The organism is Romboutsia sp. MSSM.1001216sp_RTP31141st1_G3_RTP31141_220114, assembly GCF_039031195.1.
Classification (GTDB): domain Bacteria; phylum Bacillota; class Clostridia; order Peptostreptococcales; family Peptostreptococcaceae; genus Romboutsia_C; species Romboutsia_C hominis.
In genome coordinates this window covers 1-57,671 of record NZ_JBCIUO010000002.1, presented here as the reverse complement: position 1 = coordinate 57,671, position 57,671 = coordinate 1, and the positions used below count along the sequence as shown (strand labels likewise).

The following is a 57,671-nucleotide window of genomic DNA, read 5'->3' as shown; positions in this document are numbered from 1 at the left end:
AAAGATGTGATAAAGCAGGTTCTGATGTTGATGAAGAAGCTAAGATAGAGGTAAAAGGAGATCCAATACCATATGTAAGTAGAGGTGGATTAAAGCTTGAAAAAGCCATGAATAACTTTGATTTAACATTAGAAGGAAAAGTGTGTATGGACATAGGTTCATCAACAGGAGGATTTACTGATTGTATGCTTCAAAATGGAGCATCAAAAGTATTTTCTATAGATGTTGGATATGGACAACTTGCATGGAAATTAAGACAAGATGAGAGAGTAGTTTGCATGGAGAGAACTAATATAAGACATGTTACTATAGAACAAACTAAAGAGTTTGCAGATTTTGCATCTATAGACGTATCTTTTATATCTTTAAAGCTAGTACTACCAAAATGCAAGGAATTAATACGTCCAGATGGTCAAATCGTAGCTTTAATAAAGCCACAATTTGAAGCTGGTAGGGAAAAAGTTGGTAAAAAAGGTGTGGTTAGAGAAAAATCAACACATATTGAAGTTATAGAAATGATATCTAATTTTGCTGTTGAAAATGGATTTGAAATATTAGGATTAGATTACTCACCGATAAAAGGTCCTGAAGGAAATATAGAGTATTTAATACACTTAAGAAATGGTAATGAAGGATATGAGTTTAATAAAGAACAACATACTAATAAGATAATAGAAGTTGTTGAAAATTCTCATAATCTAAATAAGTAAAACATTTATATGATTTATTAAAAGAGGGGGATTTAGAATTGATCCTTGAGTTATATATGAAAAATTGTGCTCTTGTTGAGGAGCTTCGTTTAAATATTGATAAAAATTTGAACATACTTACAGGAGAAACAGGTTCAGGAAAATCTATAATAATAGATGCATTAGGACTTTGTTTAGGAGAGAAATATGATAGATCTTTTTTAAGGAAAGGAACTGAAAAAGGTGTAGTAGAAGCTATATTTCACTCTAAAAATAAAGATTTAATAAAAGTACTTAATGATAATGATCTTGAACTAGATGATAATGATTTACTAGTTATAACTAGAATAATATATAGTGATGGAAAAAGTGTTGCTAGGGTTAATGGAAGAACTGTTAAGATGAATGTTTTAAAGCAAATAGCATCTAAGCTTATAGATGTTCACGGTCAACATCAAACACAAGCATTATTCAATAAAGATACTCATCTAGAATTTTTAGATTTATTTGGAGAACATGAATTAGAAGAATTCAAAATTTCATATAAAGAAATATATGATGAGTATAGTGATGTAAAAAAAGCTTTAAATATATTAACTGAAAATAAAGATGATATGCAAATTCAAAGAGAGATAGATTTATTAAAGTTTCAAATAAATGAAATAGAATCTGCCAATCTTAGCAAGGACGAATATGAAGACTTACTAAAACAAAGGGACGTCTATAGAAATGGTGAAAAAATCTTTAAAAATTTAAATATAAGTTATCAAAATTTATATGAAGGTCAGGTTAATGCAGTAGATTTAATAGGTAATGCAGTAAAAGAACTATCATCAATATGTGAATATGACAAAAGTTTAAGTGATTATAATAATGAGATAGAAAGAATAATGTATGAGCTTCAAGATATATCAAGAGAGATAAGAAATTATAAAGAAAATATAAATTTTGAACCATATGAGTTAGAACAAATAGAACTTAGAGTTGATGAAATAAATAACCTAAGGAGAAAATATGGAGAAACTATAGAAGAAATATTTGATTATCATCAAAATATAAAGAATAGATTAGATGAAATATTAAATAGAGATGAAAGAGTAGAAGAGCTTAAACTTAAATTAAATAAGCTTGAAAGTAAACTTAAAGAAAGAGCTGAGGCCTTAACTTCTCAAAGAAAGATAGTAGCTAAACAGTTAGAGAAAGTCCTATTAGAAGAGTTAAAAAGCTTGAATATGAAAAATGTTGCATTTAAAGTAAATTTTGAACAAGGAATATTCACACCTAGAGGAATGGATGATATAGAGTTTATGATATCATTTAACTTAGGTGAAGATATTAAACCTATATATAAAGTAGCTTCAGGTGGAGAAATGTCTAGATTTATGCTAGCATTTAAGACCATACTTGCGGATATAGACCAAATTGATACATTAGTATTTGATGAAATAGATACAGGTATAAGTGGAATAGCAGCACAAATAGTAGGAGAGAAACTTAGTAATATAGGAAAGAAAAAGCAAATTATTTGTATAACTCATTTACCACAGATTGCTGCTAATGCAGATACTCATTATTGTATAGAGAAGAGTACAGATAATGAAAGAACATTTACTACTATTAGAAAGTTAGACAAGGACCAAAAAAGAGATGAAATAGCTAGACTTATAGCTGGAAGTAATATAACAGAAAAAACTATTGAACACGCAAGTGAAATAATAGAACTAGCAAAAAGAAGCCTTTAGGGCTTCTTTTTTTGTATAAAAAAATCCAAAATAGGAACTATAAGTATATATATAAAAGAGGAGATATACTTATGAAAATTAAAAGAAATTCAGTATTTTTAACATTAGCAATTATGGTAGCTATACTTTTAATATCTATAACTTATGATGGTATAAAAAATTACTATATAGAGGCTGTAAATAAGAGTAATAAGTATGTTTATCCATGCGGTAATCTAATTGGAATAAAAGCTAAAACAGATGGAGCATTAGTAATAGGTTATGAAGATGAATCATTAGAGTATATAGGAGGGATAAAAAAAGGGGATAACATAATAAAAATAAATGAAAAAAAAATCGAAAATGCTTATGATATATACGAATATATAAAAGATATTAAAGAAGATTTTGTATATTTAACAGTTGAGAGAGATAGTAAAGAACTAGTTATAAAGATAAAATTAAAAGTAGAAGACGAAGAAAAAAGGTTAGGCTTATGGGTTAGAGATAAAGTTTCGGGAGTTGGAACTATGACGTTTTATGATCCAGACAATGAAGAATTTAAAGCAATAGGACATCCTATAAAAGATTTTGATACAAGTAAAATATTAAAAATAAAAGAAGGTAGTGTATATTATCCAACAGAAGTAAATCTAGAAAAATCAACAGAGAGTGTTATTGGTAATTTTGATTGTAATTTGGATGAATACAACTTAATAGGAACATTTAGCAATAATGATAATGAAGGTATAGAGGGAAATATAATAAACAACATAAAACACAAATTACCTCTTATAAAAGTGGGAAACAAGAATGAAATAAAAAGGGGTAAAGCAAGTATTTTACTTGAAAATGAGGAAGGATATGTATATCCATATGACATAAATATAGAAAATATATATGAAAATAAAGGAGATAAAAACATAGTTATAGAAATTATTGATGAGAAATTAGTAAATTATACAGGCGGTATAGTACAAGGCATGAGTGGTGCCCCTATTATACAAAATAATAAGCTAGTTGGGGCATTAACACATGTTTTTGAAGATAATGCCAAAAAAGGATATGGTATTTTTATAGATGAGATGATAGAATTAGATAAGAGAAATTAAAATTTAATATATTTTTCAATAGATTTCAAATATATTGAAGGAATATAATTTTACTATGTCGAATATGCTTAAGTATAAAGGGTTTTAATTTTAATATAAAAGAGAAGATGTTTTATTAATGGGGGGAAGTTTAAGTGAGCGATAAAATAAAAATAGTTTTAGCAGATGATAACAAGGATTTTTGTCAGGTACTTAAGGAGTACTTATCTAATGAAAGTGATATAGAAATATTAGGAATCGCAAAAGATGGTATAGAAGCACTAGATTTAGTAAAAAGATTACAACCAGATTTATTAGTGCTAGATGTTATAATGCCACATTTAGATGGATTAGGTGTTATAGAGAAGTTAAATTCTATGGATATACCTAAAATGCCAAAAATAATAGTTCTATCAGCTGTAGGACAAGACAAAATAACACAAAGTGCAATAAATTTAGGAGCAGACTATTATATAGTTAAACCTTTTGATTTTGTAATATTTATAAATAGAATAAGAGAATTAGTTTCAAACAGACCTGCACATGCAGACATAAAGCCTAGGGCTCATGCTGATATACAAATGACAAGAAGTGACTTTGTCAAAAATGTAGGTAATATAGAAACAGAAATAACTAATATAATACATGAAATTGGTGTTCCAGCTCATATAAAGGGATATCTTTATTTAAGAGAAGCTATAAAGATGGTAATAGATAACGTAGAATTACTAGGAGCTGTAACTAAGGAATTATACCCAAGTATAGCTAAGAAATTTAATACTACTCCAAGTAGAGTTGAAAGAGCTATAAGACATGCTATAGAGGTAGCATGGAGTAGAGGTAAAGTTGATACAATAAATCAACTATTTGGTTATACAGTGCATAATACAAAAGGAAAACCAACAAATTCTGAATTTATAGCTATGATAGCAGATAAATTAAGATTAGAGCATAGTATGGTTAAATAAATATAGCATTATAAAAGCCTTCTTAATATTAAGAAGGCTTTTATAATGCTATATTCAAAGTGTAAACAAGTGAGTATAAAGTATTATATATTTTAAAATTTGGTTATCTTATAAATATATATAAATTAAGGAGATATGTGATGTATATAAATTTACCGAAATCAGTAAAATTTATAATAGAAAAAATAAAAGAACATTGTGAAGAAGCTTATATAGTAGGAGGATGTGTCAGAGATAGTATATTAGGTATTTTACCAAATGACTATGATATAACAACTAGTGCAAAACCTAATAAAATAATAGATATATTTAAAGGCTATAAAATAATAGAAAATGGAATAAAGCATGGAACAGTAGGTATTTTAATAGAAGATGAGGTTTATGAGATAACAACATATAGAGTTGAAGGTGAGTATGAAGATAATAGAAGGCCTAAAAATGTAGAATTTACATCAAAGTTAGTAGATGATTTAAAGAGAAGAGATTTTACAATAAATGCTATGGCTTATAATGAAGAAGATAAACTAATCGATTATTTTGATGGAGTTAAAGATTTACATGATAAAAAAATAAGAACAGTAGGTAATCCTGATGAAAGATTTATTGAAGATGGACTTAGGATAATAAGAGCTATAAGATTTAGCAGTAAACTAGGATTTGATATAGAAAAAGAAACATTTGAAAGTATAAAAAGAAATTCTAGTATATTAAAAAATATTAGCAGAGAAAGAGTAAGTGATGAAATAAAAAAAATCATACTTAGTGAAAACCCTCAAAAACTAGGATTATTATATAGTTTGAATATATTTAAGGAGTTAGAGATATACTCTCATGTAGAGAATTATGAAGATTTTTGTACAAAGTTAACAATATTAAAAGAGTGTAATATTAGTTTAGAGCAAAGACTATTGATGATAGAATTTTTAATTTTAGAAAATAACACAAAAAGACTAAATAAGACAAAGGAAAAAATAGAATTTTACAATAAAAATATAAGAAAAAATAATATTGTAAGCAAACTGAAATATCCAAATAATGTAACAAAATACATAAATAATATGATTGACTATATGCTAATAGATAATATAGATTTAGATAAAATTGATATTAAAAAAATTCTAAATAAAATAGGAATTGATAATTTAAAAGATATTTTAAAATTGAAGGAAATATATTACAAAAAAGTAGGTGATTGTGAAGAGATTGAAGAATTAAGTATAAGAAAACATTCAATAGATAAATATACAGAATTTATAGAAGAAATAGCTAAAAATAATGAATGCTATAAAATAAATGATTTAGATATAAACGGGAACGATTTAAGGTTGATGGGGTATAGTGGAAAATCAATAGGAGAACAGTTAAATCTCCTTTTAGAAATAGTAATATGTAACCCTGAAAAAAACAGCAAAAGTGAGTTGATGAATTTATCAAGGTTAAATAAGATTGATTAAAATATACAAATATATTTAAAAAATCCTTATATAAAATTATAAACTGACTTTAAACATTTATTTTGTCGTTAAATAATGCTATAATGTAATGTGATTTTAAAAATGATATCGGAGGTTTAATTTATGAGAGTCGAAGGCCCTATTAAAGTAGATAGAAAAACAAAGAGGCTTGCAAAGAGACTTACGGGTGGAGAAATAGCTGTTATAAATCATATAGATATAGATGAAGTTGCAGCGAATTCTTTAGTAGAAGGTAAAGTAAAGCTAGTTATTAATGCATCACCTTCTATAAGTGGAAGATATCCTAATAAAGGACCTGGAATACTAACTGAAAAAAATATTCTTATAGTTGATAATATAGGTGAAGAATTATTTAATGAGTTGTCTGAAGGTCAAAATATTGAAATTATAGATGGTAAAATTTATAGAGACAATAAATTTTTAGGACAAGGTGAAGTATTAGGCAAAGAAGAAGTAGCAGTCAAATTAAAAAAAGCATACGAAAACTTAGCAGTTGAACTAGATAGGTTCATAGATAATACTATTGATTATGCAAAGAAAGAAAAAGGATTCATATTAGGAGAAGTCGAAATACCTAAAGTTAAAACTAATTACGCTAATAGGCATGTACTAATAGTTGTAAGAGGACAAGATTATAAGCAAGATTTAAGCACAATATTATCATACATAGAAGAAGTGAAGCCAATATTAGTTGGTGTTGATGGAGGAGCGGATGCGTTACTAGAGTTTGGTTATACTCCAGATGTTATAGTTGGAGATATGGATAGTGTTAGTGATGAAGCTCTTAAAAAAGCAGGTGAGATAATCGTACATGCTTATACAGATGGAAGGGCACCAGGTCTTAAAAGAGTTCAAGATTTAGGGCTAGATGCTATAGTATTTCCAGCACCTGGAACTAGTGAGGATATAGCTATGTTAATAGCTTACGAGTACAAAGCAGAGCTTATAGTGGCTCTTGGAACTCATTCTAATATGATAGATTTTCTAGAAAAAGGAAGAAAGGGTATGGCAAGTACTTTCTTAGTAAGATTAAAAATAGGATCAAAGCTTATAGATGCGAAAGGAGTTAACCTACTATATAGAAGTAAGTTAAAGATGAAGTATATATGGGCATTAATAGCTACTGCCTTATTCCCAATACTTATACTAGCCTCTTTCTCTCCAAGTGTTCAGCAGTTTATACATCTAATGCAGCTAAAATTAAAGCTATTACTACAAATGTAGATTTAGGAGGAAAAAAATGCATATAAACATGAAATATTATATAGTTACCATAGGAGCTATTTTTATAGCTTTAGGAATTGGTATGTTAGTAGGATTTAATCTAAATTATGATCAAGAACTTAGTAAACAACAAGCAAGTATGATCAAAGATTTAGATAGTAAGTTTGAAGTACTAAAAACAACAAATGATAACTTAGAAGAAAATTTAACTAATTTAAATAAATATTATGATGAAGCAATAGCCATAATAAATCAAAATTCAGATAAGATAATAAAAGATAGTCTTGTAAATAAAAATATAGGAATAATATCTACAAATGAAAAAAATGATTATAGTAAAGAAATTGCAAGTATAATACAAAATGCTGGAGGAAATGTAGCATTTGATATAGTACTTACTAGCAATATAGAAAATAAAGATGCTTTAAAGAAAGCATCAGAAGAACTTTCAATTGAACTAAACAATGCAAAAGATGTTATAAATTATATAGCAGAATCTTTAAAAGAAGAAGGTAGTATATCTAAGTTAGAAAATCTTCAACGTTTAGAGTTAATTAAAGTAGAATCTATAGCAGAAAATTATATAGATTATGATTCTGTAGTTTTAACAGGTGGAAGTGAAGATAAAGCTCAAAAAGAAAACTTTGATAAGATAGATGAAGCTTTAATAACTAAATTAAAAGAACAAAATAAATATATAGTAGGAGTTCAAAAAAGTAATACTAAAAATTCTTATATAGACTTATATTCTAAAAACAAAATAGCAACTATAGATAATATTGAAGAAGGAATAGGTAAAGTTTCTTTAACTATATTATTAAATGAAAAAGGAGCTACAGGGGATTTTGGTAGATTAGAAAGTGCAAAACAATTATTCCCTTATAAGAAATAAGAAAAGGAGAAAAAATATGAGTTCTTACATAAGTATAATAATACCAGCTTACAATGAAGCAGATAAGATCAAGGACACATTAGAAAGCATTACTGATATAAATGAAATAGATGAAATTGTAGTTGTAGATGATGGTTCTAGCGATAATACTACAGAAATAGCATCTAGTGTTAAAAATGACAAAATAAAAGTGTTTAAATTAGATAAAAATAGAGGTAAAGGATACGCATTAAACTATGGGTTAAAAATAGCTATGGAAAATGCAGATATAATAGGATTTTTAGATGGAGATTTAGGAAGTTCAGCTAGTGAAGTTAAAAAACTTATCATGCCTATATTAAACAACGAAGCCGATGTTATTATAGCAAAATTCCCTCCTGCAAAGAAAAAGGGAGGACTAGGATTTGTAAAAAGATTAGCTAAAGAATCTGTATTTGAGATGACAGGTGTAGAACTAGACTCTACTTTATCAGGACAAAGGATATTTAAAAAAGAAGTATTAGAAAAATTTGAAGAGATTCCATATGGTTATGGTGTAGAAGTAGGTATGACTATAGACATATTAAAATACGGTTACACAATCAAAGAAGTATTAGTAAATATGACTCATAGTGAAACAGGAAGAGATTTAAAAGGTTTTATTCATAGGGGAAAACAATACTACCATATAAAGAAAGTTTTAAAAGCAAAAAATAAAGAATGGAGGTAGTATATAGGTGAAATATTATATACTTTATACTGTTTTATTTATAACAGGATTGCTTGGAACCTATGTTGTTATCCCTTTATTTAAAAATTTATTAATAGATAGTAATGTATTAAGACCAAATTATAAAAAAGATATGATACCAGTTAGTATGGGTATAGTATTTTTACCTATGATAATAATAAATGGTATTATTATAGGATTTGTAACTAATGATGTTAATAAGCTACTATATTTATTTATGTTCATATTTGGAATAATAGCAATGTTCTTTGCAGGAATATTAGACGATATAATAGGAAATAGAGATGTTAGTGGGCTTAAAGGACATTTTAAGAGTTTGTTTAAAGGAAAGCTTACAACAGGTGGATTTAAGGCATTATTTGGAGGATTTATAGGTATATTAATATCTATAGCAATATCTAAAGATATATTAGATATAATTGTAAATACTCTTATAATAGCACTTTCTACAAATCTTATGAACTTATTAGATTTAAGGCCTGGAAGAGCTATAAAGGTATATTTAATAATAGGGTTAGTTTTACTTTTAACATTAGCAGGATTTGAAAAAAGTCTACTTCTTTTACTGCTTCCAAATGTATTAGCATATTTTAATTACGACTTAAAAGCTAAAGCTATGATGGGAGACACAGGATCAAATGTTTTAGGTATATCTATAGGAATACTTATATGTATGGGGTATTCATTTAATATTAGATTAGCTTGGTTAGCATTTTTAATATTTATACATATACTTACAGAGAAGTATTCTTTAACTAAGATAATAGAGAAAAATAAGTTCTTAAATTTCATAGATAAATTAGGAAGGTAAACTTATGATAAGTAAAAGAATAGGAATTGTAGATTCTATAAAAGATAAGAGTGAAAAATTAGAAGATATAAGAGTTAATATAAATGGAGAAATACAAAAAGCATACAACTACCCTAAGATGACAGGGAGTGTAAATGTAGGTGATGAGGTTGTATTAAATACAACAGCTGTTGAGTTAAGTTTAGGTACTGGAGGATATCATTTTGTAATAACTAATCTAAATAATATAGAATCAAGCTTTACAGAAGGCGGTCATATTATGAAATTAAGATATACGCCACTACAAGTTAAGGTAGATTCAGTTGAAGAACAAGAAAGTACTTATCATGATAAAATATCAAGCTTTAAAAGTTTAAATGATATGCCAGTTGTTGTTGGGACACTTCATAGTATGCTTACACCTTTTGTAGCATCATATAAAAGAAATAATAAAGATAAAAAAATAGTATATATAATGACAGATGGAGCTGCATTACCGATATACCTAAGTAAAAATGTAGAAACTTTAAAAAGTAAAGGATTAATAGACTATACTATAACTATAGGGAATGCATTCGGAGGGGATTATGAATGTATAAATATATATACAGCTTTAATAACTGCTAAAGAAGTATTAAATGCAGACTGTGTATTTGTTAGTATGGGACCTGGAATTGCAGGTACTGGAACTAAATATGGATTTACAGGAATAGAACAAGGACCTATATTAGATGCAGTAAAAAAACTTGGTGGAAATCCTATAGCTATACCTAGAATTAGTTTTGCAGATAAAAGAGAAAGACATAATGGAATATCTCACCATAGTATTACTATTTTTAAAGAAATTGTAAATGTTGATATAACAATACCAATATCAAATTATGAAAGTGATAAATTAAATAAAATAAGAGCACAAATAGAAGAAAATGATTTAAATAGACATAATATAGTATATATAGATAATAAAAATACTAAAGAAGACTTAGATTATTTTGGCCTGAAGGTAAGAACTATGGGAAGAAATTATGAACAAGATAAAGAGTTTTTCGAGGCTGCAAGTAGTGCTGCATATTATTTAATGGAGGTTTGTGATGGTGATAGAAGAAAAGACTATTAGTAGTGATAAAATATACACTGGAAAAACAATCAGCCTAAAAGTAGATACTGTAGAGACTATAAACCAAGGATATCAAAAAAGAGAAATAGTAGAACATCCTGGTGCAGTTGGTATATTAGCATTAAATGAAAATAATGAAATAGTATTAATTAAACAATTTAGAAAACCAATAGAAAAAGTTATATGGGAAATACCAGCAGGAAAGTTAGAACCTGGTGAAACACCAAAAGAATGTGCACAAAGAGAACTAAAAGAAGAAACGGGATACGATGCTTCAAATTTAAAACTAATACATAAGTTTTATACATCAGCAGGTTTTTCTAATCAAAAAATATACATATATCTAGCTACTGATATTACTGTAGGTGAAAGAAATTTAAATGATGATGAAGATATAGAAGTACATACTATAAGTTTAGAAGAAGCTTATAACATGGTTATTCAAAATGAAATAGAAGATGCAAAAACAGCAATTGGAATTTTAATAGCTAGAGAATTAATATAAAATGTCATAACCTCCTCTTTTTATACATACTATTTTGTAAGGTAAAAGGGGAGGTTATAAATTTGAGAAGAACATATAGAAAAAATAATTTTAAAGAACTTAACAGACAAATAGTACTTATTGGGTTAATATTTATTGTATTTGTAGCACTTGGATCTTATCTAAATAAAATATGGCCAAGTTATCAAGATGAAATAATAAAAGATATTAGTTTTATAAGTGAGTACTATAATTCAAGAGAAGGAATAAAAGAAGCTATATTATCAAATTTAAAAATAGATTTAAGCTTTATGGCTTGTGTCGCTTTTTTTTCAGTCTTAGTAATAACTTTTCCAGTAGTGCTTATAATATTTATGCTAAAAGGTTTATCAATAGGCTATACTATAAATAGTATGATATTAGCACTAAATTTTGAATCAATAAAAATGATATTTGTTTTATTTATGAAAAATTTAGCTATTATACCTGGTACAGTTATATTAACGTTAGTGGCATTTGATTATGTAAAAAAAATATTATTAGAAATTAAGCACAAAAGAAAAGAAAATATGATATTTTTAGTAAAAAGATTTATATTAAATGTTATAATTATAATAAGTATTACAGTTATATTACAAGTTGTACTAAATACTATAAGTATAGGTATGATTAAGTTCCTAGTCAGATAAGGAGTTTGCTATGGAGGTTGTAGAGGAATACATAAAATATCTATATAGTAAGAATCTATCTAAAAATACTATATCATCTTACTATATAGATATAAAAAGATATGTTGATTATTTAAAAGAAAAGATGATAAGTTTAGATAATGTTGTAGAAAATGATATTATAGGATATATAATAAGATTAGAACAGGAAAATATATCTGTAGCAACAGTATCTAGAATGATATCATCAATAAAATCTTTTCATGATTATTTATTTTTTTATGGTATAAGTAAAAATAATCCTGCAAGAAATATAAAAAAGCCTAAAATAGAGAAAAATAGTTTAGATATTTTAACAGAGGAAGAAATAAAAAGGCTTTTAGATTTTAAAAATTTAAATACACCTAAAGAAATAAGAGATAAGGCAATATTTGAAATATTGTATGGTACAGGTATAAAAGTATCAGAGCTTATAGATATGGATATAGATTCTGTAGAATTAGATTTAGACTATATATGCTGTGATAAAGGAAAAAATCCAAGAATAATACCTTTATCCAATACATCTAAGGAGTATTTAGAAAAATATATAAATGAATCAAGAACTGAATTGGCAAATGAAGATGAAAAAGCTTTATTTGTAAGTTCCTTAGGACAAAGGTTTACAAGACAAGGCTTATGGAAACTTATTAAAAAATATGCTAATTTAGCTAATATAGATAAAAACATAAATCCAAGTATGCTTAGGCATTCTTTTGCTATTCATCTTTTAAATGAAGGTGCTAATGTTGCTGTAGTAAGCAAAATATTAGGAAATAGCAATTTATCTAGTTTGCAATCATATTTAAATCACATAAATAAGAATATGAGAAGAGAAATAAAAGAAAAACATCCTAGGAAATAAACTACAAAAAAAGGAGGACATAATATGAATAGGGTTGTATGGATTGTAATTGATAGTGTAGGAATAGGAGCACTTCCAGACTCAAAAAAATTTGGAGATGAAGGTGTTAATACTTTAGGAAATATAATAAAAACACATAAGGATATAAAGATACCTAACTTATTAAAATTAGGGATAGGAAATATAGACGAAGTAGATTTTGTAGAAGGAGTAGATTCTCCTATAGGTTGTTTTGGAAAATGTGAAGAAATTTCTCAAGGAAAAGATACTACAACAGGACATTGGGAGATGACAGGTGTTTTAGTTGAAACTCCATTTAAAACATTTGAAAATGGGTTCCCAAAAGAAATAATAGATGAATTTGAAAAAAGAACAGGAAGAAAAGTTGTAGGAAATAAGCCAGCATCAGGAACTGCTATATTAGATGAATATGGAGAACATCAAATGAAAACAGGAGATGTAATAGTATATACATCAGCAGATAGTGTATTCCAAATAGCAGCGCATGAAGAAATAATACCACTTGATGAATTATACAAAATGTGTGAAATAGCTAGGGAAATAATGATGGGAGACAATGCAGTAGCTAGAATTATAGCTAGACCATATATAGGAAAAGGAAAAGGTGAGTTCGTAAGAACTTCTAACAGAAGAGACTACTCATTAAATCCTTTTGAAAAAACGGTATTAGATAATATAAAAGAAGCTGGACTAGATGTAATTGGCGTTGGTAAAATAGAAGACATATTTAATGGACAAGGTATAACGGAAGCTATACACACTAAAGATAATATGGATGGAGTAGACCAAACTATAAATTACATTAATAAAGAAAATAAAGGATTAATATTTACTAATTTAGTTGATTTTGATTCAAAATATGGACATAGAAGAAATGTAAAAGGATATAAAGAAGCTATAGAGGAATTCGATGCTAGAATTCCAGAAATAATAGATGCTTTAAAGGAAGATGATATACTTATAATAAATGCTGATCATGGTAATGATCCAACTTACAAAGGTACGGATCATACTAGAGAGTATATACCTGTATTAATTTATGGAAAAAATATCAAGAGTGGTGTAAACTTAGGTATAAGAAAAAGTTTTGCAGATATAGGTGCTACAGTAGCAGATATATTAGATACAAAAATGACTAAAAATGGAACTAGTTTTAAATCACAAATACTTAAATAGTCAAGGAGGAGACATATGTTTAACAAAGTACAAGAAAGTGCAAAATTTATAAATGAAAAAATAAATATAACACCTAAGATAGGACTTATATTAGGTTCTGGATTAGGAGTATTAGCTGATGAAATAGAAAATCCAGTAAAGATAAAATATAATGAAATACCTAATTTCCCTGTATCTACTGTTGAAGGACATGCAGGATGCCTTGTAATAGGTAAATTAGAAGGCAAAGATGTAGTGGCTATGCAAGGAAGATTCCATTACTATGAAGGATATACTCAACAAGAAATAACATTCCCAGTTAGAGTTATGAAAGCTTTAGGAGTTGAAACTATAGTAGTTACAAATGCAGCTGGAGGAGCAAATGTAGACTTTAAACCAGGTGATTTAATGATAATAAAAGATCATATAAACTTAAGTGGAAGTACACCTTTAATGGGTAAAAATGATGAAAGATTTGGACCAAGATTCCCAGATATGTCTACAGCTTATTCACCAAAATATATAGAATTAGTTAGAGAGTGTGCTAAGAAGCTAGATATAAAAGTACAAGAAGGTGTATATGCATTCTTTAGTGGACCAACATATGAGACACCTGCAGAAGTTAAAATGGCAAGAATACTAGGAGCTGATGCTGTTGGTATGTCTACTGCACCAGAAGTAATAGTTGCTAGCCATTCATCTATGGATGTTATAGGAATATCTTGTATAACTAACATGGCAGCAGGAATACTTGATCAACCTCTTAACCATGAAGAAGTAATAGAAACTACTCAAAAAGTAAAAGCTGAATTCTTAAGTTTAGTTAAATTAGTAGTTAAAAGTATATAATAAATATATAAGCTTAATACTAAACTTAGTATTAAGCTTATTGAATTTAAATAATAGATTATATATAAAGTTTGTTAAGGAGAGATAAAATGAGAATATATGATATAATCAGAAAAAAAAGAGATGGGCATGAATTATCTAAAGAAGAAATAAACTTTTTCGTAGAAAAATATTCAAAAAATGAAATACCTGATTACCAAGCATCAGCTCTTTTAATGGCAATATATATAAACAAAATGAATAAACAAGAAACAGTATATCTTACAGAAGCTATGATGAATTCAGGAGATGTTATAGACCTATCAGCTATAAAAGGAATAAAAGTTGATAAGCATAGTACAGGAGGAGTAGGAGATAAAACTACAATAGCTTTAGCTCCATTAGTGGCATCATGTGGTGCTCCTGTAGCTAAAATGTCAGGAAGAGGATTAGGACACACTGGAGGGACTTTAGATAAGTTAGAAGCTATACCAGGATTTTCAATAGAAATGGATGCAGAGAAATTTATAAATTCTGTAAATGAAAAAAATATAGCAGTTTGTGGTCAAACAGCTACAATAGCAGTTGCTGATAAAAAAATGTATGCTCTAAGAGATGTAACTGCTACAGTTGATAATATATCTTTAATAGCTGCTAGTATAATGTGTAAAAAATTAGCATCAGGTTCAAATGCTATATTACTTGATGTTAAAACTGGTGATGGCGCATTTATGAAAACACTAGATGATTCATTTGAACTAGCAAAAGCTATGGTTGATATTGGTTGTGGAATGGGTAGAGAAACAATAGGTATGATAACTAATATGGATGAGCCTTTAGGATTTGCTGTAGGTAACTCATTAGAGGTAATAGAAGCTATAGAAACTTTAAAAGGAAATGGACCTAAGGATTTTGTAATGCTATGTGAAACATTAGGGGCATATATGTTAGTATTAGCAAAAGTTTGTGAAAGTTTCGAAGAAGGTAAGAAAATGATACAAGACGCTATATCTTCAGGACGTGCACTAGAAAAACTAAAAGAGTTTATAGAAAATCAAGGCGGAGATAAGAGGGTAGTTGACGATTATGATTTACTTCCTAAATCTAAAAATATAGTACCTATAAAATCACTAAAAAGTGGTTATATAAGTAAGATAGAAGCAGAAGAAATAGGGGTATCTGCTATGATTTTAGGTGCTGGTAGAGAAACTAAAGAAGATGAACTTGATTTATCAGCAGGTATAGTACTTCAAAAGAAAGTAGGAGACTATGTAAATGAAGGCGATGTATTAGCTTATATGCATTATAATAAAGAAGAAAAATTTGAACAAGCAAAAGAAAGATTTATAAATGCTTATGAAATAGTAGATGATAAAACACAACCTAAAAAGTTAATATATGGTGTTGTAACTAAAGATGAAATAAAAAAATTTTAATATTATGATTATAAAAAGCTTAACGTGTAAAAAATAACGTTAAGCTTTTTATAATTATAATAAAATTTTTAAGCTATTAATTTTTATAATTAATTTGGTAAATTACTAATAAATGAACGTTAGATAAGTCAAATATAAAAAAGCGATGAATTTAGAAAAGAAATTTATTCGACAATTTTATTGAAAATTTTTATTCTTAGATTTATAATATAAAAGATATAAATATATATAAGGAGTAGAAAATACTATGTACTTGAGAAATAATAAACTTAAGATAGCATTAATTTCCTTGGTAGTATTATTGGGATTAATAGGGAGTTTTGTGTTCATACAAATAGGACCATACAATAAAAAAAATAAAAAAGATATAGTAGTAGAAATACCTAAAGGTGCTACTATAAATACAATGACAGATATATTATACGAAAAAAAATTAATAAAGAATAAGACATTATTCAAAGTTGTAGCAAAAGTAAGTAATGAAATTCCAAACATAAAGTCTGGAAAATATTTGCTTAATCAAACCTATTCTAATAATGATATAATTGACATATTATCATCTGGAAAAACATATCAAGATGGTATAAAAGTAACTATACCAGAAGGATCAACTTCTAATGAAGTAATTGATATATTAGTATCTAAAAAACTGGGCAATAAAGAAACGTATGAAAAACTAATCAAAAATCCAAAGGAATTTTATAGTGATTTTCCATATTTAAAAGAAAAAGATATAACTACACTAGAAGGTTTCTTATATCCTCAGACTTATTACTTTGAAGAAGGTACAAGTGAAAAAGAGGTTCTGGATAAAATGTTAGCTGAATTTGGTAAAATGTATACTGAGAAGTTACAAAAAAGACAAAAAGAGTTAAAAATGACTCTTCAAGAGGTCGTAAATCTGAGCTCTATTGTTGAAAAAGAAGCTGTTAGAGATGAAGATAGACCTATGATAGCAAGTGTATTTTACAATAGATTAGATATAGGTATGAGACTTCAGTCTGATGCAACTATACAGTATATATTCCCAGAAAGAAAAAAAATAGTAACATATAATGATTTAAAGATAGATTCTCCATATAATAGTTATAAAAATGTGGGACTACCTCCGACACCAATAGCTAATCCTAGTATAAAATCTATAGAAGCAGTATTATATCCAAAAGATACAGATTATTTATACTTTGTAGCTACTATGGATGGAGGAAATAACTATAGCAAAACTTACGAAGAACATCTTAAGTTTGAGAAGGAATATAAAGAACAAAGGGATAAATTAAGCAAAGAAAAAGCAAGTGCAGAGAATAAATAAAATTTAAAATATGGGGATTATGCTTTGAGATATTCAAAGTGTAATCCTATATTAATGTTTCTGCTATTTAAGGAGTGAATTTAATGAGCAATATAGTAAATGAATTAGTACAAGATTACATAAGAAATACATTAAAAGATAAAGAAGGACTTTTAAAAGAACTAGAAGATTATGCACATGAAAATAATGTACCTATAATACACAAAGAAGTATCAGAACTTTTAAAAGTTTTACTAAAAATGAAAAAACCAAAGAGAATACTAGAAGTTGGTTGTGCTATAGGATACTCATCTATACTATTTGCATCTACTTTAGGTGAAGATGTGGAGATAATAACAGTAGAGAGAAATGAAAAAATGATAGAAAAGGCTAAAGAAAATATAAAATTAGCTGGATTTGAAAATAATATAACGATATTAGAAGGCGATGCAGAAGAAAAATTAAAAGAAGTTCAAGGAGAGTTTGACATAATATTTTTAGATGCAGCTAAAGGACAATATCAATTATTTTATGATATGGTTATAGATAAATTAAAAGTAGATGGACTTTTAATATCAGATAATATATTATATCAAGGAATGGTTGCACATGATAGTTTCGTTATAAGACGTAAAAAGACTATAGTAAAAAGAATGAGAAGTTACTTAGATTATATATCAAACTGTGACTATTTAACTACATCTTTAATACCTATAGCAGATGGAGTAGCACTTAGCTACAAACAAAGCGAGAGGGGTGATTTAAATGCATAATGTAGAATTATTGGCGCCAGCTAGAAGCTTAGAAGAATTAAAGTTAAATATAACAAATGGTGCAGATGCCATATATATAGGAAGTGAAGCGTTTGGTCTTAACTCTATAAATAAGGAGTTTTCAAAGGATGAATTAATAGAAGGTATAAACTTTGCACATAAACATAATAAAAAGGTTTATGCATCTGTTAATATAGTTCCTCATAGTAAGGACTTTTCAGATATAGAAACATACCTAAAAGAGCTTGAATTTGTAGGAATAGATGCTATCATAATAGCAGAGCCTGGTATGCTTGTAGTAGCTAAAAAGGCTGTACCAAATATGGATATACATTTAGCAGAACAAGCTAATGTTACAAATTACGTAACAGCTAAATTTTGGCATGAGCAAGGTATAAAAAGAATAACATTATCAAGAGAATTATCTTGTGATGAGCTAGGTCAAATAAGGCTAAATACACCTATAGAATTAGATTTAGAAGCATATGTACATGGAGTAATGGCTATATCTTATTCAGGAAGGCCTCTTATAAGCAATTATATAAAAGGAAAAGATTCAGATAGTGAAGTAAATAAAAAAACATACAGTCTAGTTGAAGAGAAAAGACCAGGAGAATATTTCCCGGTTTATGAAGATGAGAGAGGAACATTCATATTTAATTCTAAAGATTTATGTATGATAAAAGATTTGCCGGCTATGATAAAGTCAGGAATAAATAGTCTTAAAATAGAAGGTAAGATGAAAGACGCTAATTATATATCTAAAGTTGTTAAAGCTTATAGATTTGCTTTAGATAAGTTTTATGAAGACCCAAATAATTGGGAGTTTAATCCAAGTTGGATCGAAGAAATAAAGTTAAATAATAGAGAGTTTACATCTGGATTCTATTTAGAGAATCCAAATGATCAAGAATAAACGCTAATCTTTTTTGTAAGGAGAGTACTAAATCATGAAAAAAACTAAGAGACCTTTAATAATAGGAATAACAGGAGGAACTGGTTCTGGTAAGAGTACAGTTTGTAAAGCTATAATGGATAATATACCAGATGAGAATATAGCTACATTAGAGCAAGATGCTTACTACAAAGACCAAACACATTTAAGTTTTGAAGATAGATTAAAAACTAATTATGACCATCCACTTGCTTTTGATAATAAGCTTTTAATACAACATATAGAAGAATTATGTAATGGAAAAAGCATAGAAAAGCCTATATATGACTATGAACTTCATACTAGAAAACATGACGAAACTGTTACAATAACTCCAAAGGATATAATAATAGTAGAAGGTATAATGATACTTGAAGATGAAGAGTTAAGAAATAAATTAGATATAAAAATATATGTTGATACTGAAGATGATATAAGAATACTTAGAAGAATACAAAGAGATATAAAAGAAAGAGGTAGAACTGTAGATTCTGTTATAGATCAGTATCTGACTACAGTAAAGCCAGCTCATGATCAATTTATAGAACCATACAAAAAGTATGCTGATATAATAATGCCAGAAGGTGGACAAAACGAAGTAGCTATAGATATAGTTATAAGTAAAATAAGAACACAATTAGATTAATTAGAATAAAGAGTATTAACCCCTTAGAAATTGTCAAAAATGACAAGTATCTAAGGGGTGATTTTATGTCAAGGAAAAAATATAATTTACCAAAAACTATGGTTGGTAGAGGAAAAACAACAGTTTTAATATTTGTATTAGTATATTTATTTTTAATATATAGACTAGCAGATATACAAATATTAAGATCTGATGAATATAAACAAAGACAAGAAAATCAAAGTACTGAAAAAATAGATTTAAATACTGGTAGAGGTGTAATCTATGATAGAAATAATCAACCTTTAACGGATAAGAAGAAAGAAACTGTATTAATAGTACAAAAAGAAAAATTTATAAATGATTCTAGCATAAGAAACTTAGTAAAAGAAGTAAGTAATTTAAGTGATAAAGAGATATATAAAGAAATAGAAGAGCAAACAGAGTCATCAATATTTGAAATACAAGTAAATAATATAAGTAAAAAAATGGAAGAAAAGTTACTAGAAAAAAATATAATAGTATCTAAAAGAAGTATAAGATATGACGAAGATAGCCTTTTATCCCACACTATAGGATATATAAATAAAAAAGATAAGATAGGACAATATGGAATAGAGAGAAGTATGGATGAAGTGCTTAATGCATCAAATGAAGAATATATATCTGTATTTAAAGTAGGTGAAGCAGGTAGAAAAGAAGGTTTAGATGTACTAAAAGGAAGTATAAAAACAGTAACAAAAGATGATAAAGATAAGCATATAAAATTAACAATAGATAAAAATATTCAAAAAAAAGTTGAAAAAGTAGTAGATAAAGAAGCTAACCCTACAGCTGTTATAATATCAGATGTAGAAAGTGGTGAAATACTATCTATGAGTTCTAGGCCAAACTTTGACCAAAATGATATAGGTAAGTATATAAGTGATACAGAAAAATCTAAGGGTGAACTTAGAAATAGGGTAATACAAAATACTTATGCACCAGGTTCTGTATTTAAAATAGTAACTTTATATGCAGCTCTTGATACTAAAATTATAGATGAGAACTATACATATAATTGCACAGGAAATACAAAAATAGGAAAAAATAAAGAAATATTAAATTGCCATAATAAAGAGGGACATGGTATACAAAGTTTAACCGAAGCTTTTGCTAATTCATGTAATACTGCATTTTTTGATATTGCAAATAAAGTAGGAAAAAGCAAAATAATAGAGTATGCTAAAAAACTCCATTTAGATAAAAAGGTAGATATAGGGTTAAAAGAGGAAGTAAATAGAGAAATACCAAAAGACATATCTATAAGAAATTTAGCTATAGGTCAAGGAAGTATGGAATTTACACCGATACAAATAAATCAAATGACACAAATAATTGCTAATAATGGAACATATAAGCCATTATATATATATGATAGCATTGTAGATAATAATAAGAGTATCTTAAAAAATTTTAATCAATCTAAAGAAGATGAAATAATATCACCATATACATTGACTATAGTAAAAGACATGATGAAAAAAGTATCTTTATCAGGCACGGGAGAAGCACTTAAAGACTTAGAAGGCGGGTGTGGTGTTAAAACAGGTACAGCCCAAACCAATATAGATGGTATTTCAGTAAATAATGGATGGATAACTGGATTTTATCCAAGTGACACACCAAAATATACTATAACAGTAATAGTAGAAGGAACTAAAGAAGAAAGCAAATCAGCATTACCAATCTTCAAGGAAATATGCACAAATTTAAAATATAAATAAAATAAAATATTATATAAAACAAGCAATTTAGACAGGCCAGATTCATATAATTTAAAATGAAGCATCTCAAAGAGGGGGTGGCCTGTTGACAACTTTTAAATCATTTGAAAAACCATTAACCCCTGAAGAAGAAGTTACTTATTTAACTAAATTTAAAAAAGACAAAGATGAACATGCAAAGGAAGTTTTAATAGAGAGAAACATGAGATTAGTAGCCCATATAGCAAAAAAGTACAATAATGCCAATGAAGAGCAAGATGATCTTATTTCTATAGGTACTATAGGACTTATAAAGGCTATAGAAACCTATAATGTTGACAAAGGAACTAGGCTAGCAACTTATGCATCTAAATGTATAGAAAATGAAATACTTATGAGTATAAGAACAAATAAAAAAAATAAGGTTCAAGTATCTCTTCAAGATCCTATAGGCACGGACAAAGAAGGCAATGAGATTAGTCTTATAGATGTTTTGGGAACTGATATAGATTATATATTAGACCAAGTAGAACTTAAGGTTCAAATAGGTAAGTTATATGAACAACTAGATAAGATATTGACTAAAAGAGAAAAAGAAATTGTTCTTTTAAGGTATGGGTTAACCACTTGTGGATATAAAACACAACGAGAAATTGCTCAAAAACTTGATATATCTAGATCTTATGTATCAAGAATAGAAAAAAGGGCACTAAAAAAACTTAGAAAAGAATTAAAATCAGAAAAAAGCCTTATATAGGCTTTTTTTTGTTTTAAGAATATATATAATACTTAGAGTATTTATTACATAAAACTGTAATTTATAACAAATAATTTATAGTGAAATTGTTCAAAAACTGACAAAAAAACTATTTATAATATGTTAATATTACTTATATAGAAGATAGAAGAAGGATTATGAATGTACAAGTTGAAAACAAAAATATAAATGCATAATAGATAAAATTATAGTAAGGGGAATCAAAAAAAGGGGGATGGTGAAAATATGAAATCTTTATATATTTATAAAGAAGTTTTTGAAATTGTTAGTTTATCTATAGCTATTTCTATTCCTTTTATATTATTAGTACTTTACAAAATATTAAATTGTAAATCTTTAATGTATATATTATGTATATATTTATTAGAAATTTTGATGTTAGTAACTGGAAATTATTACTTTGGAGTTACTATGTTAAACTTAGGAAAAATAAGTATCATAATCAACAAAAAGACTAATCTAAGAATCAAAAATAGATATATATTAACTATGGTAGGGATATATCTATTTATTGTAATGAGTCTATGTATAAAGAATAAATTTTATATGTTAACATACACTTTGCTAAACTTATCAATTGTACAAGCACTACTTATTAGTAATATGGAAAATATAATGAAAATGCTTAAAGATTATAAATTGAAGGTTAAATATAATCAAAGTATGACACAATCTCTAATAGATAAAATAAATCTAGAATTTGAGACCCAAAAAAAAATTAAAGATAGTATGGCTGAAGTAAATACAGAATTAAATAAATCAATTAAAGAATCTCAAAATATAGTTTTTTTATTAAATAGAGATGGAGAATATCTCTATGGAAATGAAGAATTTGAGAAATTTATATGTAAAGATAAAAGTAATTTAAGTGATTTAGATATATTAGAAGAAATAAAATCAAAGTTTATAGATTTTCCAGAAGATTTAAATGAAATTGAAAATTTGGATACCATAATAAATGGATATGATGAAAAGGTATATAGACTTGCATCTAAGAGAGAAATATTAAAAAATAAATATAGAAATATATGTATTCTAACTGATATAACAGAAAGCGTCCTAATAAGAAATAAATTAGAAGAGAGTGAACAAAGATTTAAAAAATTAATAGACATATTAAATGACGGAATAATAATACATAATTCTAGCAGTATAAAATATATAAATAATAAAGCTATAGAATTGTTTGATATAAAGGATTATGATGAATCTAGGGGAGTTTTACAAAATATACAAGAAAAGGTATTAAGTAAAAGTGTAAATAAATTTATAGAACAAGTAAACATGGTTCAGTCTGGAAAAAAAGACAAGGTAAGTATGAAGATAAAGACAAAAAATAAGAAAGTTATAGAAGTAATAACAACAAGTATTATATTAAGAGGAAATAAGAATTTGTTAACTATAGCCATAGATATAACTAACATAGAAAATACTATCTCAGAAATTGAGCAAAGAGAAAAAACTTATAAGGTATTGTTGCAAACACTTCCACAAGGTATAGCAATAATAGAAAAAAATGGACATAATCATATATATAGAAATAAGGTATTAATAGAAATATTAAAAGAAATAGGAACTGAAAACCTAAATAAGATAGTTAAAAGCTACTTAAATCAATTAGAATATGGTAAATTTAAAAGATTTCAAGTTCCTTCAAATAAAATTAAAGAGATAGAAATTGCTATAATTGATATTGGCAATAGTTATTTGATAATATTGAGAACCTTAGACAATGAATATAAAATAAAGAAAATGGAAGAAATATTAAGTGAAATAAATAATAAGTATAGATTTAACGTTGAGTTCTTAGCTAATGTATCTAAAGACATAAAAAAACCTGTAACAACTATATTTGAAACTAATAAACTTATATACAATTATGAAAAAGAAAATAATAAGGGAGATAATGGATGTACAAAACTTATAAAACAAAATTGTTATAGGCTAATGCGATTATTAGATAATATTTTAGAAATAGGACATTTTGAAAATGGAACCTATAAAATGGAATATAAGAAGTATGATATAGTAAACTTGCTTAAGGATATAGTTAATAAATCTAAGCTATATACAAGTGAAAATGGAGTAAATATAGAATTTAAATCTAATATAGATAGTAAATATATGATACTAGATAAGAAAAAAATAGAGAAAGCTGTATTAAATCTTATATCAAATTCTATAAAATATACTGCAAAAGGCGGAGAAATAGTAGTCAAGTTTAGGCAAGATGGAGATTTAGTATATATATCAGTCAAGGATACTGGAATAGGAATACCAAAAGATAAAATAGGTATTATATTTGAGAACTTCGAACAGGTAGATAGAACCCTTACAAGAGGTGCAGAGGGAACTGGTATAGGTTTATCATTAGTAAATAAATTAGTAAAAGCACATGGAGGAGACATTAAGGTAAACAGCGAGGTAAATGTGGGGAGTGAATTTACAATTATTTTAAAAGATAATATAAAAAAGAGTGAAAATATAGATGTGGGAGTAAGTGTTAGTGATAACGAAAAAATCGATATAGAATTTTCAGATATATATTTTAATTGTAGTAGCTAAGTTAATTATATTAAAGGGGATTGAGAATGCATAAATATATTAATATACTTACAGTTTCAATACTTCTTGCAATGTTATATGTAGTATATTCTAAATATATTTTACATAAAAGCAAGAAAGATATTATTGTTTTAAGTATGATAGTTGTTATTATTATATCAAAAGCAAAGGATATATCACAGGGAAGCTTGAGCAACTTTTATATGATTGCTCAAGTATTAATCCTGATTAGCGTATGTGAAAATAATATCAACAAAAAAATAAATAATTTAATATTTATTAGTTTTATATTGTTACTTACAACACTGATAGACAATAAAATTGGTTTATATAATATTTTGGTAACTGGTTTTATAAGTACGATGATTTTTTATGAAATCATAAAATTAACAAGAAGAAAAAGTATTAGTAAGATAACTGTTATATTTATTACTTTTATATACTCAAGTATTTTGTTAAGCCTATTGGTTGAAAAAGAGAATGTATTACTATATAGGAGTATTATAGATATAATTGTATACTTGTACATGTTCAAAAATATAGTAAATTCATATATAATAATTGAACATAATAGAGTATGGAAAAAGAAAAAAATGTTTAAAAAAGGTAACAAAAATATTAGTTTATACAATAAAAAGTTAGAACAAAATAAATATATAACAGCTAAGTTAGAAAAGAATTTAGAGAATAAAAAAGAATTAATTAAAGAAATTGTAGGAGAAGAAGATAGGTGTATATTTATAATAGATTCTAATGGATGTATATTGAGTAAAGATGATAATTTCCTTAGAATTTGGAATAAATATAAAGTGCATAAAGAAAAATTAACGATAGATGAATTTTTAAGAGATAATATAAAAGATAAATTGAATTTTATAAATAGTATAGAAAAAACAAAAAAACATAGTACAGAAATTAAAAGTGATATAAAGAGCAAGGATGGAAGATTTTTTAAAGTTACATTTACACCAATTAAATTTAATAAAAATGAAAGTATCATATGTTCCTTTAAAGATATAACTTACAATAAGAAAAATGAGATAAAGACCGATGAAAACAATATAAAGTACGAAAAAATAATAGAAACTATACCATATAATATACTAATAACAGACAATAATAATATTTTATATAATAGTAAAGATAATGGTATAGATTTTAATGAAAAAGAAATAAAAAGGATAGTTCTAGAGGATTCTATAACAGGAGAAATATGTTATTCTTCTATGGGAAAAAAATCTTATATGAATATAGATAGAACAAGTTTTAAAGATGGAGATACACATAAAAATTTAGTTGTTATAAAAGATATAACAGAGTATAAGGAATCTATTGAAAAATTAAAATTGAGCAAAGAAAAGTATAAAACATTTGTTAATATAATACCAGAAGGTATATATTTAGCAGACTATAGACAGAAAAATATAATATATAAAAATTTAGCATTTACAGAAATATCCGAAAATATAAGTCTAGAAGAAGATATACTACTAAATAATGATATATTAATAGCATCAAATAAAAACAACGAGGAGGTAGTTTTTAAAAGAAAAGATGTTTTAACTTGTAAGGGAGAAGAGTTAAACTTAGAGGTTGGGAAAAAATTAATAGAAATTAATAATGAAATCAAAGAAATCGGAATAGTAAGAGATATAACAGAAAGTGTAAATATAGAAAATATTGAAAGAGAAATAGAAGCTAAAAAAATTGCTAATAAAATAAAAACTGAGTTTTTCGTTAATATGTCTCATGAGTTAAAGACACCTCTAAATGTAATATCATCATCGATTCAGCTATTAGAGTATATATATAAAGATAAAATAGAAAAAGAAATAAGTAAGGAGTTAAATAATTCTATAAGTATTATCAAAAAGAATTCTTATATGCTGATGAACTTAATTAACAATGTAATAGATTTAGCTAAGTTAGAATCTGAGTTTCATGAAACTAATGTGAATTGTTATAATATAGTTACGTTAATAGAAGAAACTTGTGAGGAGTTTAATAAATATTTATTAGAAAATGATATAAACATAGTATTTGATACTAGTGAGGAAGAGATTGTATCAAGAGTAGATGATGACGATATAGAGAGAGTTATATTAACTTTATTATCTATAGTTATAAGGTATTCTTGTTCAAATAGTACAATTTACGTTGATTTGGATAGGAAAGGTAATAAAACTAATATAAGTATTAGAAATAAAGATAAATATAATCATTATAAATATATAAATGATAAATATAAATCAGCTATAGATATAGGGTTTAAAGTTACAGAGAATATTTTAGAACTTTATAATGGTGACATAAGTGTAAATAGAAATAATCGAAATGGTATAGAAATCAATTTAAACATAGAAAGCGATTTAGATATATGTGAATATAAAGAAAGAGGGAGCAAAAAGTCAGAAAACTTTATATATACAGAGTACTTAAGAATGTGCAATTTTTAAATATAAATGTATAGTTTAATAGTTAAATGACAATAAAGTTAGATAGGAGATAATATCATGATAAATTCAACAACAAAATTAGTAGGTCTTTTAGGTCATCCAATTAAGCAAAGTTTTTCGCCTAGTATACACAATTATTTATTCAAAAAATATAATCAAAATAATATATATTGTTGTTTTGATGTAAAAGAAAGTGATTTAGAAGAAGCTGTAAGAAGTATTAAGACCTTAAATATGAGAGGTTGTAATGTAACTATTCCTCATAAGGTAAATGTAATGAAATTTTTAGAAAATATAGACAAAAATGCAAGACTTATAGGTGCTGTAAATACTATAAAAAATGATGAAGGTTTTTTAACAGGTTATAATACTGATGGGCTTGGATTTGTAAAGTCTATATTAGATAAAGGGTACGACCTTAATAATAAAAAGATAATGATCATAGGTGCTGGAGGGTCAAGTAGAAGCATAGCAGTTCAGCTAGCATCTAATAAAGTTAAATCTATAGAAATAAGAAATAGAAGTATTCAAAAAGCTATGGAGATCAGTGAGATTATAAGAGATAATTTTAAAATTGCTTCTACATATTCAAACAAGACTATAGATAAAAATGATATAGAAGATATTGATATATTAATAAATACCACTCCAGTTGGTATGGAAAGCAATGAATGTCCTATTGATGAAAGTATTCGTGTAAAAGGAGATTTATTAGTATGTGATATCGTATATAAGCCACAAAATACTTCTTTTATAAAGTGGGCAAAGTCAAATAATTTAGATGTAGTATATGGAATTGATATGCTTATAAATCAAGGATTAGAGGCATTTTACATATGGACAGGTATAAAACCAAGTAAAGAGGATGAGTTATACCTAAAAGGACTTTACTATGATCAAGTAGATTAATGTAAAGGAGTAACTATTGATAAAAAAAAGAGAAGGATTTATTTTAGTTGAAAGTATAATTAGTATATCTATAATAGGTATAAGTATGTATATTATTGCTACAACCTTACAAAATAGTAATGGATTAGTTAGTTGTAGCAATAAAAAATTTGAAATGCTTGAGATAGCTAGAAAGAATATAGAATATACAAAACTTCATATAGAAAATGATGAAGAAATAGCATATGAAAATAATGAAAAAGGATATAAGATAAAAACAACAATAGAAGAAGAAAAAGATTATTATAATTGTTATAAAATAGAAGTAATAGTTCAAAGTGATTATGATAGTATAAACCTTATGTCTTATGTTACGAAAAAGTAAAGGATCTATACTAGTAACAACTGTAATAATCTTTTCTATTGTAATAATATTAGCCATGACTTCTATAGGAGTATCCTATAATAATTTAAGTATATTTAACTTAGATTATAAAGATGAAACATTAAAACAACATAGCTATGGTGCTATGGAAGTAGTACATAGTAATATACTAAGAGAAGTTAATTTAATAAAAGAATATGCTATAGATGAAGATGATTTTTACACTTCTTTTAGTGGATTAAGTTTTATAAATAATATAAAAGACATATCAAAATGTAAGATAAAAAATGTAATCGTATCTATTCCATCAAGGATATCGATAAATAGAGAGGAAAAATCTGTAGATTTTGAGATACTCATAACAATAAAGGATGGGAATTATATAAAAAAATTAAAATCAAAAGTTAAAATATTAAATCCATTTAATGAGGATTTATCTATAGATGATAAAACCGATATAGTAAAATTATATAATTACAAGGAGATTTAAAAATGAAAAGAGAAGGAATGTGACCTTGGTAGAACTTGTTGTATGCATAAGTATAATGATTTTAGTATCAACATTATATTTTTTTTATGATAATCTAGATAAATATTACATCAACTCATTTACGAAACAATTAGCAGTAGATATTAGATATGTAAGAAGAGTAAATATGCTCGGAGACCTAAGCACATACATATACTATGATCTAAATAACGAAAACAAATCTTATATATTAAAATCTAAAGGTGAAATAAAAAAAGAAGTGTCACTACCCAATGAAACGAAGATAGAATATGGGGAAAGTAAAATAATATTTAGAACCGATGGTTCTCCAGATCGTAGAGGTCAAACTATAAGAGTTTATAAAGGAAATATTAAAAAAGAGATAACAATAGTACCAATTAGCGGAAGAGTCTTATTGAAAGAAGGTAAGTATGAAACGTAAGAAAGGATATTTACTTTTAGAAAGCGTAATATCAATAACTTCTATAGTCATAATAATAAGTTTACTTTATTATATACTTATATTTTCAAATAATATAAAAATGAAAATAGAAGATAGTGTTGAATTACAACAACAAGGAAATGAAGTATCTAAATATATAAAAGAAGCAATACAAAACTCTAAATATATTATTAACTACGATAAAAACAATGAGCTGAAAAGTGTAACATCAATAAAATGTAAGTACAAAGAAAATGATAATAAATTAAAGGATAAAGAAATATTTCTAAATAAAAATTCAAATAAAATTTTTATAAGGACATTAGATGTATATGGAAACAGTGAAGGTGGAGGTTATGAAGTTGGAGATTATATAGATAATATGTATATATCAACAGACTATGATGGTAAAATAGCTAATATAAAACTAGAGTTGTCAAAAAATAATACTAACCTAGAAAAAGAATTTACTGTAAATATAATAAATTTTGAGGGAGATAATAAATGAGAGTTGTAATAATTGGTTTTATGGGTAGTGGGAAAAGCGTAGTAGGAAGAAAACTAGCTAAAGAGTTAAAAATGGAATATGTTGACATGGATACTAAAATAGAAGAAATAGAAAAAAGGTCTATAACTGACATATTTAAAGAAGATGGAGAAGTATATTTTAGAAATGTAGAAACGAAACTACTAAAAGATCTTACGACTGAGGATAATATAATAATTTCAACTGGTGGAGGTATAGTAAGTAAGAATGAAAATATAGATATATTAAAAAATGAACAAAATGTAATTTTATTAGATGCAAGTGTAAGTACGATTAAAAAAAATGTATCAAATGAAATAAACAAAAGACCTTTATTAAAAGAAAGCAAAGATGTAGAAGAAACTATAAAAACATTACTTTCAGAAAGAATTGATAAGTATAATAAGGCATCTAATATAAAAATAAATGTAGATAGTAAAAATATAGATGAAGTGGTAAGCGAAATACTTGTTTATATTAGATAATATGTGATATTATTAATAGTAGAAAAGTTTGTAATCGTATAGTCGGGGGTATTTATGAAATTTTTAGTAATTAATGGTCCAAATTTGAATATGTTAGGTAAAAGAGAAAAAGGAATTTATGGTGAAAGAACAATAGATGACTTAAAAGATTATATAAAAAAGGAATGTAAGATTATAGATGAAAATATAGTTGTAGATTTCTTTCAGAGTAATCATGAGGGAGATATAATTGACAAAATACACGAAGCTAACACTTTGTATGATGGAATCGTTATAAATCCTGGCGCTTTTACTCATTATAGCTATGCTATTTATGATGCGATAATGTCTGTACAATTAGATGTAGTTGAAGTTCATATATCTAATGTTCATAAAAGAGAAGAGTTTAGACAAAAAAGTGTGACAGCAAAAGCATGTATAGGACAAATATCAGGTTTTGGATTTGATAGTTATATATTAGGCATAAATGCACTTATAAAAAACAAGGGCTAAAAGTAGTTATAAACTTAATTTTTTTAATATAACTTGACAAGATTGCAAGAGTATATATAATTGAAAAAGGTATGGTGATAATATATACATATATAGATAAATACAATAGAAGTATTTGCCTAAGATTAAAAATAAACTTTTGATTATAATATATAATAAAAAGTATCACCACAAAATAATAAATTTATTTTTATGGAGGGACCAAAATGGTATCAGCAAGTGATTTTAGAAAAGGTGTAACATTTGAAAAAGACGGACAACCATGTTTAATAGTTGACTTCCAACACGTTAAACCAGGTAAAGGTGCAGCTTTCGTAAGAACTAAATATAGAAACTTAAAAACAGGAGCTATAAGAGAAGAAGCTTTCAACCCAAGTGATAAATTCCCTAAAGCTCATATAGAAACAAGACCAATGCAATACTTATACAATGATGGAGAATTATATTACTTCATGGATCAAGAAACATTTGATCAAATACCTTTAGATTATGTACAAGTTGAAGAAGCTATAAAATTCTTAAAAGAAAATGAGGTTGCTACAATAAGATTCTACCAAGGACAAGCTTTCCAAGTTGAAGCTCCTAACTTTGCAGAATTAGAAGTAACTGAAACTGAACCAGGAATAAAAGGAGACACAGCTAGTAACGTAACTAAGTCAGCTACAGTTGAAACTGGAGCTGTTGTTCAAGTTCCATTATTTATAAATGAAGGTGACAAGATAAAGATAGATACTAGAACTGGTGAATATTTATCAAGAGTTTAATAATTTATGTATAAAAAGCTTGTATATCTTAATAATAAAGATATACGGGCTTTTAATTTTATACTTACAAAAGAAGGAGAGGGTTACATATGAAATACCTATTTGAAGAAGTTGCATACCTAAAAGGATTAGCTGAAGGGATGGACATAAGCTCTGAAAGTAAAGAAGGAAAAATAATACATAAGATAATAGACGTTTTAGATAGTTTTGCAGATGCAATAGTTGAATTAGATGAAGAGCAAGCAGATTTAACTGAGTATGTTGAATCTATAGATGAAGATTTATGTGATATAGAAGATGATATATATAGTGATTCAGAAATAGACGAAGATGAAGAAGGGGACCTTAGCTTTATAGAAATGGAATGTCCAAATTGTAAAGACTTAGTAGAAGTAGATGAAGAACTTCTATATGATGATGAGGTTGATATCGTTTGTCCAAACTGTCAAGGAATAATACTATCAGCAGACGATGAAGATTGTATGTGTATTAATTGTTGCGATGATATAGATGAAAATTAGTTAGATTAATATAAGATTGCCTATGAGTTATTAGAATATCTCATAGGCTTTTCTTTTTAAAATATATTATAAGGAAACTATAAATTTAAAAATAAGTGTGAATATTAAAGTAGACAAGTAAATTTTTTATTTTGCAATACTTGTTGAAAAATAGTACACTATAATCTAGAGATAATTAACTCGGAGGTAATAAAATGAAGTTAAAAAAAGATATATTAAAGAATATAGATGAGTTTGAAAATATAATAGAATATAAATTTAAAAATAAAGAGTATATATTAGAAGCTTTAACTCATAGTTCGTACTCAAATGAAAATAAGGAGTATGATTTTAATGAAAGACTTGAGTTTTTAGGAGACTCTGTCCTAAGTATAGTAGTAAGTGAATATTTATTTAAAAAAGAAAGAAATTTACCAGAAGGAGAATTAACAAAGTTAAGAGCAAATATAGTTTGTGAAGAATCTTTAAGTGAAGCAGCAAATGAGATAAATCTAGGAATATATATGTTGCTAGGAAAAGGAGAAGAAGCTACTGGTGGTAGATATAGAATGTCTATATTAGCAGATGCTTTTGAGGCTGTAATAGCTGCAATATACTTAGATGGAGGATTAGAACCAGCTAGGGTATTTATACTAAAATACATGGAAGGAATAATCTGTGATTCAAGAAAAGGTAAAATATTTAGAGATTATAAGACTCACCTTCAAGAAGTTTTACAAGGAAAAGGTGAAAGTAATATATGGTATAGATTAGTAGATGAAAAAGGACCAGATCATAATAAAAGATTTATAATGGAAGTTGGAATAAATGAAAGAGTCTTAGGTGTTGGAGAAGGAAAAAGTAAAAAAGAAGCAGAGCAAATAGCAGCTAAAAAAGCTCTACAAGTAACAATATAAAGGATGATGAAATATGAAAAGAAGAATAATACCTATATTTGTTCCTCACAGAGGATGTCCTCATGATTGTATATTTTGCAATCAAAAAAAGATAACAGGTGTTAGTACAGATATAACTAGCTCTGACGTAAGAAATATCGTAGAGGAATATCTAGAAACAATTGATAAAGATGCAATTGTGGAGATTGCTTTCTTTGGAGGAAGTTTTACTGCTATAGATGTTGATATACAAAGAAATTTATTATCTGTAGCTAAAGAGTATGTAGACAAAGGTTTAGTACAGGATATAAGAATGTCAACAAGACCAGACTGCATAAGTCAAGAAATATTAGATATGTTAAAAGAGTATAGTGTAAGTATAATAGAACTTGGAGTACAGTCTTTAGATGAAGATGTATTAAGAGATAGCATAAGGGGCCATAATGCAGAACAGGTATTTAAAAGTTCTAAATTAATAAAAGAAAATGGTATAAACCTAGGACTTCAGATGATGGTAGGTCTACCTTCAGATACAGAGGAAAAATGTATAAATACAGCTAAAAAGTTTATAGAACTTGACCCATACTGCGTAAGAATTTATCCTACTCTAGTTGTTAAAGAGACAGGTTTAGAAGATTTATTAAATAGAAAGCAATATAATTCATTTTCTTTAGAAGAAAGTGTTGATATTGTTAAAAAGCTTTTAGCTTTATTTTATGTCAATAATATAAATGTAATAAGAGTTGGACTCCAAGCTACTGATGATATACAAATAGGAAAAGCTGTAGTTGATGGTCCATATCATCCAGCCTTTAGAGAATTAGTAGAAGGGGCTATGATAAAAGATTATTTAGAAAGTATTGTTATAGAAAATAAAGCTACAAGTAAAATAGTAGTAAATACTAATAAAAAGAACATATCAAAAATAATAGGTAATAAAAAGACAAATACTAATTATTTAAAAGAAAAATTAAACATAATATTAAAAACAAAAGAAGCTAATATTGATTTAGATAGCTTAGAAATAGTAATAGATGATGAAAAAGTAATTAAAACTAGTTTTAAAGATATATATATAAAATTATGTAATATTTATAACCTTTAGTTTTATTATTGAAGGGAGAGACGAAGTTGTATTTAAAGAGGTTAGAATTGAAGGGATTTAAATCCTTTCCAACTAAAACAGATATATTATTTAATCAAGGGATAACTGCAATAGTAGGTCCAAATGGAAGTGGTAAAAGTAATATATCTGATGCTGTTAGATGGGTACTTGGAGAACAGAGTATAAAAAGTCTAAGAGGAGACAAATTAGAAGATGTAATATTTGCAGGAACTGATACCAAAAAAGCAATGAACTACTGTGAAGTTTCGTTAACTATAGATAATTCTGAAGATAAATTAAATATAGATTTTAGTGAAATAACTATAAAAAGAAGAGCATATAGAAGTGGAGAAAGTGAATTCTTTTTAAATAATAAACCTTGCAGACTTAAAGATATAAAAGAATTACTTTTAGACACGGGTATAGGAAAAGATGGATACTCAATAATAGAACAAGGTAAAGTAGATGAAATACTTAGCAATAATCCTGTAAATAGAAGAAAAGTATTTGATGAAGCTTGTGGAATATCAAAGTTTAGATATAAAAAACAAGAAGCTGAGAGAAATTTAAAAAATACTAAGGAAAATTTAGAGAGAATAGAAGATATCTATATAGAAATAGAAAATCAGCTAAAACCACTATTTTCTCAACAGGAAAAAGCTAAAAAGTATATAGAACTTAATGATAAATTAAAGACTATAGAAGTAAATAGCTATATAAAAGAAATAGATTTACTAGAAAAAGATTTAAATGAAGCGCTAAAACACAGTAAACTATTAGAAGAACAAGCTATAGAAACTAACAACCAAAAGGTAAAGTTAGAAAATAACTTAAATGAAACATCTAAAGAAGTTGAAGATATAAGTGAGAATATAAATAAATCGATAGATTATATAAACAGTATAAAAAGTGTTATATCTCAGAAAGATGCTCAATTAAATCTTATAAATGAAAAAATTAAAAATTTAAATGAAAGTATATTAAAAAGTGAAAATGAGTTAAGTGAAATAGGAAATAAAATATCTTCTAATGAAAATTTAATTAAGGATTTAGAGATAAATAAGATAGAAAAAGAGAATACAATAAAGTCTCTAACTGAAGATATAGATTTATTGGATAAAAATAATTTAAGTAAAAAAGAAAGTATAGAAAAGGTAAATAGTAAAATAGAAGGTTTAAAAGATGGGATAATAAACCTTTTAAATAAAAAACAAGAATCTAGTAATAGATTGTCAACACTTAGTGCCAATATGGAGAATATAAATTCTCGTGATAAATCTATAGACTTAGAGATTAGTGAAGTAAAAAGTGATTTAAATGAAAAATTCACAGAACTAAATGATATTAAACTAAATGTTAGTCAAAAAAATGCTGAATTAGAAAAATTAAAGCTAAAGGAATTGGAAAATAAAAATACTTTAGAAGAGCTTATAAATCATAGTAAAAAATTAGAAAAGCAAATTCAAGATGGTAACTATAGTATAAACAATTATAATTCTAAGCTTAATATTTATATAGACATGGAAAATCATAATGAAGGATTTAATAAAGGTGTAAAAGAAGTATTAAAAAATAAATCTTTAAAAGGTATACATGGAGCTTTAGGACAAGTTATCACAACTAGTGAGAAATACGAAAAAGCAATAGAATCTGCACTTGGTGCATACTTACAAAATATAATCACTAGTGATGAAAATAGTGCCAAGATAGCTATAAACTATTTAAAGAAAAATAATCTAGGTAGAGTAACATTCTTACCTCTAAATACAATAAAAGCAAATAAGATAAACCCAAGTACTATAAAAAGTAATACTAAATTTATAGGCATAGCTAGTGATTTATTATCTTATGATGAAAAGTATAAAAATATAATAGAAAATATACTGGGAAGGACTATAATAATAGATAATATAGATGAAGGTATAAAGTTTGCAAGAGAAACAGGTCATAGATATAAAGTTGTTACTTTAGATGGAGAAATATTAAATCCAGGAGGGTCATTAACTGGAGGTAGTTTCAAAAATAATACAAGTATATTATCTAGAAAAAGACTTATAAATGAATATTCTCAAAAACTTGAAGATGCTAAAAAAGAAACAAAAGAATTTATTAAACAGAAACAAGAAAAAGATAATAATATATCAACAAAGAAAAATGATATTTTAAAAATAGAAGAAGAAGTAAAAGAGTTAGAAAAAAATATTATAATAGAAAGTTCTAAATTAAATAGAGTAGAAGAAGAAATAAAAAATATAAATATAAGTATTAATAAACTACAAAATGAAAAAGATGGACTTATTTCGAATTTAAAATATACTAAAGATAAATTAGATATAGTTAAAATTGAAATAGAAAAAATGGACAAAGAGCATGAAGAAAATAAAGAAACCATAGAAAAACTAAGCTTAGAATTAAAAAAATCAAATGACTACTATGAAAAAGATAGAGAAAAGCATGATAATCTAAATCTAAAATTAGTTAAGGATAAGCAAGTTTTAGAATCTATATATGCAGATATTAAAAGAATAAAGAATGAAAATGAAGAACTAAGACTTAAAAAAGGCAATATAGAAAAATCTATAGAAAATCAAAATATAGAAATATCTAAGCTTAGAGAAGAGACAGTAATAGAAGAAACAGAAAAAGTTAGCTTAAATAAACAATTAAGCGACAACAGTAGAAATCTAGAAAATAGAAAATTAGCAAAAGAAGATCTAAAGCAAAAACTAGAAGAACATAATAAAAATCTTAAAATCATAGATAGACAGTATATAGATTTAAAAGAAAGTTTATTTAAAGTAGAATCTAAAATAGATAGAATAAAAGTTTCTAAAGAAGATTATATAAACAACTTATTTGAAAAGTACGAGTTGACTGTAGCTGATGCTATGAATATAAAAGATACTAGCATTGAAATTGATAAAAAGAAATTAGAATCTTTAAAAAGAGAAATAAGGAATTTAGGTAATGTTAATATAGATGCCATAAAAGAATATGAAGAAGTTAAAGAAAGATATGACTTCTATAGTGAACAAAAACAAGACCTAGAGCAATCAATAGAAGCTATAGAAAATCTTATAGAAGAACTTGAGAGTAATATGAAAACTGAGTTTAAAGTCAAGTTTAATGAAATAAATGATAACTTTAAAATGGTTTACAAAAGACTATTTGGTGGAGGACGAGGAGAACTTATAATATTAGATGAAAAGGACATATTAGAAAGTGATATAGAAATAGTAGCACAACCACCAGGAAAGAAAATGAAAAACCTAAATTTATTATCAGGTGGAGAAAAGGCACTTACAGCTATAAGTATATTATTTTCTATATTACTTGCAAAACCTACGCCGTTTTGTATATTAGATGAGATAGAAGCCCCATTAGATGATGCTAATATATTTAGATTTGGTGAATTTTTAAAAGAACTATCTCAAGACACTCAATTTATATCAGTTACACATAGAAGAGGGACTATGGAGGCATCAGATTACATATATGGTGTTACTATGCAGGAAAAAGCAATATCTAAAGTTCTTAGCTTAAAGCTAAATGAAGCAGAAAAAATGACTGATATAATATAAAAGGATTAGTTAAAATCATATTTAGGAGGAAGATAAGTGTTTAAGAAGTTATTTAATTTTGGAAAGAAAAAAGAAGAAAATAAAGAAGTTGAAGAGTTAGTAAGTGAAGAAAACTTAATTGAAGAAGATATAAAAGAAGCAGATCCTATAGAAGAAGCTAATGAAATAAATGAAAAGGCAAATACAGAAGAAATTAAAGTTATAGAAGAAACTATAAAAGAAGATGAAGAAGATATAGAGAAAGACATTAAAGAAGATATAAAAGATTTAGAAGAAGAATCTATTGAAGAAAAAATAGAAATAGTAGATGAAAATAAAGAAACTAAAGAAGAATCTATTGAAGAAATAGAGGTAGTAGAAGAAGTACAAAAACAACAAAAAGAAAAGAAAGTTAATCTATTTAATAGATTAAAAGAAGGTTTAACTAAGGCTAAAAAAGGTATAACTGATAGAATAGATGATGTATTAAAATCATATACAAAAGTAGATGAGGAGTTATTAGAAGAATTAGAAGAAATTTTAATAACTGCTGATGTTGGTGTTAATACTACAATGAATATAATAGACAGCCTTAGAGATAAGATAAAGTCTAAAGGTATAACTGATCCTATGGATGTAAGAAATGAACTAAAGATAGTAGTGGAAGAATTATTAGGAGAAGAAAATCAAAAATTAGATGTTACTCATTCACCTACTATAATACTGATGGTTGGAGTAAATGGTGTTGGTAAAACAACTACTATAGGTAAATTAGCTAATAGATATAAATCAGAAGGTAAAAAAGTTTTACTTGCAGCTGGTGATACATTTAGAGCCGCAGCTATAGAACAATTAGAAGTATGGGCAAACAGAAGCAATGTAGATATAATAAAGCATCAAGAAGGAGCAGATCCAGGTGCAGTAATATTTGATGCAGTTAAAGCTGCAAAGGCTAGAAAAGTAGATTTATTAATATGTGATACAGCAGGAAGACTTCACAACAAAGCTAACCTTATGAATGAGTTAGGAAAAGTATTTAAAATAGTTGATAGAGAATTCCCGGAAGCTAAAAAAGAAGTATTATTAGTAGTAGATGCAACGACAGGTCAAAATGCAGTAGCACAAGCTAAGACATTTAAAGAAGTTGCTGATATAACAGGAATAGTATTAACTAAACTAGATGGTACTGCTAAGGGTGGTGTTGTCCTTGCAGTTAAGAGTGAGGTAGATGTACCTGTAAAACTTATAGGTGTAGGAGAAAAGGTAGAAGACTTACAAGATTTCGATGCAAAAGCATTTTCAGATGCATTATTTGGGAACTAAATTAGCAAAAATAAAATGTCAATAATAAAGCAAAAAATAAGCTAATTCTATATTGACAATACTTTATATATGATATAAAATACAATGTGTAAAGTAATTAACCTTTACAGTAATTTACTGGGAAGTGTAAAGAGATGAATATAGAAAAAATGGTTGAGATTGGATTGTTGTTTGAACAATACAAAGAACTACTTACTGATAAGCAGCGAGAAATAGTTTCACTTTACTATGAAGAAGACTATTCTCTAGGTGAAATTAGTGAAAATCTGAATGTATCAAGACAAGGAGTATATGATACTCTTAAGCGTTCAGAAAAAATACTAAAAGACTACGAGAGTAAATTAAATTTAGTTCATAAACATAAAGAACAAGAAAATTTTGTAAAAAATATACAAGATAAAATTGTTGACATTAAACAAAATTTATTGCAAAATAGAGATTGTGCTAATTTAATCCCTAAGCTAGAAAATATAGAAGATGTATGTAGGGAGATGTTAAAATGATATTTGAAGGATTATCAGATAAATTGCAAGGTGCACTTGATAAATTAAAATCTAAAGGTAAATTAACCGAAAAAGACGTAAAAGATGCTATGAGAGAAGTTAAACTTGCTCTTTTAGAGGCGGACGTTAACTTTAAGGTTGTAAAAGATTTTATAAAGAAGGTGCAAGAAAGATGTGTTGGGCAAGAAGTTATGCAGAGTTTAACTCCGGCACAACATGTAATAAAAATAGTAAATGAAGAGCTTACAAGCCTAATGGGTGATGTAGCTAGTAAAATAGTAATATCTCCAAAACCACCAACTATAATAATGATGGTAGGTCTTCAAGGTGCAGGTAAAACAACTACATCTGGAAAACTTGGAGGATATTTCAAAAAACAAGGTAAGAAACCTTTACTTGTTGCCTGTGACGTTTATAGACCAGCGGCTATAAAGCAGTTACAAGTTGTTGGAGAAAAGTTAGATATACCAGTATTCAATATGGGTGATAAGGAAAGTCCAGTAAACATAGCAAAAGCAGGATTAAGTCATGCAATAAAAAATAACAATGACTTAGTTATAATAGATACAGCAGGTAGACTTCATATAGATGAAGCCTTAATGGATGAATTAAAATCTATAAAATCTGAAGTTAAACCTCATGAAATACTATTAGTAGTAGACTCAATGACAGGACAAGATGCAGTCAATGTTGCAGAAAGCTTCAATGAAACTCTTGGTGTAGATGGAGTAATACTAACAAAACTAGATGGAGACACTAGAGGTGGTGCTGCACTTTCAATAAGAGCCGTAACACAAAAACCTATAAAATTCATAGGTATGGGTGAAAAATTAGATGATTTAGAACCTTTCCATCCAGATAGAATGGCCTCAAGAATATTAGGTATGGGTGATATACTTAGCTTAATAGAAAAGGCACAAGAAAATATTGATTTAGATAAAGCTAAGGAATTAGAAGAAAAGATTAAAAAACAAGAACTTGATTTTGAAGATTTCTTAGAACAAATGGAGCAAATCCAAAATATGGGTCCTCTTGATAAAATATTAGGTATGATTCCAGGTATAGGGAATATAAAAGACCAACTTGGAGATGTAGATTTAAATGGTAAAGAAATGAAAAGAACTAAAGCCATTGTTCAATCTATGACAAAAGAAGAAAGAAAAGACCCAAGTTTGCTAAATGCTTCTAGAAAAAGAAGAATAGCTAAAGGTAGTGGAACTACTGTTCAAGATGTAAACAGACTTTTAAAACAATTCAATGAGATGAAGAAGATGATGAAGATGTTTACAGGCTCTCAAAAAAGTATGAAGAAAAGGGGCGGTTTTGCCGGACTTCCTTTCTTTAAATAAATAAGCAAAATAAAAATTTTCGGAGGTGACTGTAATGGCAGTTAAAATAAGATTAAAAAGAATGGGATCAAATAAAAAACCTTTCTACAGAATAGTAGTAGCAGATTCTAGATCTCCAAGAGATGGAAAATTCATAGAGGAAATAGGATACTACAACCCAGTTTCTCAACCAAAGCAAGTTAAAATAAACGATGAGAAAGCTGTTAAGTGGTTATCAAATGGTGCTCAACCAACTGACACTGTAAAAACTTTATTAGTTAACAACGGTGTTATGGAAAAGTTCGAAGCTTCTAAAAAATAATAAGCTTTATTAGGAGATGAGTATATGAAAGAGCTAGTGTTAGAGATAGCTAAAGCTCTAGTTGACAATCCTGAAGCTGTAATAGTTGAAGAAGTCAGACACAATGAGGAAATAACATTAAAACTAAAAGTTTCTCAGGATGACATGGGAAAAGTTATCGGAAAGCAAGGTAGAATAGCTAAGTCTATAAGGACTGTTGTAAAAGCCGTTGCTAACAAAGAGAATGTTAAAGTTTCTCTTGATATAGTTTAAAAGGATTAGGTATATACCTAATCCTTTTAATGTATTAAGAACTTATAGACTATAGTTTTATAGTGCATAATATATAATAAAATTATAGAAAGAACATATAAAATATTATCTTTAAGGAGAATGATAATGACACAAGTAACACATTTTAAAATAGGAAAAATAGTCAATACACAAGGGTTAAAAGGTGAAGTTAGAGTTTATAGTTATACTGATGATATAAATAGATTTGATGATTTAGAAGAATTTTACATAGGAAAAGACAGAGAAAATCCTTTAGAAGTTGAAAGGGTAAGATATAAAGGAAATATGGTAATAATGAAAATAAAAGGTATCGATAGAATAGAAGATGCAGAAAAATTAAGGGATAAATTTATATATGTATCTAGAGAAAATTCTAGAGAACTTGATGAAGATGAATTCTTTGTAGCTGATATGATAGGAATAGATGTAGAAACTGTTGATGGGCAATATGTAGGAAAATTAGCAGAAGTTTTACAATATGCTGCTAATGATGTATATGTTGTAAAAGATGAAAATAACAAAGAATACTTAATCCCAGCTGTTATGCAATTTGTACCTACTATAGATATTAATGAGAAGAAAATGATAATAAATCCTATAAAAGGTATGTTAGACTAGGTGATAAAATGAGATTTCATATAATGACATTATTTCCTGATATATTTAACTCTTATATGAGTGAAAGTATAATGAAAAGGGCTATTGAAAAAGGAAAAATAGAAGTATTTATATATAATATTAGAGATTTTTCAAATAGTAAGCACAAAAAAGTAGATGATTACCCATTTGGAGGGGGAGCAGGTATGGTTATGACTCCTCAACCTATATATGATACGTATAAACATATTATTGATACTCATGGTATAAATAATCCTAGAGTAATATATCTAACACCTAAAGGTAAAGTGCATAGCCAGTCCATAGCACAAGAATTTTCTACAGAAGAAGATATAATATTACTTTGTGGACATTATGAAGGCATAGATCAAAGAATTATAGATTTAATAGTAACAGATGAAATATCTATTGGAGATTATGTATTAACAGGAGGAGAGTTACCAGCTCTTATATTGATAGATTCTATATCAAGGTTAATACCAGGAGTACTAAGCCAAAATGAATCTTTTGAAGAAGAATCTTTCAAAGATAATTTATTAGAGTACCCTCATTATACTAGACCTAGAGAATTTATGGGGTTAGAAGTGCCGGATGTTTTATTATCTGGAAATCACAAAAATGTTGATAATTGGAGACATGAACAGTCTATAAAAATAACTAAAGAAAGAAGACCAGACTTGTACAAAAAAGCTTGTAAATAAGTTTAAAGTATAGTATAATTTTAAATGTTGAAAAAAACGGGCATTCCTCTGTTACGTTGGTCAGTAATTAAGAATGTCTATGATATCAGGAGGAAAAAAATGAACGAAATATTAAGATCATTAGAGCAAGAGCAATTAAAGAAAGAAGTTCCTAACTTTGGACCTGGGGACACAGTAAGAGTACACGTTAGAATAGTTGAAGGTAAAAGAGAAAGAATACAAGTATTCGAAGGTGTAGTATTAAAGAGACAAGGTGGAGGAATAAAAGAAACTTTCACTGTTAGAAAAATATCTTTCAACGTTGGTGTAGAAAGAACTTTCCCAGTTCACACTCCAAGAATAGAAAAGATAGAAGTAACTAGAAAAGGTAAAGTAAGAAGAGCTAAGTTAAACTACTTAAGAGGTAGAGTAGGTAAAGCTGCTAAGATAAAAGAAGCTAGATAATTAAACTTTACTATAGATAAAAAGGACTGATTTACAGTCCTTTTTTTATATATAAAATATTATTATACAAGGAATTATAGAAATATCTATAGATTTTTCACATGAAATTTATGCTTATTATTAATCAAACATTAGGAAGTATGTAAAAGTATAATATGCTAGTTTTTTCTCTATATATAAAGAGGTTTAAAAAATATACGTTATAGTTATAATAGAAGTAATGCAGTATCAAATATTAAACAAGCAAATAAAAAAATATTATGGTATAATAGATAAGTTGAAATAAAATGAGCGAATTAATATAAAAAGGAGTGATAATCATGGCAAGAGGAGATAAAATGAGGACCGATTATGATGAATATCTAAGAGACGATAATTTACATATAAACTGGTATCCAGGACACATGAAAAAGACTAAGGACTTAGTTAGAGATAATTTAAAATTAGTAGATGTTGTAGTAGAACTTTTAGATGCTAGAATACCATTTAGTAGTAAAAATCCAGATATAGACAAACTTGCAGGAAATAAACCAAGAGTTGTTATATTAAATAAAAGTGACTTAGCAGATAGAGCAAAGCTTGATAGATGGATAAAATACTATAAAGAAAAAGGTATAAAAGCTATACCAATAGATACTATTAAAGGTATGGGTCTTAATAAATTAATAGATGAGTGTAAAAATGTAACTAAAGATAAGATGGATGCATTAAAAGAAAAAGGTAGAAAAGAAAGACCTATAAGAATAATGATAGTTGGAGTACCAAACGTAGGTAAATCGTCTATAATAAATAAATTAACAGGTAGAAAAAGTACAGTAACAGGAGATAAGCCAGGTGTTACTAAAGGTAAACAATGGGTAAGATTAAAAGGAAACCTAGAATTATTAGATACACCAGGTATACTTTGGCCTAAATTTGAAGATCAAGATGTAGCCCTTAATTTAGCGTTTTGTAGGGCAATAAAAGATGAAATACTAGATATTGATACACTTGCTTTAAGACTTATAGGAAAGCTTATGGAGATAGAGCCAGAAAAATTAAAAGTTAGATATAAGTTAGAGGAACTAGGTAATAGTGATATAGAAACTATGGATATGATAGGACGTAAAAGAGGATTTGTAACAGGAAGAAAAGAGTTAGATTATACTCGTATAGCAACTACTGTATTAAATGAGTTTAGAGATGGTAAAATAGGAAAAATAACTTTAGAGGTTCCAGAAGATATAAAAAATTAAGGTTCTGTTAGAAAACTTTGTAATTAGTATACTTAATTAAAAACAAGGTAGAGCAAAAGCTCTACCTTTATTTTTTACCTAATATATTTTTAGAAAGTATAATAGACATAGCTGTTTTTATTTCTTCTTCTGTCAAATCTACTTTAGGCTCATCTACTGATCCATTTTATCTGATGTAATTTTAAAACTCATTAATAATTTCTTTTTAATTTCTATAAAATTATTCTCTATAAATTTTAATTATACAAAATGAGCGAAGTGAATTTTTATTAGGATAATATTGAATTATCTATTTTAATACTTCTAATAATGTAAAGTTTTTAAGTGATAATATAACTCCTACTGTATGTACACCATCATTGAGTGAACATGGGTTTATATTTGAATAAGTCTTATTTTTTACTATTATCTTACATGTTTCTTAATTTTTATACAATCAAATCTTAGTTTTAATCTTAATGAATTTTTAGTTACTGTTACTACCATATTTGTTTCTCATTTTAAGTTTTACTTGTAGCTGTTGCTTATACTTATATAGTACTAGGGACGCTGTACATGTAATTATAAGGTATATTTTAAACTTTTGTAGTAGAAATAGTTATTAATAAGTCTAAATAAATTATAGAAATGTCCGTATTATTAACCATAATATGGAAATTATATTATGATATTTAGCACAAAACAAAATCAACAAATCTTAAATGATTTAATGAGAGCAAATTTTAATATGGAAGGTTTGAGGTGAATAAATTATTTGGAATGAGTATATTTAAAATCTAATGATTTATAATGCAGGGTTATCTAATGAAAAGAATGGATGAAAATAAGTGTGATAAGAGGAGGAAGGCAATTAATGGAAACTAAGTTATGGCATAGGATAAAAGGTAAAAGCAAAAGCAAAAGTATAAAAAATCAACTAACTTTGATAATAGTAAGTTTTTCAGTTATAAGTTGTTTACTTTTAGGTACTGTTACAAGTTACTTAAATTATAAGAGTGCTAACAGTGTATTATCAAAAACCATAGTAGAAACTACTAAGCAAGCAGCACAAACTGCAACTCAAAAAATTACAAATATAAAAAATGCAACAATTCAAACAGGTATTATTAAGGAAATTTCAGACCCAAAAGTAAGTAAGGAAGAAAAAGAAAGTATTATAGATAGACAAGAAAAATTATATGGAATGAAAGTGGGTCAAATAATAGATACAAATGGAAAAGATATTTTTAGTGGAAACGATTACTCTGACAGAGATTACTTTAAAGCTTCTATAAATGGTAAGGCATATTTAGGTAGTCCAGTTCTTAGTAAGGTAACAGGAGAGAATATACTAGTAGTTTCAGCACCTATTTGGGAAAATGGAGTAGAAAATAGTAAAGTTGTGGGAGTTGTAACTTTTGATTTAGATAAAGATTATTTAAATGATATAGTTAGAGGCATAGATATAAGTGAAAATAGTTATGCTTATCTTGTAGATAATCAAGGAACTACAATTGCTCATAGAGATGCAAGTTTAGTTAATGCAAAAAATACTATAAAAGAAGCAGAAAGTAATGAAAGTCTAAAACCTTTTGCACAAGCAGATGAAAAGCTTATCTCAGGAGAAACAGGATTTTCTGATGCAAATTTAAATGGTGAAGATTGGATTTTAGGATATGCCCCAGTAAAAAATAGTAATGGATGGGGTATGGGTATAATGGTAAACAAAAGTGATTTCCTTGGTGAGATGTATAAATCAATCATATATACAGGAATATTGACTGTAGTAGTTACAGTTTTAGCTATATTTGTGGCTATAAGATTCTCTAAAAAAATAGGAAATCCACTAAAAGAATGTAGTGAAAGATTAAATAAGTTAGCTCAAGGAGATCTAAACTCAGAGGTCCCAGTTATAGATGAAGAAAATGAGATAGGTCTAGTAGCAGATGCTACATATAAAATAGTTAATGATTTTAGAAGTATGATAAATGCTTTAACATATATATTAACAGAAGTTAGTGATGGCAATTTAGATATTCATGCAGATAGCGAAGAATACAAAAATCTATTTGTAAAAGACTTTGAGCCTATATTGATAGCTTTAAATAAAATAGTATATGATTTAAATAACACTTTAATACAAATAAATGAAGCTGGTGAACAAGTAGCAGTTAGTTCTTATCAATTATCAGAAGGAGCACAAGTACTTTCTCAAGGTACTACAGAACAAGCAAGCTCAATTGAAGAACTTTCAGCAACTATAAATGAAGTTTCATCACAAATAAAAGAAACAGCAGAACATGCATTAAGAGCAAAGGATATATCTCTAGAAGCAAGTAAGGCAACAGATAAAAGTAAAGAACAAATGAAAGAAATGATTACTGCAATGGATGATATAAATACTACATCAAATGAAATAGGAAATATAATTAAAAATATTGATGATATAGCATTCCAAACAAATATATTAGCACTTAATGCAGCCGTAGAAGCAGCACGTGCTGGAGAAGCTGGTAAAGGATTTGCTGTAGTTGCAGATGAAGTTAGAAATCTTGCTGCTAAATCTGCACAAAGTGCAAAAGATACAGCAGAATTAATTGAAAAATCACTTAAAGCTATAGAAAAGGGGACTATAATAGTTTCAGATACTGCTAAATCTCTTGAAGCAGTAGTTGAAGGCGCTAAAAATTCAGCAAATGTTATACAGTATATAGCAGATGTAAGTAATGAACAAGCTAATCATATAAGTCAAGTAAATGTTGGTGTTGAACAAATATCTGTAGTTGTACAAACTAACTCAGCAACTGCTGAAGAAAGTGCTGCTGCAAGTGAAGAATTATCTGCACAAGCTCAAATGTTAAAGGAACTTATAGGTAAGTTTAATTTAAAAGATGAAGAAGATAAGTACTTTGATGGAAAAATATCATTTAATGATGAACAATTTTAATCAATAAATCATAGGATATTAATATTCTATATAATAAAAAATATAAGCCTAAAATATTTACGTATATAAAAAGTTGCTCCCTTAAATTTAAAGGAGCAACTTTTTATTTTAATTAGGCTATATTAAAGAATTTTGTGATAATTTAGCATAAAAATAACTATAAATAGCAGTATTTCTAATTAATAGTTTATCTTAGTAATATATTTAAAATTCTTAATGTATTAACTAAGATATTTGATGAAGAACCTAATTGCTTTTAGACCAATCACTATTATTTATTTTTTTGCGTTTTCTTGATAGTATCTATTTCTTTTATGAAAAATTCAATTAAGGTTATATATTTATTTTTACAGTTTTTGTTCACATGTATATATTGATATTTCGGGATTTGTATCCTTTAAAAAAACTACTTTCTATGAAATATAGTTGGTATTTATATTACAACATGTTTTGAGTTTAAGTGATTTAATCAAAGTTAAAAAATTATATAATAAAATAGTTGCAATAACAACTAAAATGAGATATACTAATATAGTTGTCTATGCAACTACTCTAAAATATGTGTTATATTTAGGTGGTGATTTTTTGGGTAAAAAACGAGAACATATAGGTAGATATATATCTCAAATATATAGAAAAGGTAATTCATTTATATCAAAGAGATTAAATGAATTAGGAATAGGTTCTGGGCAAGTTATGTTTTTATTAGAACTTTATAGACAGGATGGTAGAAATCAGGAAGAACTATCAGATGTGTTAAATATAGATAAAGGAACAACTGCAAGAGCGATAAAGAAGCTAGAAGAACAAGGATTTTTAATAAGAGAAAAGAACATAGATGATAAAAGAGCATATAAGGTATATTTAACAGATAAAAGCAAAGACTTAAAAAATGATATTTATACAATAATGTCTAGTTGGGAAGAAGTTATAACGTCTAATTTAGACAAAGAAGAATCAGAAAATATGATTATATTATTGAAAAAAATATGTAGTGCAATATAAAGGAGGGAAAATTATGAAAAATGAACAAATACTAGGAACAGAGTCCATTGGTAAATTATTACTAAAATATTCAGTTCCAGCTATTATAGGTATGATGGTAAATGCACTTTATAATGTAGTAGATAGAATATTTATAGGTAATATACCAGGTGTTGGACCATTAGCTATAACTGGTGTTGGAGTATGTCTTCCTATAATGACTATAATGTTAGCTTTTGCAATGTTGGTAGGTATAGGAGCTACTACTAATATATCTATAAAATTAGGTCAAGGAAAAAAAGAAGATGCAGAAAAGATTATAGGAAATAGCATAACTTTATCAATAATAATAGGGTTATTAATAAGTGTATTTGGTATAGTATTTGGAGATCAAATACTTAGAATATTTGGTGCAAGTAGTAGTACAATTGGTTATGCGAAATCATATATATATATAATTTTAGGTGGTACTATATTTAATGTACTAGCGTATACATTAAACAATACCATCAGAGGTGATGGAAATCCAAAACTTGCAGCATTAATAATGATAGTAGGATGTATGACAAATATAGTTTTAGACGCAGTATTAATATTTGGATTTAAATTAGGTATACAAGGAGCAGCTATTGCGACAGTAACATCTCAAATAGTAACTGCTTTATGGGGTCTTATGTATTATGCAAGAGGTAAATCTAATCTAAAGTTTCATAAGTCTAGTTTAAAGCTAGATAAACATTTAGTTGAAATAATATTTGCTATAGGGTCAGCACCTTTTGCCATGCAGCTTGCTACAAGTCTAGTTCAAGTTATATCAAATAATGCTTTAAAAATTTATGGGGGAGATTTAGCTATAGGTGCTATGGCTACAATATCGTCTATATCAATGATATTCTTAATGCCAATATTTGGTCTTAACCAAGGTGCCCAACCTATAATAGGATTTAATTTTGGTGCAAGAAAATATAAAAGAGCAAATAAAGCTTTCAAGATATCTGCATTAATATCTATAGTTATATTAACTGCAGGATGGATATTAATACAAACTATACCAGATGTTATAGTAGGAATGTTTAATAAAGATCCTAAGCTTATGGAAGTATCAATTAATGGAGCTAAAATATATCTATTAATGATACCTATAATAGGAATATCTATAACAGGATCAAACTATATACAATCTATAGGTAAGGCTAAAATAGCAATGTTCTTAAGTTTACTTAGACAATTTATATTACTTATGCCTATGATTATGATTCTTCCAAAATTCTTTGGATTAGATGGGGTTTGGTATGCTCAACCAGTAGCAGATTTTCTAGCAACTGCAATAACAGCATTTGTTTTATATAGAGAATTAAAAGCAGAAAAAGAAGATGAAAAAGTACACAAACAAGAAGCTGTAATTTAATGAAAAAGCATAGATAATTATCTATGCTTTTTTTACATTCTTTTAGATATTTTTATACAAAATAATAAAAAAATTTAGAAATATAAAATAACGCTCAAACTATTGAAAATAGTAAGAAAACGTTATTAAAATATAATTGTAAAAAATAGAATAGTTAGAAAAATAACAAAAATGAATTGACAGTATTAAACCATATATTGTAAAATTTAAATAAGATTAAAAAATATACTGAAAATATTGAAAAAGGTAATAAAAAATATGAAATAGGGAAAGATATTTGTAGAAAAATGATACAATATAAAGCGAAAATGAAAATATACAGAATATTTAAAAAAGTTAGTATATTTTTAATATTGTTGACGTTTTGAAAATAAAGATGTTATACTTAATTCGAAATATTAAATAATTTATTAATATAAAAATAATTTAATATTTAAACTTATCTATGTAAATTCGAAGGAATTTAAGGGGGCGTTAATATGAACAAAACAACTAAAGATGTAGTAGTTGTAGGATTTGCACTATTTGCCATGTTCTTTGGAGCAGGGAACCTAATATTTCCTCCATATTTAGGAGTAATATCAGGATCTAGTTGGCTAATAGGATTTGTAGCATTTATACTAGCCGATGTAGGACTTGCATTACTTGCAGTAACAGCATCAGCAAAGTGTAATGGAGAAGTAAGTAAAATTCTGGGAAGATCAGGAAAAACATTAGCAATAATTTTAGGTTCAGCTATAATGATATGTCTTGGACCATTATTAGCAATACCAAGAACAGCAGCAACAACTTTCGAAATGGGAGTTCACCCTTTATTTAATGGATTTAATCCGGTATTATTCTCAGTAATATTCTTTGCTATTACATTTGTACTAACTATAAAGCCATCAAAAGTTGTAGACATAATAGGCCAGTTTTTAACACCAGCATTATTAGTAGCTTTAGGTGTTTTAATAGTTAAAGGGATAATATCTCCATTAGGCGAAATAAATCCAAGTCCTATGATTGATGGAGTATTTGCCGAAGGAGTTAAGCAAGGATATCAAACAATGGATGCGTTAGGTGCAGTAGCACTTTCAACTGTTGTAATAAGATCTCTTGTAAATAAAGGATATACAGAAGAAAATCAAAAAGTTAAGTTAACATTAAAAGCAGGAATGGTTGCAGCTTTAGGTCTATGTTTAGTATATGGAGGACTAACATATCTTGGAGCTACAGTTTCTAAAATATATGGAGTAGATGTATCTCAAACATCTTTAATAGTAGAGATGACTGCATCTTTACTTGGACAACCAGGAAAAATAATACTAGCACTTATAGTAGGTTTAGCATGTTTAACGACAGCTATAGGTCTTACATCAGCTACTGCTCAATACTTTGAAAAAATAACTAATGGAAGATTAAAGTATGAAGTTATAGTTACAGTAGTTTGTATATTTAGTGCAATAGTTTCAAATTTTGGAGTAAGTACAATAATACAATTCTCAGCTCCAATATTAGATATGATATACCCAGCGACAGTTGTATTAGTTATAATGACAATATTCGGTAAAAGAATTAAAAATGATAATGCATTCAAAGGTGCCACATATGCTGCATTACTTATAAGTGTATTAACTGTTGCTAATTCAATGGGAATATCAATACCACTTGTAACAAAATTACCTTTTGCACCACTAGGATTTAACTGGATAGTTCCAGTATTAATAGGATCATTAGTAGGTAACTTTATACCAACATCTAAAGATTTATCAAGTGCTGATATTAATAGAGTTGGATAAAATAAAAAATCGTTGGTTTAATTACCAACGATTTTTTATTTTATAAATTTATAAGGTATAAATATATAAACAATGAACTATATTATAGTTTATCAAATATATGTTAATATATTAATAGAAGGAAATAAAAATATATATTTATATATAAATAGACAATATAAAGTAATCCAAGGAGAAATTTATGAAAGATAAAAGTGTAAAAGAAATTAAAGAAATAATAGAAAATATAAGTACTGATGAATATTTGAAATATATAGAAATTTTGAAAATAGACGAGAGAAAATCAGTTCAAAGTTTAGCTGTAAAAATGGCTAAAAAATTAGATGCTATAAGAAGAGAAGAAGAGAGATTAGAAAAAATAAACGAATTTGAAAATGAAGGTTATGAAAAAGGATATATATATATAGGTGGTATAGATGAAGCAGGACGTGGTCCATTAGCAGGGCCTGTGGTAGCTAGTGTTGTAGTATTTAAACAAGGAACTAAGATAGAAGGAATAAATGATTCTAAGAAGCTAAGTGAAGCTAAAAGAGAAGAACTATTTGATATAATAAAAGAAGAAGCCCTAGATTATGGTATAGGAATAGTAAATAATGAAGAGATAGATGAATTCAATATATTAAATGCAACTTATATGGCTATGAAAAAAGCCTTAAACTGCTTAAAGAAAAGTCCAGACTATCTATTAATAGATGCAGCTACTATACCAGGAGTAGATATTGCTCAAAATCCTATAATAAAAGGGGATTCAAAATCTATATCAATAGCTGCAGCAAGTATATTAGCAAAAGTTACAAGGGACAATTTAATGTATCAGTATGATGAGATGTACCCTGAATATGGATTTAAAGGACATAAAGGATATGGAACAAAAGAACATTATGAAGCTATAGAAAAACATGGTATAACTCCTATACATAGAAAGAGTTTCTTAAAAAATGTGCTATAATTAATACAAATATAAAAGTACCATAAATTATAATGAAACTATACAATTTAAGATGGGGGAAGTTAAGATGAATTTTAAAGAACTAGAAAAAAATGCTAGAGAAAAGTTTAATGGAAGCTGTAGGGTTTGTAAAGTTTGTAATGGTGTAGCCTGTGCAGGAGAAGTGCCTGGTATGGGAGGTAAGGGAAGCGGATCAGCTTTCACTGAAAATTATAAGAGTTTAGAAAAAGTTAAGATAAATATGAGGGTAGTACACAATGTATGTAATCCTGATACTAGTGTAGAGTTATTTGGTCAAAAAATGGATGCTCCAATATTTGCTGCACCAATTACAGGAACAACTTTAAATATGGGTGGCCAAATATCAGAAAGAGAATATATAGAGCCTGTAGTTAAAGGATGCATTGATTCAGGGGTATATGCTATGGTAGGGGATACTGCTATAGATGAATTTTTAATAGAGAATTTAAAAGTACTTAAAGAAAATAATGGTAAAGGTATAGTGTTTATAAAGCCTTGGGAAAATCATGATATAATAAATAAAATAAAACTTGCAGAAGAAGCAGGAGCAATAGCAGTAGGTGTAGATATTGATGCATGTGGTCTTGTAACACTTTCAATGCATGGTAAAAAGGTTGTACCTAAAGATGTAAATGCTATAAAAGGGCTTAAAAAGTCTACAAATTTACCATTTATATTAAAAGGGGTAATGACGGTTGAGGATGCTTTAATGGCAGTAGAAGCTGGAGTTGATGCAATAGTTGTATCTAATCATGGTGGTAGAGTTTTAGACTGTACTCCTGGAGCAGCAGATGTACTTCCTAATATATCTAAGGCAGTAAAAGGAAAAATAACTATACTTGTAGATGGTGGAATTAGAAGTGGTGTAGATGTTCTTAAGATGATAGGACTAGGGGCAGATGCAGTACTTATAGGAAGACCATTTGTAACAGCATCTTTTGGAGGTCAAACAGAAGGTGTTAAATCTTATGTAGAAAAACTTAAAAATGAATTAAGTTCAACTATGATATTAACAGGATGTCAAAGTATAGATGATATAGATGAAAAGGTTATATATAAATAGATATAAAAATAAAAGTCTTTCCTAATAATTAGGAGAGACTTTTACTTTTGCTCAAAAATATTTTGCGGAACTTTAATTATATCTGAAGTTTTTATTTGAGATACTGTATTTTCATAAGAAAGTTTTAGTCTTTCCATAGGTAAATTGTTAATTTCAAGTAGTTGTTCTTTAGAGTATATTGGAATTATTTCATATACATCCTTGTTAAAGCCTTTATATTTATTGACCCAAGTTGGAATACAATTTACTGATGATATTAAGGTTTGATTTTTTGTATGATCTTTAGTAAGTTCGATAGATACTATAAGGCCATCTTCTGTGTAAGGTGTGTTTAAAAGTTCTTGTCTTTGATTTGATATGAAGTTTCCTAAAGAATATATAACTAAGGTATTGGTATAATTATCCTTAGAACGTATTATTTCTACAGGTTGTACAACATGAGGATGAGAACCTACTATTATATCTACTCCATAATCACATAGCTTCTGAGCTAACTCTTTTTGAAATTTACTGGGAATCCTTTGATATTCATTACCCCAATGTAAAACAGCTATTTGTGTATCTGTATTTCTTATTTTATCTAGTTCTTTTTTTATAGTATTAAAAGCCTTGTTAACATCATGCATATCAAATATGTTCATATTATCTTTAGATCCATCTGATATTTTTATTCCATTTAAATATTTGTTATTATTTATTATTTCACCATAGCTAAATGCAATTATACCTAAAGATATATCATTTATTTCTTTTATAATGTGCCTATTTTCATTTTTATTAGAGGTGCCTATAGTTTCTATTTCTTTTTCTTTACAAATATCCAATGTTCTTTTAACACCTAAATCACCTTTGTCAAAAGAGTGATTATTAATGGTAGATAAAATATCAATACCTGCATATTTTAAACTATCTATAATATTATCAGGCGTATTAAAAGTAGGATAAGAAGAATAAGGTACTGAGGTACCAGCTAAAGTAGTTTCTAGGTTAGCTATTGATAAGTCGTCATTTTCTAAGATGTGTTTTACATGCTGAAAGTTATTGTCAAAATTGTATGTATTAGATGAATTATCGTACTGAGCTTTAAGTTGAGGCATATGGGTCATAATATCTCCTGCAGTGCTTAAGGTGAGAGTCGAAGTTTCTTTAGCTGAAGATAGAGCTTGTACAACTTTAGGATTACTTGATGTAGTATTATTATTTTTTTGATTATTACCATATGTAAATATTAAAAATGAAAAAGTTAGTATAAAAAGGAAAGAAGATAAAAAGATAATTCTATTTTTTAATAATCTTTTCTTTTTCTTTTTATAAATAAGTCTTTTAGACCTAGACATTAAAATCCCCCCTCTACAAGTAATATTAGTAGCAACTTATAAAAAATTCAATCAAAAAAAGTAAAAAGTAGTATACATAAATATATAGGAGGATATAATTACAAAAAAGTTTTTGAATTAGGAGAAGCTATGAATAATAAAGAAAAAGGTAATTTAGGAGAAAAAATAGCTTGTGAATTTTTAATACAAAAAGGATTTAAGGTATTAGATACTAATTATAGAATAAAAAGTGGAGAAATAGATATAATAGCAAAATTTGAAGATGAATTAGTATTTGTAGAAGTTAAATCAAGAATGGATTTAAGATTTGGATATGGAAGAGATGCAATAAATAATAAAAAAATAAAAAAGATAACAAATACAGCAAAACATTATATATTTGCAAAAAAAATTTATGATAGTAAAATTCGATTTGATGTTATAGAAGTATATTTTATGGATAAAAAGATTAACCATATAGAAAATGCTTTTTAGAGGAGTTAAAATGCTAAGTATTATAAATTCAAGTAATTTAATAGGAATAGAATCTTTTATTGTTAAGGTGGAAGTTGATATACAAAATGGTATACCCTGTTTTAATATTGTAGGTCTTGCAGGAGTAGAAATAAAAGAATCAAGAGATAGGGTTAAATCAGCAATAATAAATAGTGGATATAAGTTTTTAAATTCTAGAATAGTAATAAATTTATCTCCTGCAGATATGAAAAAAGAAGGAGCTTATTTTGATTTGCCAATAGCCATTGGTATACTTAAAAATCTTATAAAAAAAGATGATGAGTATTTAAATAGTAGTTTGTTTATAGGTGAATTATCTTTAGATGGAAATATAAGAAAAGTTAAAGGAATACTTCCTATGGTAATAGGGGCTAAAGAAAACAAGATAAAAAGAGTATTTATACCTAAAGATAATATATTAGAAAGTTCTTTTATTGATGGTATAGATATAATACCTGTTAGCAGCTTAAAAGAATGTATAGACTATTTAAATGGTGATATAGATATAGATAAAGATGAAATTATAAAAACTAAAAAACAAGATAGAAAAGAAAATATAGGTTATGATGAAGACTTTAAAGATGTTTATGGTAATTATTTTGTAAAAAGAGCAGCAGAAATATCAGCAGCAGGAAATCATAACATGTTAATGATTGGTCCTCCAGGTTCGGGAAAAACTATGATAGCAAAAAGAATAAGAACGATTCTTCCGAAAATTCAAAAAGATGAAATGTTAGAAGTTACTAAAATTTATAGTGCATGTGGAATGACTTCTGATAATGAAGGTATTATTACAAAAAGACCTTTTAGATCACCACACCACACTTCAACTAAGCAAGCATTAATAGGAGGGGGTCAAAAAGCGACTCCAGGTGAAATTGTTTTATCTCATAGAGGTGTATTATTTCTAGATGAAATAGCTGAATTTGATAGAAAAATACTTGAAACATTAAGACAACCTATAGAAGATAAAGTTATTAATATATCTAGAGTGAAGCAAAATATAACCTATCCTTGTAATGTGCTTTTAGTAGGTGCTATGAACCCTTGTCCTTGTGGATATTTTATGTCCGATAAGGAGTGTAGATGTAAAAAAATTGACATAGATAGATATATAAATAAATTATCAGGACCACTATTAGATAGATTTGATATATTTGTGGAAGTTAACTCAATACCATATGACGAGTTAATTAAGAGTGATAATTCACAAAATTCTGATGTTATAAGAGATAGAGTGGAGAAAGCAAGAATTATTCAAAATAAAAGATTTGAAAATGATTTAATTAAAACTAATGATGAGATAAAATCATCAAAGTTACTAGATTATTGTAAGCTAGAAAGTGATGGTTTAAGTACATTAAATCTAATATTAGGAAAATATAAATTAAGTAACAGAAGTTACACTAAACTATTAAAAGTATCGAGAACTATAGCAGACTTAGAAGAAAGTGAAAATATAAATTCAAGTCATATAATGGAAGCTTTTTCATTTAGAAAAGCTTATTACACATATTTTAAATAGGAGACTCATATGGATAAAAAAGATGCTTATTTATGGCTAAAATCAATAGATAAGATAAGTAATAACATAATAGATAAAATGCTAAAAAATGGATTAAAAGTAGAAGATATAATTCATTTAAGTGATAAAGAAATAAATGAAATGGAAAATATAAATTTAAATATTAAGGAAAATATAGTAAAATATAAAAGTCTTGCTTATTTAGATAATATAAAAGAAAAATTAAGAGAGAGAAATATAAAATATGTAAGTATAGAAGATAATCATTACCCAAGTAAGCTAAAAAATATATATAATGCACCAAAGTTATTATATTATAAAGGAAATATAAACCTTTTAAATGAAGGGCTATCAATTGCTATGGTTGGATCAAGAAAAGCAACTGCATATGGTAAACACTGTGCAACAACAATTAGTAGTAAATTATCAGAAATGAATATAAATGTGGTTAGCGGATTAGCTACTGGTATAGACTCATACTCGCATATGGGCTGTATAAAAGGTGGTGGAAAAACGGTTGCTGTAATAGGTTCATCTGTGGA

At 27.0% G+C, this 57,671-nt stretch carries 56 protein-coding genes (1 of these 56 running past the window's edge); 54 read left to right on the top strand and 2 right to left on the bottom strand.

The features are described from left to right. The 45 genes from ABCP60_RS05740 to ylqF all read left to right on the top strand — a co-directional run. Positions 1 to 710, top strand: the 3' portion of a protein-coding gene (locus ABCP60_RS05740) for a TlyA family RNA methyltransferase (protein WP_092924454.1). Its footprint begins 103 nt before the window's first position; the window shows 710 of its 813 coding nt (coding positions 104-813); its start codon lies beyond the left edge, outside the window; it ends in the stop codon at positions 708 to 710. Positions 711 to 748: 38 nt separating this feature from the next. Further along, positions 749 to 2,431 (top strand): DNA repair protein RecN, encoded by a 1,683-nt coding sequence (gene recN, locus ABCP60_RS05735; RefSeq protein ID WP_092924456.1) that lies wholly within the window; start codon positions 749 to 751, stop codon positions 2,429 to 2,431. 71 nt (positions 2,432 to 2,502) lie between these two features. After that, on the top strand, positions 2,503 to 3,522 hold the full coding sequence (locus tag ABCP60_RS05730; protein ID WP_166505844.1) for a SpoIVB peptidase S55 domain-containing protein: 1,020 nt from the start codon (positions 2,503 to 2,505) through the stop codon (positions 3,520 to 3,522). A gap of 134 nt (positions 3,523 to 3,656) precedes the next feature. Further along, entirely contained in the window at positions 3,657 to 4,469 is an 813-nt protein-coding gene (gene spo0A, locus ABCP60_RS05725) for a sporulation transcription factor Spo0A (protein WP_092924460.1), read from the top strand. 140 nt (positions 4,470 to 4,609) lie between these two features. Continuing rightward, complete coding sequence (locus ABCP60_RS05720) at positions 4,610 to 5,923, top strand: hypothetical protein (protein WP_343101453.1); 1,314 nt, start codon at positions 4,610 to 4,612, stop codon at positions 5,921 to 5,923. Positions 5,924 to 6,046: 123 nt separating this feature from the next. Beyond that, on the top strand, positions 6,047 to 7,168 hold the full coding sequence (gene steA / locus ABCP60_RS05715; protein ID WP_092924464.1) for a putative cytokinetic ring protein SteA: 1,122 nt from the start codon (positions 6,047 to 6,049) through the stop codon (positions 7,166 to 7,168). Between the two features lie 16 nt (positions 7,169 to 7,184). Beyond that, on the top strand, positions 7,185 to 8,060 hold the full coding sequence (locus tag ABCP60_RS05710) for a copper transporter (RefSeq protein WP_240275627.1): 876 nt from the start codon (positions 7,185 to 7,187) through the stop codon (positions 8,058 to 8,060). A 16-nt stretch (positions 8,061 to 8,076) separates the two neighbouring features. Then, positions 8,077 to 8,769 carry a glycosyltransferase family 2 protein gene (locus ABCP60_RS05705; protein WP_166505841.1) on the top strand — a complete coding sequence of 231 codons (693 nt, stop codon included), beginning with the start codon at positions 8,077 to 8,079 and terminating at the stop codon, positions 8,767 to 8,769. A 7-nt stretch (positions 8,770 to 8,776) separates the two neighbouring features. Then, the gene (locus ABCP60_RS05700) at positions 8,777 to 9,601 is read left to right on the top strand and encodes a glycosyl transferase (protein ID WP_092924470.1); all 825 of its coding nucleotides are present in this window, start codon (positions 8,777 to 8,779) and stop codon (positions 9,599 to 9,601) included. A 4-nt stretch (positions 9,602 to 9,605) separates the two neighbouring features. Continuing rightward, the gene (locus ABCP60_RS05695) at positions 9,606 to 10,697 is read left to right on the top strand and encodes a DUF3866 family protein (RefSeq protein WP_166505840.1); all 1,092 of its coding nucleotides are present in this window, start codon (positions 9,606 to 9,608) and stop codon (positions 10,695 to 10,697) included. Further along, entirely contained in the window at positions 10,672 to 11,202 is a 531-nt protein-coding gene (locus tag ABCP60_RS05690; RefSeq protein ID WP_092924473.1) for an NUDIX hydrolase, read from the top strand. The genes ABCP60_RS05695 and ABCP60_RS05690 overlap by 26 nt, the downstream gene beginning before the upstream one ends. A gap of 62 nt (positions 11,203 to 11,264) precedes the next feature. Next, positions 11,265 to 11,870: a hypothetical protein gene (locus ABCP60_RS05685; protein WP_166505839.1), complete on the top strand. Its 606-nt coding sequence runs from the start codon at positions 11,265 to 11,267 to the stop codon at positions 11,868 to 11,870. Between the two features lie 10 nt (positions 11,871 to 11,880). Further along, positions 11,881 to 12,753: a tyrosine-type recombinase/integrase gene (locus ABCP60_RS05680; protein ID WP_343101452.1), complete on the top strand. Its 873-nt coding sequence runs from the start codon at positions 11,881 to 11,883 to the stop codon at positions 12,751 to 12,753. Between the two features lie 24 nt (positions 12,754 to 12,777). Continuing rightward, positions 12,778 to 13,950, top strand: a complete 1,173-nt coding sequence (locus ABCP60_RS05675; RefSeq protein WP_092924478.1) for a phosphopentomutase — start codon at positions 12,778 to 12,780, stop codon at positions 13,948 to 13,950. 15 nt (positions 13,951 to 13,965) lie between these two features. Next, positions 13,966 to 14,778: a purine-nucleoside phosphorylase gene (locus ABCP60_RS05670; protein ID WP_092924480.1), complete on the top strand. Its 813-nt coding sequence runs from the start codon at positions 13,966 to 13,968 to the stop codon at positions 14,776 to 14,778. Positions 14,779 to 14,867: 89 nt separating this feature from the next. After that, complete coding sequence (locus tag ABCP60_RS05665) at positions 14,868 to 16,193, top strand: pyrimidine-nucleoside phosphorylase (RefSeq protein ID WP_240275628.1); 1,326 nt, start codon at positions 14,868 to 14,870, stop codon at positions 16,191 to 16,193. A gap of 247 nt (positions 16,194 to 16,440) precedes the next feature. Further along, on the top strand, positions 16,441 to 17,505 hold the full coding sequence (mltG, locus tag ABCP60_RS05660; RefSeq protein WP_195581350.1) for an endolytic transglycosylase MltG: 1,065 nt from the start codon (positions 16,441 to 16,443) through the stop codon (positions 17,503 to 17,505). 83 nt (positions 17,506 to 17,588) lie between these two features. After that, positions 17,589 to 18,257 (top strand): O-methyltransferase, encoded by a 669-nt coding sequence (locus ABCP60_RS05655; RefSeq protein ID WP_092924486.1) that lies wholly within the window; start codon positions 17,589 to 17,591, stop codon positions 18,255 to 18,257. Beyond that, entirely contained in the window at positions 18,250 to 19,173 is a 924-nt protein-coding gene (locus tag ABCP60_RS05650) for a peptidase U32 family protein (RefSeq protein ID WP_343101451.1), read from the top strand. The genes ABCP60_RS05655 and ABCP60_RS05650 overlap by 8 nt, the downstream gene beginning before the upstream one ends. A 34-nt stretch (positions 19,174 to 19,207) precedes the next feature. After that, positions 19,208 to 19,837, top strand: a complete 630-nt coding sequence (gene udk / locus ABCP60_RS05645) for a uridine kinase (RefSeq protein ID WP_092924490.1) — start codon at positions 19,208 to 19,210, stop codon at positions 19,835 to 19,837. Positions 19,838 to 19,902: 65 nt separating this feature from the next. Then, the gene (locus tag ABCP60_RS05640) at positions 19,903 to 21,582 is read left to right on the top strand and encodes a penicillin-binding protein 2 (protein WP_343101450.1); all 1,680 of its coding nucleotides are present in this window, start codon (positions 19,903 to 19,905) and stop codon (positions 21,580 to 21,582) included. A gap of 85 nt (positions 21,583 to 21,667) precedes the next feature. Then, positions 21,668 to 22,318: an RNA polymerase sporulation sigma factor SigK gene (sigK, locus tag ABCP60_RS05635; protein ID WP_092924494.1), complete on the top strand. Its 651-nt coding sequence runs from the start codon at positions 21,668 to 21,670 to the stop codon at positions 22,316 to 22,318. A 246-nt stretch (positions 22,319 to 22,564) separates the two neighbouring features. Then, the gene (locus ABCP60_RS05630) at positions 22,565 to 24,904 is read left to right on the top strand and encodes a PAS domain-containing sensor histidine kinase (RefSeq protein ID WP_343101449.1); all 2,340 of its coding nucleotides are present in this window, start codon (positions 22,565 to 22,567) and stop codon (positions 24,902 to 24,904) included. A 26-nt stretch (positions 24,905 to 24,930) separates the two neighbouring features. Next, positions 24,931 to 27,360: a PAS domain-containing sensor histidine kinase gene (locus ABCP60_RS05625; protein WP_343101448.1), complete on the top strand. Its 2,430-nt coding sequence runs from the start codon at positions 24,931 to 24,933 to the stop codon at positions 27,358 to 27,360. 57 nt (positions 27,361 to 27,417) lie between these two features. Continuing rightward, entirely contained in the window at positions 27,418 to 28,269 is an 852-nt protein-coding gene (gene aroE, locus ABCP60_RS05620) for a shikimate dehydrogenase (RefSeq protein WP_343101447.1), read from the top strand. Between the two features lie 16 nt (positions 28,270 to 28,285). Beyond that, a complete protein-coding gene (locus ABCP60_RS05615; protein ID WP_166505834.1) occupies positions 28,286 to 28,633 on the top strand; it encodes a hypothetical protein in 348 nt (115 codons plus the stop codon). Next, the gene (locus ABCP60_RS05610) at positions 28,617 to 29,123 is read left to right on the top strand and encodes a hypothetical protein (RefSeq protein ID WP_166505833.1); all 507 of its coding nucleotides are present in this window, start codon (positions 28,617 to 28,619) and stop codon (positions 29,121 to 29,123) included. The genes ABCP60_RS05615 and ABCP60_RS05610 overlap by 17 nt, the downstream gene beginning before the upstream one ends. Before the next feature lie 19 nt (positions 29,124 to 29,142). Next, the gene (locus ABCP60_RS05605; protein WP_166505832.1) at positions 29,143 to 29,565 is read left to right on the top strand and encodes a hypothetical protein; all 423 of its coding nucleotides are present in this window, start codon (positions 29,143 to 29,145) and stop codon (positions 29,563 to 29,565) included. Continuing rightward, a complete protein-coding gene (locus ABCP60_RS05600) occupies positions 29,555 to 30,073 on the top strand; it encodes a hypothetical protein (RefSeq protein ID WP_166505831.1) in 519 nt (172 codons plus the stop codon). Before ABCP60_RS05605 ends, ABCP60_RS05600 begins: the two co-directional genes overlap by 11 nt. Further along, the gene (locus ABCP60_RS05595; protein ID WP_092924510.1) at positions 30,070 to 30,576 is read left to right on the top strand and encodes a shikimate kinase; all 507 of its coding nucleotides are present in this window, start codon (positions 30,070 to 30,072) and stop codon (positions 30,574 to 30,576) included. The genes ABCP60_RS05600 and ABCP60_RS05595 overlap by 4 nt, the downstream gene beginning before the upstream one ends. 54 nt (positions 30,577 to 30,630) lie before the next feature. Then, positions 30,631 to 31,068, top strand: coding sequence for a type II 3-dehydroquinate dehydratase (gene aroQ / locus ABCP60_RS05590; protein ID WP_092924512.1), 438 nt, complete (start codon positions 30,631 to 30,633; stop codon positions 31,066 to 31,068). Between the two features lie 206 nt (positions 31,069 to 31,274). Next, a complete protein-coding gene (gene efp, locus ABCP60_RS05585) occupies positions 31,275 to 31,832 on the top strand; it encodes an elongation factor P (RefSeq protein ID WP_092924514.1) in 558 nt (185 codons plus the stop codon). 89 nt (positions 31,833 to 31,921) lie between these two features. Then, a complete protein-coding gene (locus tag ABCP60_RS05580; RefSeq protein WP_092924516.1) occupies positions 31,922 to 32,353 on the top strand; it encodes a CD1247 N-terminal domain-containing protein in 432 nt (143 codons plus the stop codon). A gap of 194 nt (positions 32,354 to 32,547) precedes the next feature. After that, the gene (rnc, locus tag ABCP60_RS05575; protein ID WP_092924518.1) at positions 32,548 to 33,249 is read left to right on the top strand and encodes a ribonuclease III; all 702 of its coding nucleotides are present in this window, start codon (positions 32,548 to 32,550) and stop codon (positions 33,247 to 33,249) included. A gap of 13 nt (positions 33,250 to 33,262) precedes the next feature. After that, positions 33,263 to 34,333 carry a radical SAM protein gene (locus tag ABCP60_RS05570; protein WP_092924520.1) on the top strand — a complete coding sequence of 357 codons (1,071 nt, stop codon included), beginning with the start codon at positions 33,263 to 33,265 and terminating at the stop codon, positions 34,331 to 34,333. Between the two features lie 8 nt (positions 34,334 to 34,341). Next, positions 34,342 to 37,914, top strand: a complete 3,573-nt coding sequence (gene smc, locus ABCP60_RS05565) for a chromosome segregation protein SMC (protein ID WP_343101446.1) — start codon at positions 34,342 to 34,344, stop codon at positions 37,912 to 37,914. 36 nt (positions 37,915 to 37,950) lie between these two features. Then, a complete protein-coding gene (gene ftsY, locus ABCP60_RS05560; RefSeq protein WP_343101445.1) occupies positions 37,951 to 39,216 on the top strand; it encodes a signal recognition particle-docking protein FtsY in 1,266 nt (421 codons plus the stop codon). A 134-nt stretch (positions 39,217 to 39,350) separates the two neighbouring features. Further along, the gene (gene ylxM / locus ABCP60_RS05555) at positions 39,351 to 39,719 is read left to right on the top strand and encodes a YlxM family DNA-binding protein (RefSeq protein WP_092924525.1); all 369 of its coding nucleotides are present in this window, start codon (positions 39,351 to 39,353) and stop codon (positions 39,717 to 39,719) included. Then, on the top strand, positions 39,716 to 41,068 hold the full coding sequence (gene ffh, locus ABCP60_RS05550; RefSeq protein ID WP_166505827.1) for a signal recognition particle protein: 1,353 nt from the start codon (positions 39,716 to 39,718) through the stop codon (positions 41,066 to 41,068). The genes ylxM and ffh overlap by 4 nt, the downstream gene beginning before the upstream one ends. Before the next feature lie 34 nt (positions 41,069 to 41,102). Then, entirely contained in the window at positions 41,103 to 41,369 is a 267-nt protein-coding gene (rpsP, locus tag ABCP60_RS05545; protein ID WP_071119726.1) for a 30S ribosomal protein S16, read from the top strand. A 24-nt stretch (positions 41,370 to 41,393) separates the two neighbouring features. Then, positions 41,394 to 41,621, top strand: coding sequence for a KH domain-containing protein (locus tag ABCP60_RS05540; RefSeq protein WP_092924529.1), 228 nt, complete (start codon positions 41,394 to 41,396; stop codon positions 41,619 to 41,621). Between the two features lie 123 nt (positions 41,622 to 41,744). Next, a complete protein-coding gene (gene rimM, locus ABCP60_RS05535) occupies positions 41,745 to 42,260 on the top strand; it encodes a ribosome maturation factor RimM (protein WP_195237531.1) in 516 nt (171 codons plus the stop codon). A gap of 8 nt (positions 42,261 to 42,268) precedes the next feature. Beyond that, positions 42,269 to 42,961 (top strand): tRNA (guanosine(37)-N1)-methyltransferase TrmD, encoded by a 693-nt coding sequence (gene trmD, locus ABCP60_RS05530; protein ID WP_092924531.1) that lies wholly within the window; start codon positions 42,269 to 42,271, stop codon positions 42,959 to 42,961. Between the two features lie 99 nt (positions 42,962 to 43,060). Then, positions 43,061 to 43,405: a 50S ribosomal protein L19 gene (rplS, locus tag ABCP60_RS05525; RefSeq protein ID WP_092924533.1), complete on the top strand. Its 345-nt coding sequence runs from the start codon at positions 43,061 to 43,063 to the stop codon at positions 43,403 to 43,405. Between the two features lie 338 nt (positions 43,406 to 43,743). Continuing rightward, positions 43,744 to 44,640, top strand: a complete 897-nt coding sequence (gene ylqF, locus ABCP60_RS05520; protein ID WP_092927408.1) for a ribosome biogenesis GTPase YlqF — start codon at positions 43,744 to 43,746, stop codon at positions 44,638 to 44,640. 67 nt (positions 44,641 to 44,707) lie between these two features. On the opposite strand, the gene ABCP60_RS05515 is transcribed toward ylqF, so the two are convergent. Further along, positions 44,708 to 44,776, bottom strand: a complete 69-nt coding sequence (locus tag ABCP60_RS05515; RefSeq protein WP_092927410.1) for a hypothetical protein — start codon at positions 44,774 to 44,776, stop codon at positions 44,708 to 44,710. Between the two features lie 717 nt (positions 44,777 to 45,493). Between ABCP60_RS05515 and ABCP60_RS05510 the strand changes: the two genes are divergently transcribed. The 6 genes from ABCP60_RS05510 to ABCP60_RS05485 all read left to right on the top strand — a co-directional run bounded on the left by ABCP60_RS05510 (position 45,494) and on the right by ABCP60_RS05485 (position 53,772). Beyond that, positions 45,494 to 47,566: a methyl-accepting chemotaxis protein gene (locus ABCP60_RS05510; RefSeq protein WP_343101444.1), complete on the top strand. Its 2,073-nt coding sequence runs from the start codon at positions 45,494 to 45,496 to the stop codon at positions 47,564 to 47,566. A gap of 585 nt (positions 47,567 to 48,151) precedes the next feature. Continuing rightward, complete coding sequence (locus ABCP60_RS05505) at positions 48,152 to 48,571, top strand: MarR family transcriptional regulator (RefSeq protein WP_240275639.1); 420 nt, start codon at positions 48,152 to 48,154, stop codon at positions 48,569 to 48,571. 13 nt (positions 48,572 to 48,584) lie between these two features. Further along, positions 48,585 to 49,958 carry an MATE family efflux transporter gene (locus tag ABCP60_RS05500; RefSeq protein ID WP_092924537.1) on the top strand — a complete coding sequence of 458 codons (1,374 nt, stop codon included), beginning with the start codon at positions 48,585 to 48,587 and terminating at the stop codon, positions 49,956 to 49,958. 479 nt (positions 49,959 to 50,437) lie between these two features. Then, the gene (gene brnQ / locus ABCP60_RS05495; protein ID WP_166505825.1) at positions 50,438 to 51,739 is read left to right on the top strand and encodes a branched-chain amino acid transport system II carrier protein; all 1,302 of its coding nucleotides are present in this window, start codon (positions 50,438 to 50,440) and stop codon (positions 51,737 to 51,739) included. A 181-nt stretch (positions 51,740 to 51,920) separates the two neighbouring features. Beyond that, complete coding sequence (locus ABCP60_RS05490) at positions 51,921 to 52,688, top strand: ribonuclease HII (RefSeq protein WP_343101443.1); 768 nt, start codon at positions 51,921 to 51,923, stop codon at positions 52,686 to 52,688. A gap of 67 nt (positions 52,689 to 52,755) precedes the next feature. Then, positions 52,756 to 53,772 carry an alpha-hydroxy-acid oxidizing protein gene (locus tag ABCP60_RS05485; RefSeq protein WP_343101442.1) on the top strand — a complete coding sequence of 339 codons (1,017 nt, stop codon included), beginning with the start codon at positions 52,756 to 52,758 and terminating at the stop codon, positions 53,770 to 53,772. Between the two features lie 41 nt (positions 53,773 to 53,813). Here ABCP60_RS05485 and ABCP60_RS05480 read toward each other — a convergent pair whose 3' ends face one another. Further along, a complete protein-coding gene (locus tag ABCP60_RS05480; protein WP_343101441.1) occupies positions 53,814 to 55,109 on the bottom strand; it encodes a CapA family protein in 1,296 nt (431 codons plus the stop codon). Positions 55,110 to 55,238: 129 nt separating this feature from the next. Between ABCP60_RS05480 and ABCP60_RS05475 the strand changes: the two genes are divergently transcribed. The 3 genes from ABCP60_RS05475 to ABCP60_RS05465 all read left to right on the top strand — a co-directional run. Next, positions 55,239 to 55,583, top strand: a complete 345-nt coding sequence (locus ABCP60_RS05475; RefSeq protein WP_166505823.1) for a YraN family protein — start codon at positions 55,239 to 55,241, stop codon at positions 55,581 to 55,583. 10 nt (positions 55,584 to 55,593) lie between these two features. Next, on the top strand, positions 55,594 to 57,129 hold the full coding sequence (locus tag ABCP60_RS05470) for a YifB family Mg chelatase-like AAA ATPase (RefSeq protein ID WP_195237286.1): 1,536 nt from the start codon (positions 55,594 to 55,596) through the stop codon (positions 57,127 to 57,129). A gap of 9 nt (positions 57,130 to 57,138) precedes the next feature. Next, on the top strand, positions 57,139 to 57,671 hold a 533-nt coding region (locus ABCP60_RS05465), incomplete at its 3' end, for a DNA-processing protein DprA (protein WP_343101440.1).

What these genes read in the sequence shown, in the direction of transcription:
- ABCP60_RS05720 (WP_343101453.1), top strand. Translation starts at nt 4,610, where the DNA reads ATGTATATAAATTTACCGAAATCAGTAAAATTTATAATAGAAAAAATA.
- ABCP60_RS05485 (WP_343101442.1), top strand. Translation starts at nt 52,756, where the DNA reads ATGAATTTTAAAGAACTAGAAAAAAATGCTAGAGAAAAGTTTAATGGA.
- ABCP60_RS05610 (WP_166505833.1), top strand. Translation starts at nt 28,617, where the DNA reads ATGTTACGAAAAAGTAAAGGATCTATACTAGTAACAACTGTAATAATC.
- ABCP60_RS05680 (WP_343101452.1), top strand. Translation starts at nt 11,881, where the DNA reads ATGGAGGTTGTAGAGGAATACATAAAATATCTATATAGTAAGAATCTA.
- ABCP60_RS05540 (WP_092924529.1), top strand. Translation starts at nt 41,394, where the DNA reads ATGAAAGAGCTAGTGTTAGAGATAGCTAAAGCTCTAGTTGACAATCCT.
- ffh (WP_166505827.1), top strand. Translation starts at nt 39,716, where the DNA reads ATGATATTTGAAGGATTATCAGATAAATTGCAAGGTGCACTTGATAAA.
- ABCP60_RS05640 (WP_343101450.1), top strand. Translation starts at nt 19,903, where the DNA reads ATGTCAAGGAAAAAATATAATTTACCAAAAACTATGGTTGGTAGAGGA.
- ABCP60_RS05500 (WP_092924537.1), top strand. Translation starts at nt 48,585, where the DNA reads ATGAAAAATGAACAAATACTAGGAACAGAGTCCATTGGTAAATTATTA.
- aroE (WP_343101447.1), top strand. Translation starts at nt 27,418, where the DNA reads ATGATAAATTCAACAACAAAATTAGTAGGTCTTTTAGGTCATCCAATT.
- ylxM (WP_092924525.1), top strand. Translation starts at nt 39,351, where the DNA reads ATGAATATAGAAAAAATGGTTGAGATTGGATTGTTGTTTGAACAATAC.
- rnc (WP_092924518.1), top strand. Translation starts at nt 32,548, where the DNA reads ATGAAGTTAAAAAAAGATATATTAAAGAATATAGATGAGTTTGAAAAT.
- ABCP60_RS05705 (WP_166505841.1), top strand. Translation starts at nt 8,077, where the DNA reads ATGAGTTCTTACATAAGTATAATAATACCAGCTTACAATGAAGCAGAT.
- mltG (WP_195581350.1), top strand. Translation starts at nt 16,441, where the DNA reads ATGTACTTGAGAAATAATAAACTTAAGATAGCATTAATTTCCTTGGTA.
- ABCP60_RS05710 (WP_240275627.1), top strand. Translation starts at nt 7,185, where the DNA reads ATGCATATAAACATGAAATATTATATAGTTACCATAGGAGCTATTTTT.
- ABCP60_RS05600 (WP_166505831.1), top strand. Translation starts at nt 29,555, where the DNA reads ATGAAACGTAAGAAAGGATATTTACTTTTAGAAAGCGTAATATCAATA.
- rplS (WP_092924533.1), top strand. Translation starts at nt 43,061, where the DNA reads ATGAACGAAATATTAAGATCATTAGAGCAAGAGCAATTAAAGAAAGAA.
- ABCP60_RS05475 (WP_166505823.1), top strand. Translation starts at nt 55,239, where the DNA reads ATGAATAATAAAGAAAAAGGTAATTTAGGAGAAAAAATAGCTTGTGAA.
- rpsP (WP_071119726.1), top strand. Translation starts at nt 41,103, where the DNA reads ATGGCAGTTAAAATAAGATTAAAAAGAATGGGATCAAATAAAAAACCT.
- ABCP60_RS05580 (WP_092924516.1), top strand. Translation starts at nt 31,922, where the DNA reads ATGAAATACCTATTTGAAGAAGTTGCATACCTAAAAGGATTAGCTGAA.
- ABCP60_RS05730 (WP_166505844.1), top strand. Translation starts at nt 2,503, where the DNA reads ATGAAAATTAAAAGAAATTCAGTATTTTTAACATTAGCAATTATGGTA.
- brnQ (WP_166505825.1), top strand. Translation starts at nt 50,438, where the DNA reads ATGAACAAAACAACTAAAGATGTAGTAGTTGTAGGATTTGCACTATTT.
- efp (WP_092924514.1), top strand. Translation starts at nt 31,275, where the DNA reads ATGGTATCAGCAAGTGATTTTAGAAAAGGTGTAACATTTGAAAAAGAC.
- ABCP60_RS05630 (WP_343101449.1), top strand. Translation starts at nt 22,565, where the DNA reads ATGAAATCTTTATATATTTATAAAGAAGTTTTTGAAATTGTTAGTTTA.
- ABCP60_RS05655 (WP_092924486.1), top strand. Translation starts at nt 17,589, where the DNA reads ATGAGCAATATAGTAAATGAATTAGTACAAGATTACATAAGAAATACA.
- ABCP60_RS05665 (WP_240275628.1), top strand. Translation starts at nt 14,868, where the DNA reads ATGAGAATATATGATATAATCAGAAAAAAAAGAGATGGGCATGAATTA.
- aroQ (WP_092924512.1), top strand. Translation starts at nt 30,631, where the DNA reads ATGAAATTTTTAGTAATTAATGGTCCAAATTTGAATATGTTAGGTAAA.
- ABCP60_RS05490 (WP_343101443.1), top strand. Translation starts at nt 51,921, where the DNA reads ATGAAAGATAAAAGTGTAAAAGAAATTAAAGAAATAATAGAAAATATA.
- ABCP60_RS05570 (WP_092924520.1), top strand. Translation starts at nt 33,263, where the DNA reads ATGAAAAGAAGAATAATACCTATATTTGTTCCTCACAGAGGATGTCCT.
- ABCP60_RS05675 (WP_092924478.1), top strand. Translation starts at nt 12,778, where the DNA reads ATGAATAGGGTTGTATGGATTGTAATTGATAGTGTAGGAATAGGAGCA.
- ABCP60_RS05690 (WP_092924473.1), top strand. Translation starts at nt 10,672, where the DNA reads ATGGTGATAGAAGAAAAGACTATTAGTAGTGATAAAATATACACTGGA.
- ABCP60_RS05625 (WP_343101448.1), top strand. Translation starts at nt 24,931, where the DNA reads ATGCATAAATATATTAATATACTTACAGTTTCAATACTTCTTGCAATG.
- trmD (WP_092924531.1), top strand. Translation starts at nt 42,269, where the DNA reads ATGAGATTTCATATAATGACATTATTTCCTGATATATTTAACTCTTAT.
- ABCP60_RS05510 (WP_343101444.1), top strand. Translation starts at nt 45,494, where the DNA reads ATGGAAACTAAGTTATGGCATAGGATAAAAGGTAAAAGCAAAAGCAAA.
- steA (WP_092924464.1), top strand. Translation starts at nt 6,047, where the DNA reads ATGAGAGTCGAAGGCCCTATTAAAGTAGATAGAAAAACAAAGAGGCTT.
- udk (WP_092924490.1), top strand. Translation starts at nt 19,208, where the DNA reads ATGAAAAAAACTAAGAGACCTTTAATAATAGGAATAACAGGAGGAACT.
- ABCP60_RS05595 (WP_092924510.1), top strand. Translation starts at nt 30,070, where the DNA reads ATGAGAGTTGTAATAATTGGTTTTATGGGTAGTGGGAAAAGCGTAGTA.
- ABCP60_RS05695 (WP_166505840.1), top strand. Translation starts at nt 9,606, where the DNA reads ATGATAAGTAAAAGAATAGGAATTGTAGATTCTATAAAAGATAAGAGT.
- ylqF (WP_092927408.1), top strand. Translation starts at nt 43,744, where the DNA reads ATGAGGACCGATTATGATGAATATCTAAGAGACGATAATTTACATATA.
- ABCP60_RS05470 (WP_195237286.1), top strand. Translation starts at nt 55,594, where the DNA reads ATGCTAAGTATTATAAATTCAAGTAATTTAATAGGAATAGAATCTTTT.
- ABCP60_RS05480 (WP_343101441.1), bottom strand. Translation starts at nt 55,109, where the DNA reads ATGTCTAGGTCTAAAAGACTTATTTATAAAAAGAAAAAGAAAAGATTA.
- ABCP60_RS05650 (WP_343101451.1), top strand. Translation starts at nt 18,250, where the DNA reads ATGCATAATGTAGAATTATTGGCGCCAGCTAGAAGCTTAGAAGAATTA.
- ABCP60_RS05670 (WP_092924480.1), top strand. Translation starts at nt 13,966, where the DNA reads ATGTTTAACAAAGTACAAGAAAGTGCAAAATTTATAAATGAAAAAATA.